This is a genomic window from Microbacterium sp. F01 (assembly GCF_056156365.1).
The window spans coordinates 115343-172653 of record NZ_CM149592.1 but is presented as its reverse complement, the minus strand read 5'-3'; the positions used below and the strand labels follow the sequence as shown (position 1 = coordinate 172653).

The following is a 57311-nucleotide window of genomic DNA, read 5'->3' as shown; positions in this document are numbered from 1 at the left end:
GTGGCCGGCGCTCCAGCCGGCGTCGACGAGCTCGCGCGAGTCGGGTGCCATGACGCGCTCCCCGGCCGCGACGACGTTCGCGACGAGCATGGCCCGGGTCATCGGGCCCACCCCGCCCGGGTTCGGCGAGATCCACCCTGCGACGGCCGCGACCTCCGGTGCGACGTCACCGGCGAGCTTCGCCCGGCCCGACGCCGTCGTACCCACTCGCGTGACTCCTACGTCGAGCACTGCGGCGCCGGGACGGACCCAGTCCGGCCGCACGAAATGCGGCACCCCGAGAGCGGCGACGACGATGTCGGCGCGACGCACCTGGTCGGCGATGTCGGGCGTGCGCGAGTGCGTCAGCGTCACGGTCGCGTCGATCCCCCGGCGCGACAGCAGCAGCCCGAGCGGCCGCCCGACCGTGATGCCGCGGCCGATCACGGTGACGTGCTTGCCGGCGGTCGCGACGCCGTTGCGGGTGAGCAGCTCGACGATCCCGACGGGCGTGCACGGCAGCGGCACAGTGGCGTCCGACGCGTCGACGTCGAGCACGAGGCGTCCGAGGTTCGCGGGGTGGAGGCCGTCGGCGTCCTTGGCGGGATCGATGAGGGAGATGATCGCGTTCTCGTCGATCCCGGTCGGAAGCGGCAGCTGGACGATGAACCCGGTGACGGCCGGATCGGCGTTCAGCTCGCGCACGGCCTGCGCGATCTCGGCCTGGGTGGCGGACGCCGGCAGTTCGACGGAGATGGACTCCACGCCGACCTCGGCGCAGTCGCGGTGCTTGCCCGTGACGTACGATCGCGATCCGGGGTCGTCGCCGACGAGCAGCGTCCCGAGGCCGGGCACGATGCCCCGGTCGCGCAGGGCGCGCACGCGTTCCGTCAGCTCTTCCTTGACGGCGGCGGCGGTGGCGACGCCGTCCAGCACGATGGCGGTCATGTCTCTCCGATCGGATCGGTGGGGTGAGGGCGTTCAGAGGCGCGCGAGCGCGTCGATGTCTTCGAGGAAGTCGCGCACGGCGCTCTTCGACACGGTGGCGCGGGTCGAGCGCAGCGCGCGCTGATAGTGGCGGGTTTCGAGCTGCACCGGCGACTCGTCGACGTCGGGGAGCACGATCGCTCCCGTCGTCGTCGCGACCGGAGCGCCCTGCAGCGCGCCTGCAAGGGCGTCCTGAGCCGCGCGGCGCACCGCGTACTCGATGTCGGCGGGCGTGAGCCCCTCGCTCGCGTCGACGAGCGCGTCGAGGTCGATCCCGTCCACCACGCCGGCGGGTACGTAGCGGATCCAGATCGCGCGCCGGGCGTCGGCATCCGGCAATCCGATCGGCAGCACGTAATCGAACCGGCCGTGGCGCAGGAACGCCGCGTCGAGCGCGCGCACGAAGTTGGTGGCGCAGATCAGGAGGCGGCCCTCGAGCTCGCGGAACTCCGACAGCAGCTTGAGGAGTTCGTTCGTCACGCCCTGCGTGGGCGAGGGCGGGTCGCCGCGACGCCGCGACGCGATCTCCTCCACCTCGTCGATGAACACGACCGCGTGCTCGAGCTCGGCGATGACCTCGAACGTCTGGCGCAGCGCCGCCGGGAGCCCTGCGGGCGAATCCGCGAGCCGCGACGGGAAGACCTCGACGAACGGCCAGCCCAGGCGAGAGGCGACCGCCTTCGCAAAGGTCGTCTTGCCGGTTCCCGGCGGCCCGAAGAGCATGACCGCGCGCGGCGGCAGCACGCCGTAGCGTGCCGCGAGCCCGGGGTGCGCGAGGGGCGTGACGAGCCGTTCCTCGAGCAGCAGCTTCTCGCGCGCCATCCCCGCGACGTTGTGCCAGAGCCGGCGGGGAAGGATGCGGCCGCCGACCTCCTTGAGCAGGTCGAGCTCGCGCCGCTGCACCGGCAGCGGGCGTTCGAAGTAGCGCAGCTGGTGCCGCACCTCGAACCCGTTGCCGGTGAGATGCGGCACGCCCTGGGCGGTGTCCGACACGATGACCGACAGCTTCCCAAGGCCGAGGGGCGCCATGCGCCGCTCGAGGCGGTCGAGCAGAGCCGCCCCGATCCGCTCCGCGTCGATCGCAGGCGTCCGGTCGTCGTCGATGCGGAAGAACACGATCCAGCCCTGCGCGTGCGCGGCTCGGCCTACCGCGGCCCCGAGGATCCGCTCCCCCGACACCGCGACGACGGCATGATCGGCCTGACAGGACGCGATCACCTCGGCCAGCGAGTACACCGGCGTCTCACCGCGCTCGTGCGACAGCTCCCACAGCCGCACGATCCCCTCGAGGTCGTCGTCGTGGAAGTCGCGGATGTGCGCGTGACTTCGCTGCCTCATCGCCCCATCTCCGGTTGATCGACGGATGCCGCGGGCCGTAGCATCCGGAATCATCCCGTCCTAGACCGCCACGTTCGCGCGGTATGCCGTGCGCGCGAACTCGTTGTACGGCGAGCTCTGGACCGTCGCGCGGATGCGCGGGAGGCCGAGGTCGGCGTCGCTCGCCACTCCGTGGCCCGGGTGCTGGCCCCACACGACCTCGACCTCGGTGCCGGGCTCCGCGACCGTGTGGTCGACGAGGGCCAGCGAGAGGATCGTGCCGACGGGGGCGATGTTCGAGGTCCAGAACGTCATGCCCTGGAGCTGCCCGCCCTGTTCGATGCGGAAGCGTCCGTACGAGTTGAGATAGTCGGCGCCGGCCGCACCGAGCACGCGCCCGACGTCGCCGCGGTCGAACTCGAGCGTGACCTTCGTGCGTCGCGCCTCGTCGCGCGCCGCGAGCAGCGCGTCGCGGCCGATGAAGTCGTGGGCGAACGAGATCGAGCGGCCGTAGCCGAGCTCCCACGGCGAGATGTAGTAGTCCTCGATGCGGTCGGAGTAGAAGCTGCCGCCGAGCGGCTTCATGCCCTCGTAGGAGAACTTCGGCAGCCACCGACGGTAATCCTCGAGCCGCGGGTCGGTGTAGATCGCGGGGGTCGGCGTCGGGATCCAGCCGCTCTCGACGCCGTTCGTGAAGTATGCCTTGCCGCCCACCGGCTGGATGCCGAACGGCTCGCCGCCCGCGAGCAGAGCCTCGCGCACGGCGCCGTAGTGGGCGAAGTCGCCGATGAACTCGTAGCCGGCCTGCCCGGCCATGCCGTGGCGGAGCGCACGCACCGGGATGCCTCCGAGGGAGACCTCGACGGAGTGGAAGAACTTGACCTCGGGCAGCGGCCCGCCGAACGCGCGCTCGACGGCGTACGCAGCGAGGGGGCCCTGCACCTGGAAGCGGAACAACTTCGGGTCACGGTCCTTGCGCACCGAGGAGTCGGGGTCGGTCGAGTACGCGACGTCGTAGCCGCCCTTTTCGGCGTGGTACTTCACCCAGTTCTGCGCGGCGGGCACGCCGGTGAGCGTGAACGCCTCGTCCCCGGTGCGCAGCAGAATGCCGTCCACCACGATGTCGCCGTCGTACGAGACCGGCACGAACTGCTTGGCCTGGCCGACCGCGAAGCTCGCGTAGTTGTTGGCGCTGACGTCGCTCAGCAGGCGCACGGTGTCGGGGCCCTCGAGGAACGTGTCGAACATGTGGAATGACAGGTCGAACAGCGCGACGTTCTGGCGCCACGCCGCCTGCTCGGCGCCCCACCCAGAGAACTCAGGCTCGACGACGGGGACGGTCCACGCGGGGGCGTCGGGCCTCCACAGCAGCTGGATCGGAGACCCGGCCTCCTCGATAGCGTCCTGAAGGGTGGGGATGGTGGCGGGTGCGTTCATGGCTTTCTCCTGGGGTCGGCGCGTCACTGCGCGCGGAAGTCGCGGATCCACTCGCTCGTGGCCGTGAGGCCTCCGAACGTGTAGAAGTGCAGGTGCACGCGGCCGTGGCGTGCGGGGTCGTAGCCGGCGGCGAGCGCGCCGATGAGCTTGTCGGGTCCGGCCGTGCCGATGAGGTTCGTGAGCGAGAACCCGTACTTCTTGACGATCATCGCGTTCGCACCGATGCCGAAGCGGCGCGCGAAGCCGATGAGGCGCTTGACGCCGGCGGGACCGGGCACGCCGATCCGGATCGGCAGGTCGATGCCCTCGGCACGCACGCGTTCGATCCACGCGAGCACGGGCTCCTCGTCGAAGGCGAACTGTGTGATGATCGTGCCGTCGAGGCCCTGTTCCTGGAGCGCCGCGGCCTTGCCGCGCAACGCGGACCACAGCACGTCGTCGGGGATGTCGGGGTGACCCTCGGGGTACCCCGCGATGCTGACGTGCCGCACGCCATACTCGGGCAGCAGTCCGGTGCGGATCACGGACTCCGAGTCCGCGTACGGCCCCTCCGGCGTGGCCGGGTCGCCGCCCACGGCGAAGATGCTCCCGCTCGCTCCGGCGTCGCGAAGCGCGCCGAGGTACTCCTCGAGTTCGGCCTGCCCGTGCAGCCGCCGCGCCGAGATGTGCGCCACGGGCGTGAAGCCGCCCTCGCGCACGGCCTTCGCCGCGGCGAGCCGCATCGGCAGGTCCTCGCCCGCGAGGAACGTCACGTTGATGCGGGTGCCGGCCGGGATCACGGATGCTGCGGCCCGCAGGTCGTCGACATCCTTCCCGGTCATCTCGAGCGAGAAGTCGGTGAGGAGCGCGGTGCTCATGGCTGTCTTCATCTTCGAATCCCTTTCAAGGGCTCAGGGGTCAGGGCTGGAAGACGACGGTCTCGCGGCCGTTGCGGATGACGCGGTCCTGGCAGTGCCACGCGACCGCGCGGGCGAGCACGGCGCGCTCGACATCGGCGCCCCGGCGCTGCAGGTCGGCAGCGGTGTCGGCGTGCGTCACGCGCACGACGTCCTGCTCGATGATGGGGCCCTCGTCGAGGTCGCCGGTGACGTAGTGGGCCGTCGCGCCGATGAGCTTGACGCCGCGCTCTTTCGCCTTGCGATACGGCGCGGCTCCGATGAAGGCGGGCAGGAACGAGTGGTGGATGTTGATGACGGGCACGCCGATGCGCTCGAGGAAGTCCTCCGAGAGGATCTGCATGTAGCGCGCCAGCACCACCACGTCCACGTTGCCGACGAGCAGCTCGAGGATCCGCTCCTCGGCGACCGACTTGTCGGGCCCCTGCGACGGCACGTGCACGAACGGGATGCCGAACGACCGCACGTCGTCGGCCACGACCGTGTGGTTCGAGATCACCATCGGCACCGTCATCGGGATCTCGCCGCGCCGCTGGCGCCACAGCAGGTCGAGCAGGCAGTGGTCGGACGTCGAAGCCAGGATCGCGACGCGTTTGGGGGCCGCGCGGTCGGCGAGCGTCCAGGTGAGGTCGAGGCCGCCTCCGAGCGCGGCCTCGAGCGAATCCTCGATGGCAGGTCGTACCGCGGCGAAGTCGTCGACGTGGAAGACGGTGCGCTGGAAGAAGTGCCCGCCCTCGGGGTCGTCGGTGTACTGGTCGAGCGAGACGATGTTGGCGCCGTTCTCGGACAGCGCCGACGAGATCGCGCGCACGAGGCCGGGGCGGTCCTCGCCCTCGACGAGCAGGATCCCCTCGTCGGTCGGCAGCTTCAGTGCGAGGTTCGGCGTCTTCGGTGCCACGATCGTCATCGTCCGTACTCCCTTGTTACAGATGACTGAAACTCTAACAGTCGTCTGTAATCGAAGGAAGTCCTGACAGGGTGTCCTCCCGTGCATCATTCGCGTGCAGACCGTGCGCGGTCGCCGGTGGGACGATGGTGCATGCACCCGCCACTCGCGGACGCACCCAGTACGAAGGTGACCACCCGATCGCCGGACGCCGAGCACCCGCAGGAGCGACCCCGCCCCGAGTGCCCGATCGCACGCGACTATCCGGAGGGAGCTCGCCATGAACCGCACGGCCGACTGGTACTGCGACGACAGCGACTGCGACTACTGCGGCGCACCCGAGACCGACTGACGGCGCCCGCACACAGAGAAGCCGGCGCCCCGCGAGGGGAGCCGGCTTCTCTCGTGCACCGCTGTCACCAGGCGGCGGCGACCTCCGCATGGGTCGCGAGGATCTCCTCGGTCGTTCCGGCCGGGGCCCGCCCGATGCCGCACTCGGTCGCGACGCCGAACACGGGCGCGTAGCGCAGCGCCGTCTCGATGCGCTTCTCGGCGCCGGCCGCGCCGTCTTCGCGGTGGATCAGGCCGAGGTACAGCTCGGTCCCCTCGGGCAGTGCGAGGTCGGCGAGCGGCGCGTAGTACGCCTCGTCGTCGCGTTCGATGGGCACCGGCAGGTGCAGCCAGGTGATCGGGCGAGCGGATGCCGCGAACAGCCCGTTGGCGAAGCGCACCAGGTTGGCGGCATCCACCGGCTCGACGAAGTGCTTCTCGGCGACATCGCCGTAGCAGAGGTGGAATCCCACCTCTACGTCAGTGGGCACGAGGTCCGCCTGCTCTGCGGACCGGGCGATGAGACCGCCCCACAGGTCGTCGCCCCACCAGGGCTCGACCGCCGCCTTGCCGCGGTACTCGACGTGCTCGATCAGCTGGAACTCGACGGCGTTGTCCCACTGGATCGCGAGGTCGTCGTGCGGGATCGCGGCGAGGATCTCATCGAGCTCCCGGTACATGGCGGCGCGGTACACCGGCTCGATCGCGGCCCGCTGGTCAGCGGGGAAGAACGCGCCGACGACGGCCAGCGGGGTCGGCAGCGACACCTGGAACCGCACACCGGGCGGCACCGCGCCCTCTTCGCGCAGCCGCCGGAACAGCGCGTAGGACTCGATCGCCGCGGCGGCGTAGCCGAGAGGTGGGAACTCGATCGTCGCGGGGTCGACGCCGTCGGCGACCCGTACGGGTCGCGCGTCGAGCATCTTCACGGGAATCGGGTGTTCGCCGACCCGCTCGATGCCCTCGGCCTGGGCGAGCACATCGGGCTGGAACAGGATCCAGTGGAACCGCGGCCCCACCTCGCCGTCGGGGATGCGCTTGAGATGACCGCCGAGCACCTCGGCGGCGGTGCGGATGGTCGTCTCGGCATCGTCGTAGTTGACGCTGCCGACCAGGTGGGCGCCCTGGGGCTCGGCCATGGTTCTCCTTGTTCGATCGGGACAGGACCTCGATCCAGGGTGTCAGACGCCGGCGGGGGTGACCTTCGCGTAGCCGCGCACGTCGGGGAACGGGGGCACGCGGTCCTTCTGCAGGTCGACCTGGAAGGTGTTGAGGCACATCGAAAGCAGCGTGAAGTTGCCGAGCAGGCCGATCGCGTCGACGAGCTGCTGATCCGTGAACACGGCGGTGAGGCGCGCGTAGGTCTCGTCCGACACGAAGTGGGTGGTGAGCAGCTCGACCGCGAAGTCGTGGAAGGTCTGCAGCTCGACGTCGTCGCCGAAGTCGGGTTCACCCCAGGTCGCGAGCGCCTCGATCGCCTCGGCCGGCACGCCGGTGGCGATCGCCTTGTCGACGTGGGCGTTCCACGAGAACTGGGCGTCGAAGTACCGCGCCGCGACCAGCAGCGCGTACTCGCGGATGCGCTCGGGCATGCTGCAGTCGAACCGCACGAACGCGCCGAGCGCCTCGACGCGGTCGCACAGCTCGGGGCTGTGCAGCCACACCTTGAAAGGGCCGCCGATCTTCCCGCGCTTCGCGATGATGCGGTCGGCGAGCTCCCGCTGGCGCGGTGTCATCTCGTCGATGGGTGTCACGTCGAGTCGCATGTCGTCCTCCGGGCTCGGCTGTCGCGGTGTTCTCGGGGCGAGATTAGGGCGGGACGGATGCTGCGGGGAGGGCGCCCTGGGCAAGGTAAGCGTGCACCCCGCGAAGCGAGGTCCGACTTAGCGTGAGATCGTGCCCTCCCGTGTCGCCACCCTCACCGCCGAACTGCGCGTCGATTCCGCGGCGGTCGCCTCGTCGACGCCGCGCCTGTCATGGACGGTCTCGTCCGAGGAACCCGGGTGGCGCCAGGAGTGGGCCGAGCTGCGCAGAGGCACCGAGGTCGTGCGCCGCGAAGGGCGCGACAGCGTGCTCGTCGACTGGCCGTTCGCGCCGCTGTCGAGCGGCGAAGGCGCCGAGGTGCGGGTGCGCGCGGGCTCCACAGACGGGGTCGAGACGCCGTGGAGCGATCCGCTGCTCGTGTGGGCGGCGTTCGCCCCGGAGTGGGTCGCGAAGCCGATCGCCCTCGCTGATCCCGAGGCGGCGGCGCAGCCGGCGCTGCTGCGCACGTCGTTCGTCATCGATCGGCCGGTGCGCACCGCGACGCTCCACTGGACCGCGCTCGGCGTTGTCGACGCGTCTCTCAACGGCTCCCCCGTCGATGACCTCGTCCTCACGCCGGGCTGGACGAGCTACCGCGAGCGCCTCGTCTACGAGACCGCAGACGTCACCGCCCTCGTGCGCGAGGGCGAGAACGCGCTGGGCCTCTCGCTCGCCGGCGGCTGGTACACCGAGGAATACCACGTGCTCACGGCCCCGAAGCGGTTCTACGGCGACCAGCCCCGGGCCCTCGCCCAGCTGCGGATCGAGTTCGAAGACGGCTCCGTCCGCACGGTCGCCACGGGCGACGGCTGGCGCGCGTCCGGCGACGGTCCCATCGTGGCGAGCGGCATCTACGCCGGTGAGCACATCGATGCGCGCCGCGGCATCCCGGGGTGGGACGCGCCGGGCTTCGACGACGCGGCGTGGGACGCAGCATCCGTGATCGATGAACCGCTGCCCGCCCTCGAGCCCCGCGATGCCTCGCCGGTGCGCGAGATCGAACGGATGCTGCCGGTCGCGGTCTCGCGCACCGGATCGGGGCGTGTTCTGCTCGATTTCGGGCAGAACCTCGTCGGCCGGTTGCGACTGCGCGTGCGCGGTCCGCGCGGCACGGTCGTCACCGTGCGCCACGCCGAGGTGCTCGAAGGCCGCTTCGACGAGGGGGCGGAGCTCGCCCTCCGTCCCCTCCGCCTCGCCGCGGCGACGGACACCTTCACCCTCGCCGGTGACGAGGTCGAGGTGCTCGAGCCGCGCTTCACGTTCCACGGGTTCCGGTACGCCGACATCGACGGGTGGCCGGACGAGTTCGACCCTGCCGAGTTCCTGAACGGCGCCGTCGAGGCCGTGGTGCTCGGCAGCGACCTGCGGCGCACCGGCTGGTTCGAGGCATCCGATCCGCTGCTGAACCGGTTCCACGAGAACGTCGTGTGGACGCTGCGCGGCAACTATCTCGCGGTGCCGCAGGACTGCCCGCAGCGCGACGAGCGCCTCGGCTGGACCGGCGACACCCAGCTGTTCGCACCGACCGCGGAGCTCCTCTTCGACTGCCACGCCTTCCTGCGCTCCTGGCTGCGCGATCTCGCACTCGAGCAGCGCCGGCTCGGCGGCCTCGTGCCGCTCTTCGCCCCCGACGTGCTGCCCGGCTTCAGCGATCGCGGACCGGTCGCGGCGTGGGGCGACGCGATCGCGATCGTGCCTCACGTGCTCGCCGAGAGCTCGGGGGACGCCTCGGTGCTCACCGAGTTCTACCCGGGCATGCGCGACTGGGCCGACCTCGTGCTGTCACACCGCGATGCGGAGGGCCTCTGGACCAGCGGCCGTCAGCTCGCCGACTGGCTCGATCCGAACGCGCCGCCCAACGCGCCCTCCCGCGGGCGCACCGACACCGACATCGTCGCGACCGCCTACCTCGTGCGCACCGCGCGGCTCACCGCCGATGTCGCGCGACGTCTCGGGCATCACGCCGAGGCTGACCGCCTCCTGGTGGAAGCGGAGAAGTCACGCCGCGCCTACCTCGACGCCTTCGTGACGCCCACCGGGCGCATGATGTGCGACACCCAGACCGCGTACGCGCTGACGATCGCGTTCGATCTGGTCGACGACCCGCGGCTGCGGCAGCGCGTCGGCGATCGCCTGGCATTCGTCGTCCGCCGCGACGGTTACCGCATCGCGACGGGCCTCGTCGGCACGGCCGTCATCGCACAGGCCCTCACCGCGACGGGCCACCTCGACGCTGCTGAGCGCCTGCTCTTCCAGACCGAGTCGCCGTCGTGGCTGTACCCGGTGACCGTCGGCGCCACCACCGTGTGGGAGCGCTGGGACGGCCTGCGCCCAGACGGCTCGCTCAACCCCGGCGCCATGATCTCGTTCAACCACGTCGCACTCGGCTCGGTCGCCGCCTGGCTGCACGCCGAGATCGCCGGACTCTCTGCCGCCGAGCAGGGCTATCGCGTCGTCCGCATCGCACCGAAGCCCCTCGCCCGCCTGAGCCATGCCCGCGCGCGCCACGACACTCCCTACGGCCCCGCGGAGTCGGGGTGGGAGCGCATCGACGGCGGCCTGCGGGTGTTCGCCGAGATCCCGGCGAACACGACGGCGCATGTCGAACTGCCCGACGGCCGTCGTTTCGACGTCGGCGCCGGGGTGCACGAATGGACGGTGGCCGAGACGGATGCTGCGCCCCCGCGCCCGCCGGTGACCCTCGAGTCCTCGATGGCTGAGCTCGCCGACGACCCCGCCGCGCACCGCGCGTTCTTCGGCGCCCTGACCGCTCGTCCCAACCGCTTCCTCGCCGGTGCCGTGAGCTCTAACGCGCTGTACACGCCGGGGCGCAGCATCCGTGACGCCCTCGTCTTCGCCGACGACGCGACCCTCGCGGCCGCCGCCGACGCCCTCGCCACCGCCCACGACGTGAAAGGCACGCCATGACGACGATTCGGATCTTCGACGAGATCGAGGTGCTCGACCGCGGCGGTGCCGTGAAGACGTGGCCCCTCATCACGAAAGACACTGCGGGCGGCACGAATGAGGTGACAACCGGCATCAGCGTGTACCCCGTCGGCGCCGGCGCGCCCCTGCACTCGCACAACTGCGGGGAGCAGGTGCTCATCCTCGAGGGGCAGGGTTTCGTCGAGGTGCACGACCCCGAGGAGGGGCTGATCCACCGCGATCTCGTCACGGACGACACCGCCTACGTGCCCGCCGACACCTTCCACCGCTATCAGAACACCGGGGACGTGCCGATGCGGATCCTCTGGATCTACCCCGGCGCCTACGTGACGCGCACGTTCGCCGACACCGGCAAGACCGTCGAGCACCTCACACCCGAAGACGCCATGGGCGGGCGCTGACTTCGCGCTCCGCCCCGCGCACAACGTGAGGACGCCGGCGCCGTCTGCTGGGGAGACGACGGCGCCGGCGTCCGGGGCGACGCCCGGGATCGTCACGATCCGCGGAGGCGTCCGAAGGCCCGAGCTGGGGGACTCAGGTCTGACGACGGATGAAGCGCATCAGCCAGGCGATCACCGCGATCACGATGATGATGAGGCCGATCCACAGCAGGAATTTCGCTGCTTCGATGAAGACACCGAGCAGCAGCAGGACGATTCCGACGATGAGCAGGATGACTGCGAGTCCGGTCATGGAAACCATGATGAACGGATGCCGCGCCGCGGGCCAACCTCTTGACAACACGCCCGGAACGTGGGCGACGCTTACGTCGTGAGCACGACCTTGCCGCCGGGATGCCCCGTCGCGACGAGCCGCAGCGCGTCGGGCACCTCGTCGAGTGGGAACGTCCGCGCGACGGGCAGCACCAGTTCGCCTGATGCGGCGAGGTCGAGGATGCGACGCCGCGCGGGCATGCGGAACGCGATGCTCGCGGGGGCCGCGCCCGCGGAGATCCCGACGCCGGCCTCGCGTGCCTTCGGTCCAGGGGCAAGGGTCGCGATGCGGGCGGGATCCGCGACGAGGTCGAGCGAGACGGCGAGCGCTTCGTCGGTACCTGCGGCGTCGATCGCCGCGTCGACGCCATCGGGAGCGAGCATACGCACGCGGTCGGCGAGTCCGTCGCCGTAGGTCGTCGCCTGGGCGCCGAACGACGTGATCTTGGCCAGGCTCCCCTCGGAGCCGGTGCCGATCACACGGATGCCGTCGCGCACGGCGAGTTGGGTCACGACCACCCCGACCGAACCGGATGCCCCGTGGACGACGAGCGTCTCGCCGCGCTGCGCGCCGGAGAGCGCCAGCAGCTCGGCGGCGACGACGCCGACGTGGAGGAGTCCCGCGGCCGCGACGTCGTCGACCTCGTCGGGCAGGGCGAACACCTCGGATGCTGCGACCACGATGTCGCTCGCGAGAGCCCCGGCGATCTTGAACGCGACGACGCGGTCACCGACGGCCACCCGACCGGTCGCGATCTCGGTGCCGGGCGCGACGGCGGTCACGACGCCGGCGGCTTCCTGTCCGACGCCGAGCGGCAGCAGCGACGGGTCGGCGTTCCAGCCGCCCGACAGGCCCTTGTAGTCGGACGGGTTCAGCCCCGCGGCCGTCACGCGGATGGCGACCTCGCCGGTGTCGGGCGTGCGCGGCGCGAACTCCTCGAGCTCGAGGGCGTCGATCCCGCCGTACTCCGGCAGCACCCATCTGCGCGCCATGACTCAGGCCGCCTCGGGCACCGCGACGCCGAGGCCGGCAGCCGTCTCGACGAGCTCGGCCCACAGCTTGTCGCCGACCGGGATGCCGGCGGCCGAGCGCTTCTCGAGGGTTCCGGCGCTGCGCTCCCCGGGAACGAGGATCCGCTCGACGCCTTCCGCCTTCGGCAGGCCGTGGATCGTGTCGATCGTCGCGTCGACGTTCGCGGCGAACTCCTCGGCGGAGCCGAAGGCGGCCGGGTCGAGCACGATGAGCGTGGCGTTCTGGCGATGCTTCTTCTCGCCCGCGTGGTACTTCGTGAGGATCGGGGCCGTGACCAGCACCGAGGTCAGCAGCTCGAACATGAGCGACAGCCCCGATCCCTTCGGCCCGCCGAGGGGCGTCGGGATCTTCGCGAGCTCCGGGTCGGTCGTCGGCGTGCCGTCGGCGGTCGTCGCCGAGCCCTCGGGCAGCGGTGTGCCCTCTCGCTTGTACTGCGCGATCTTGCCGAGCGCGATGAGGGAGCTCGCCATGTCGAGCAGCACGGTGGGCTTGTCGCCGGTACCGGGCACCGCGATCGCCAGCGGGCTGGTGGCCACCGAGGCGCCGACGGCGCCCTCGTACGACATCATCGGCGAGCCGGCGGCGATGCCGATGCCGACGAGGCCCGCGTCGGCGATGCGGCTGACGTAGTAGCCGATCGCACCGGTGTGCACGGTGTTGCGCACCGAGACGACGGCGACGCCCTGGGTGCGCGCCTTCTCGATCGCGAGATCGGCGGCCTGCGTGAGGGCTACCGGGCCGGGTGCGAAGTCGGCGTCGACGACGGCGACGCCCGGGGCGGAGTCGTCGATGACGATCGCGGGTCGCGGGTTCGCGACCCCCGAGCCGAACATCTCGACATAGCGGGGAACGCGTGAGATGCCGTGCGAGTCGACGCCGCGCAGGCTCGCCCACACGAACGACGGTGCGGCCGCGGCGGCGTCTTCGGCGCTCACGCCGGCGGCCTCGAAGATGTCACGGATGAAGCCCTCGAGGGCGTCCGCGGGAACGGTGATGGGCATGGTGCTGCCTTTCGGGATCAGGGAAGTGGTGCGGAGCGGGCCGGAAGCTTCCTGCCGGCCCGCTCCGGGCTCATCGGGTGACCGCGACGTTGAGGACGGCGGTCGTTCCGCTCTTCACCGCGGCGACCGCCTCGGCGAGGATGCGGTCCAGTTCGGCGGGGTCGTCGACTTCGGCGGCGAACATGTCGAACGGGGCGGCGAACGCGCTCAGTTCGGGCTGGCTGGACAGGTCCACACCCAGGTGGTTGTTCGTCTGCACAGCGGCGCCCTGCGGGTAGAAACGCAGGTGGTTCATCTTCATCGACAGGTACTTCTTGTTGTTGAAGATCACGATCAGCACCGGCAGAGCGAAGTCCTTGGAGGCCAGGAGGGACTGCACGATCGGGTTGTACAGGTACGCTCCGTCGCCGACGGTGAAGAGCACGAAGCCGTCTTCGACCGCGAGCTTCACGCCCAGCGCGACGGCGATCCCCTGGCCGAGCCCGCCCTGCACGTAGAAGAAGGAGTCGGGGCGCTCCCAGCCGATGTGGCGCTGCACGACGCGGCCGTGGGTGATCGTCTCGTCGACGACAGTGGCCTGCTCGGCGGCGACCACTTCGCGCAGCTTCACGGCCAGCGCGACGGGGTCGATCCCGTCCGATCCGGCCGCCTTCGCCTCGATGGCGGCGGTCTGCGCCGCCCAGGCGTCGTGGGCCTCGCGGAACGACGCGGCGCGGGCCGCGAAGCCGCCGCCGCGCTGCAGGGTCGCCTCGCGCAGCTGACCCAGCGTCTCGGGGAGCGCACCCTCGAGGTAGTGGTCGGCGTTGAGCACCTGATACACGATGTGCGGGCGCTGCGGCACCTCGTCGATGACGACGGTGGTGGCCTTCAGCGGCTTGCGGCTCGGCGGGTAGTACGGCGCCCGGCAGTTGACGAGGAGGATCAGGTCGGCCTCGTCGATGTGCGGCTCGAGCTCGCCGCCCAAGTGCACCGGCGACGACTTCGGCAGGTTGGCGCACACCGCCGAGGTCGGCTCGATGACGCCGATCCCGAGGTCCTCCGCGAGCGCGCGCAGCGCCTCGAAACCTCCGGGCTCGCGTCCCGCCGTCTCGGTGATGATGACGGGCCGCTTCGCCTTCGCGAGGAGCTCGGCGACGGCGTCCACGTCTTCCGGCGCCGAGATGCGACGCCCGCGCTCGACGACCTTCTTGCGCACCGGCTCCTCGGCCGGCTCGAGAAGGACCTCCAACGGGAGGTTCAGGTAGACCGGGCCGGTGGGCTGGCGCCCGGCGAGCTCGCCGGCGCGCTTGACCAGTTCGTAGAGGGTCGAGACGGAGGCCGCCTGCTGCGACCACTTGGTCCAGGGGTCGGCGACGGGGTGGGTGCCGCCCACGATGGAGAGGTTGCGGTACCACTGGCCGCCCGGATCCTGCCCGGGCCCGTCGCCATAGGTGGTGGACTCCGAAGACGTGACCACCATCCCGACGCCGGCGAGCAGTGCGCCGTGCACAGCCATGGATACCTGCAGCAGCCCCGGGGTCGCGTGCAGCAGGACCGCCTGCACGCGCCGGGTGACGAGACCGTAGCCGGTGGCCATGCCCACGGCCACGGTCTCGTGCATCAGGTCGAGGTACCGCGGGGCCGGAACGCCCTCCGCCTGGCGGCGGGCGAGCGCCTCCCAGGCGGGGGCCCATTCCGACCCCGGCGAGGAGAAGATGACATCGACGCCCAGATCGTCGAAAGCCTCGATGAGCAGCTCGCCGCCGTCATACTTCTTCGCAGTCACGTCAGACAGTCTCCGCCTTCGCGCCGGATCCGACGCCCGCCGTCTCGGGGATGTCCCAGTCCAGCACCTTGCAGATGCCCTTGCCCATGATCCAGTCGAGCTCCTCGGGCGAGAAGGTGTAGTACTTCGTGAACTGCTCGATCGTGTCGGTCCAGGTGAGGCCGTGGCCGAGCAGGCGGGTGATGTCGGTGCCGAAGTGGGCGCGCTCCGGGCCCATCTTGTCGACGACCTCGCGCACGTACTTCTCGATGTTGTAGTTCGGGAACGGCTGCGTCGAGTAGCCGGGCAGGGCCGACACCTTCACCGAGATGTTCGGGTGGACGTGCAGGTCGGCGGTCTCCTGCACCCAGTAGCCGATGGCGTCGTCGACGCAGCGGGCCATGATGCCCATGTGGTCGATGATGATCTTCAGGTCGGGGTGCTTCTCGGCGATCTGGCCGAGCTCGCGCTTCCAGATCGGCGCGTGGACCATCGTCGGGATGCCGAGCTTCTCGGCGATCGGCCAGTACCAGTCGTTGGTGCCGTCGATCATCCAGTTGCGGTCCTGCGGGCGGTGGAAGGTCAGGCGCGTGCCGAGGATGTAGGGGTTGTCCTTGAACTCGTGCAGCAGGCGCTCCCCCTCTTCGGGGTCGTTCTGCGGGATGCGCGCCATGATGCCGAACCGGCCGTCGTACTGCTCGGCGGCTTCGAGGGCGTAGTCGATGCGATCGCCCTCCCATGACGGCGGCAGGATGAGAGCGCGGTTGACGCCGGCCTCATCCATGAGCGAGACGGCTTCCTCCGCGAGGAATGCCTCCTCGCGGTGGCCGTTGAGACGGATGCGCTCGCGAGCGCCCGGGACCCAGGGACGGTCCGGCGTCTCTTCCTTCCAGAGGTGGATCTGCGAATCGACGATGAACAACGGTCTTCCTCACGTTCGTGTGCTGCGTGCCGGTCTGCCGTGTCGGCGATGACGCGGTCACCGGCTGGGCCACTCGGCTCCAGTGCAAGCGAACGTATCCCGGGGGATCAGGCCTATCCAGGGTCGCGGACGCACGTTTAGGTTGACGGATCGTGCAAGCTTTCCCGGGCCTGCGCGCGGCGTCCGGTGGTTTGCTGGAATGGGCGGGCTTCTGCCCGTCCACGTGAGGAGTGAAGACATGACGGATACCTCGACCACGGCGCCCGAGCGTGGCGCGCGAGCCGCGCGGCCCGGCGCCGACCCCGCGTCGCCCTTCTTCCGCGCGGGCGGCCGCAACCGCTTCACCGCCCGTCGTGCACGGGTCGCCGGGGTCGAGCAGGTCGCACCGGTGCTGCTGCGCGTGCGCGTCACCGGCCCCGACTTCGCCGACTTCACCAGCGGCGGACCCGCCGACCACGTGCGGGTGTTCTTCCCCGACCCCGAGACAGGCGAGCTGGTCGCGCCGACCGCCGTCGGCCCCGGCGAGGACGGGATCGTGCGGCCTGATGCGCCCACTCATGCCCGCGACTTCACCCCGCTCCGCGTGACGACCGTGGGCGACGAGATCGCCCTCGACCTGGACTTCTACCTGCACCCGTCCCCCGGTCCTGCTTCCCGCTGGGCGAGCGAAGCGCGCATGGGCGACGAGCTCGTGATCGTCGGCCCCCGCGGCTCGAAGGCGGCCCCGCAGGGCGCCGCGCGGCTCGTCCTCGTCGTGGACGAGACCGCCCTTCCCTCCGCGACGCGCTGGGCGGCCGAAGTGCCGGCGACCACCACGGTCGATCTCGTCGCTCTCACGTCCGACGACGGCACCTGGGTCTCGGACTACGTGACGGAGACCTCCGGTCGCACCGACGTCACGGTGCACCACCTCGACAGCGCCGGTGACCCCGAAACCGTGGTGGCCGCGCTCGACGTCGTGGGGGTGGACGCCTCGACTTTCGTCTTCGCTGCGGGCGAGGCATCCGTCCTCATCCCTCTCCGCCGCCACCTGCGCCGCACGCTCGCGCTCTCACCCGAGCAGGTCGCCCTCTCGGGCTACTGGAAGCGGGGGACCGCGGCCTTCGACCACCACGCTCCCATCGACCCGTCCGACCCCGACTGACGGTGTGCGGAAATCTACCCTTTCGCGCTTCCCGGCCCCAGGAATCGCGAAAGGGTAGAGTTCCGCACGGCGCGAACGGGGGTCGCGCGGTCAGTCGACGACGTCGGTGGCGTGGGCCGCCTGCCACTCGGCCGTGGCGCTCGCCTTCGGACGGCGCAGGAACAGCACCGCGACGACGCCGATCAGCATGGCCGCCGCCGACAGCAGCACCGATTGCGCCATGGCGGTCGCGAACGGCTCCGCGACGAAATCGGGCAGCGCGCCGGAGCTGAAGCTGCCGCCCGGAGCGTCGGCGGAGCCGGGGATGTTCGCCTCGATGCGGCTCTGCATGAACACGGCGATCGCGGCCGAGCCCAGCACCGAGCCGATCGTACGCGTCGTGTTGTAGATGCCCGCGCCCGCGCCGGCCTGCCGCGGGCTGAGGTTGCGCGTCGCGGTGGTGGCAAGCGGACCCCACATGCCGGCGTTGCCGACGCCCATGATGAACGAGGGGATGAGGAACACCCAGATCGGGGTGTCGAGGTTCATCAGCACCGAGTAGAGCACCAGCGAGCCGGCGACCAGGAGCAGCCCCGGCACGAGCAGCACGCGCGGGTCGGTGCGGTCGAGCCACCGGCCGGCGAGCGGCGAGAGCACGCCGGCCGCGACGGCCATCGGGATGAGCAGCAGCGCCGATTCCGTGGGCGTGAGACCGCGGGCGAGCTGTAGGAAGAACATCAGCGGCAGCGACATGCTCGTGACGGTGAACCCGACGGTCGCGATGCCGATGTTCGCCACCGAGAAGTTGCGATCGCGGAACAGTTCGAGCGGAACGAGGGGTTCGCTCTTGGTCCTCGCCTGCTGCCAGATGAAGAGCGCCATCACGATGACGCCCGCGATGATCAGGCCCCATACGGTGATCGGCCCCCAGATCACGCCCCAGTCGTACGTCTCGCCCTCCTGCAGGCCGAACACGACGAGGAACAGCCCGACGGCGCTCAGGAACACGCCGACCAGGTCGAACTTGTGCGGGTGCGTCTCGAGCTTGGGCACGAGGATCCACGCGAGCACGAAGCCGACGATGCCCACCGGGATGTTGACGAAGAAGATCCACTCCCAGCCGAAGCCGTCGACGAGCAGGCCACCTGCGAGCGGGCCGACGAGCATCGCGACGCCCGAGGTCGCGCCCCACAATCCCATCGCCGCGCCGCGCTGGTTCGGCGGGAACGTGCGCGTGATGATCGCCATGGTCTGCGGTGTCATGAGTGCCGCGCCGAGGCCCTGCACCGCGCGGAAGGCGATGAGCGCGCCGAGCGTGGGCGAGAGGCCGCAGCCGAGCGAGGCGAGCGTGAAGATCGCGAGGCCGCCCAGGTACATGTACTTCGGCCCGAACCGGTCGCCGAGGCGGCCTGTGATGAGCAGCGGCACCGCGTACGCGAGCAGGTAGGCCGAGGTGACCCACACCACGTTGTCGAGGTTGTTGGTGTCGGGGTCGAGCGCGGCCTTGATGGCGGGGTTCGCGACCGAGACGATCGTCGTGTCGACGAGGATCATGAAGAAGCCGATGACCAGCGCCCAGAGGGCGGGCCAGGGGCTGCGGGGCTTGTGCCCGACGGCATAGGCACCGGTGATCGGGCCGGCGACCCGAGCGGTGGCGGATACCGTGCCCGCCGTCTGGCGGGACTCCGGCGTTTCGGGGGTGGTCACTGTCGTGCTGCCTTTCTCTGGGCGAGATAGCGTTCCGAGGGGGTCGGGGTGGGACCCCAGGCGAAGTCAGGGGCGGCGATGCGCGGGAGGATCGCGTGCATCCAGGCGAGCTCCGCGCGGAGGAGCGCGAGCTCGCGGTCGATCTCGACGAGGTACTGCTCGGGCACGCCCTTCTCCAGGGCGTGGCGCTGGCCGTCCTCGAGGGACCCGAGCGACGCGGCGAGCGCGTCGCGTCTCACGCGGAGCAGCTCGATCGCCTCGCCCCGGTCCAGCCCGTGCACCTCGGCGAGCGCGACGCGGAACTCCGCCGGCCGGTCGACGCGCGGCAGCTCGCGGCGCACCCATTCGAGCACCGCGGCGGCGCCGGCATCCGTCTGCGTATACGTGGTGCGCTCGGGGCGATTGCCCTCGCGGTCGACACCGACCTCGGCGATCAGCCCCGCCCGTTCGAGCCGCCCGACCGTGTGATAGACCGTGCCGTTCGTGATCGTGACGAGCCGGTCGTCCCGGCGGAAATGCATCAGCCGGATCATCTCGTAGGGGTGCATGTCGCCCTCGCTCAGCAGTGCGAGCACGGCCACCCCGAGCGGGGTCAGGCGGGCGACGGCGTCTGTCACGATGATCACTCCAGTTCGATTAGTCCACGTGGACTATACGCCCTCTTCGGGGTGACCCGCACCCCTCGCGCTCCGTCGGTGGGGCGTCGTACGGTGAGGGTCATGGCAGACAAGGGCGCCGCACGCAGGGAGAAGTTCCCCGAGTCGTACGCGATCTTCGACCCGATCGTCGCGGAATGGACGGCACGACCCGACGTCTCGCTCGGCGCGATGTTCGGCTCCGAGGGGCTGAACGTCCGCGGCAAGGTGTTCGCCTTCGTGACCTTCGAGGGCGCGCTGATGGTGAAGCTGCCTGAGAACCGCGTCGGCGAGCTGGCCGAGGCGGGCGAGGCCGAACCGGCAGTCATGCGCGGCAGACCGATGCGCGAGTGGGCGACTGCGGGGACGGATGCTGCGGACCGCTGGCCCGCACTCGTCGCCGAGGCGTTCGCACACGTCGACGAGATCACGCCGTGAGCCCGCCCGCGCCCACGAGGCCTCCACCCCGAAACCCGCCGGAGCCACCCGGGATAATGGACGGGTGACGGCTATCCCCACCCCCACGACCGAGCTCTCCGGCTGGCGCCACGCCTACTCCGGCAAGGTGCGCGACCTCTACGTCCCGGCGGAGACGCCCGAGGGGGCGACGCCCGAACGCATGCTCGTCGTCGCGAGCGATCGCGTCAGCGCGTTCGACCACGTGCTGTCGCCGGGCATCCCCGGCAAGGGCGAGCTGCTCACCACCCTGAGCCTCTGGTGGTTCGACCGGCTCGCGGGCGCGGACGGGGGACGCAGCATCCCGAATCATCTCGCCGCCTCGCACGCGCTCACGCTCGGCGCCGACGGCCAGGCGAACACCCACGACGACCTGAAGCGCTTGATCCCGGACGCCGTCACCGGGCGCGCGATGGTCGTGAAGAGCCTCGACATGCTGCCGATCGAGTGCGTCGTGCGCGGGTACCTCACCGGGTCGGGCTGGGCGGAGTACCGGGAGAACGGCACGGTGTGCGGCATCGCGCTGCCTGAGGGCCTCTCGAACGGCGACCGGCTGCCCGAGCCGATCTACACCCCCGCCTACAAGGCTCCGCTGGGCGAGCACGACGAGAACATCCCGTACGAGCGCACCGTCGAGCTCGTCGGCGCCGAGCGCGCAGCCGAGCTGCGCGACCTCTCGCTCGAGATCTACGCGCGCGCGGCGGCGATCGCCGAAGCGCACGGCGTGATCCTCGCCGACACGAAGTTCGAGTTCGGCCTCGACGGCAACGGCGTGCTGACCCTCGCCGACGAGGTGCTCACGAGCGACTCGTCGCGATACTGGGATGCTGCGGCCTGGGCCTCGGGCACCACCCCCGAGGAGCGCATGGCGAGCTTCGACAAGCAGATCGTGCGCGACTGGCTCGCGGCGAACTGGCCGGCGCCACGCGAGGGCGAGCCGCCCGCGCTTCCCGCCGACATCATCGCCCGCACCACCGCCCGCTACCGCGAGCTGCTGGAGCGCCTCACCTCCGCCTGACCGACCTGCGCAGCATCCGGGATCACGCGTTCTTCATCGCCTTCAAGCGCGCGAGCAGCACCGGACCGCTGCGGTCGAGCATGCGCCCGCCGGTCAAGATGCCGGCGACGAGCACCGCGGTGCCGAACACGACGCCGATGGCGAAGGCGATCCAGCTCAGCGTTGCGCTCTGCATGAAGTACCCGGCGATGCCGACGATGATCGCGGGGGCCGACAGCGCGAGCGCCACCAGCCAGATGCCGAAGAAGGCCATGCCCTGCAGGAACGTCGTGCCGGGGACGCGCTTGAACGGGTTGTCGCCCGAGGCCGGCACCGGCACCACGAGCTGGGCCGAGGTGACGGCGCAGACGCCGTAGCAGGTGAAGAGGATCCCGAGCGCCATGCCGAGGACGCCGGGAAGCTGCGCCCAGTCGCCCGCGAGCGCCAGCGGCAGGATCGCCGCCAGGAACACCAGTGGCACGGCCACGGCCGCGGCGGCGAGGGTGCGGCCGAGCCGATCCGCGCGACCGCGGGCTCCGGTCGCGACCTCTGTGCCGAACGCGGTGCCGTCGTACGAGATGTCGGCGTAGACCACGATGCCGATGATGAACGCGATGATGGGCGCCGAGAAGGCCAGCGCCACGAGCGGGTCGCCGTTGCGCGCGTAGAACCACAGCAGAACCGGCACGAGCGGCACGGCGATGAGCTGGCGGAGATAGCGCGGGTCCCGTGTCCAATAGGTCAGCGCCCGCGCGAAGACCGCGCCCGCGGCGCCGGTCGGCACGCGGCCGAACCACCCGATCGACCCCGAACGCACGGCGGTGGCAGAGGAGAGCCGGGGGCGGACGAGCGAGCGGGCCAGCGACGCGCGCCAGAGCAGCCACAGCGCCGCGAGGGTGGCGAGGGCGATGAGCAGTTTCGCCGCGGCCGCAGCGAGGTTGCCGGCGGCGGCGTCGGCCGACACCGCCCACGCGGCGCCGAGCGGCGTCCAGCCGAGCAGCGGCAGCATCTCGGCAAGCGTGTCGGCGTTCACCCTGACGCCGCCGGCGAGGCCCGCGATGATCGGCCCCGCCAGGATGATCGGGATGAAGATCAGGATGCCCGCGACCTCGCGGAAGCGGCGTCCGCCGCCGAACCCGGAGGCGACCGTGGCGACGGCGCGCGAGGCGACCACCGCCGTGAGGATCGCCACCGGCGTGCTCACGAGCCACGCGAGGATCGCGGCCGGCCAGTGGGCCCACGTCGCGATCGTCGCGAGCGCGGCGACGGACGTGATGATGCCGGGGATGCCGCAGACCGCGGCGAGCGTGAGCGCGACCATCATCCGCGACGTCGTCATGGGGAACACGACGAGGCGGTCGGGGTCGAGCGTCGTGTCGACGCCGAAGGCAACGAGCGGGATGAGGGCCCACCCCAGGGTCACGAGGGATCCGGCGCCGATGACGACGATGCCGGCGAGCCGGACATCCGTGAACCCCAGCAGCACGAGACCGGCGATGACCCCCAGCAGCACCACCACGCCGTACAGCGCGCCGAGGACGAATCCCACGAGCTGCCACGGGCTGCGCGCGAGCTGATTGCCGAGGACGCGGAACCGCAGCCTCAGGAGCGTCGCAACCATTCCGGCCCTTCGGTGTGGCGGCGGCCGCCGACGAGGTCGACGAAGCGGTCCTGCAAGGACTCCCCCGCGCGCACGTCGTCGACGGTGCCGGCGACGAGCAGGCGACCCGCGGCGACGATGGCGACGTGGTCGCACATGCGCTGGACGAGATCCATCGAGTGGCTCGAGACGATGACGGTGCCGCCGCCGGCCACGTACCCGGCGAGGATGTCCTCGATGTTCGCCGCCGATACCGGGTCGACCGATTCGAAGGGCTCGTCGAGCACGAGCAGCCGCGGTGCGTGGACCAGGGCGCACGCCAGCGCGATCTTCTTTGTCATGCCGGCCGAGTAGTCGACGACCATCGTGCCCGCAGCATCCGTCATGTCCATGAGTGAGAGCAGATCGGCCGTGCGCTGCGCGATCTCGTCGTGGGACAGACCGAACAGCAGGCCGTTGTACGTGACGAGCTGCTCGCCGGTGAGGCGGTCGAACAGCTTGACGCCGTCGGCGAGGTTGCCGACCATCGCCTTGGCCTTCACGGGCTCGCGCCACACATCGACGCCGTGCACGAGTGCCTGACCGGCGTCGGGCATGAGCAGGCCGGTCGCCATCGACAGCGTCGTCGTCTTCCCGGCTCCGTTCGGGCCGACCAGCCCGTAGAACGATCCGGCGGGCACCCGCAGGCTCACATCGGTCACCGCGAGCTTGTCGCCGAATCGCTTGTGGAGTCCGCGGAGCTCGAGGGCCGCAGCGCCGAGAGGTGCGTGAGGAGAAGTCATCCCCTCCACCCTCTCGGATCTTGCTGCCGAAACAGGGGATCCTCGCCGAAACCGGGGACGACGCCCTTGGTCTCGGCGCGATTCCCCTGGCTCATCGCGCCGCTAGGGTGATCCTCGCACCATCACCCGAGCGCTAAGGAGCGCGCATGCCTTTGTGGACCATTCACGGCAACGGCCGGACCGTCGAACCCGGGAAGGTCGTGAAGCCCGATGAGCGGCTGAACTGGCCGGCGACGGTCGCGATCGGCGCGCAGCACGTCATCGCGATGTTCGGCGCCACGTTCCTGGTGCCGGTGCTGACGGGCTTCCCGGTCTCGACCACGCTCCTCTTCTCGGGCGTCGGAACGCTGCTGTTCCTCCTCATCACGAAGAACCGCCTCCCCAGCTACCTCGGCTCGTCGTTCGCGTTCATCGCGCCGGTCACCGCCGCCACCGCGTCGCAGGGCATGGGCTCGGCCCTCGCCGGCATCGTCGCCGTCGGCGTGCTGCTGGCGGCGGTCGGCTTCATCGTGCAGTTCGCCGGCCTCGGCTGGATCGAGAAGCTCATGCCGCCGGTCGTCGCCGGCGCCATCGTCGCACTCATCGGCTTCAACCTCGCGCCGGTCGCGTGGCAGAACTTCCAGCAGGCGCCGATCACGGCGACCATCACGCTTGTCGCGGTGATCCTCGGCAGCGTGCTGTTCCGCGGATTCCTCGGGCGGATCTCGATCTTCCTCGGCGTGATCGTCGGCTACATCGTGGCGCTGCTGCGCGGTGAGGTGGACTTCACGCAGGTCAACGAGCTCGTCGCGAACGGCCAGTGGGTCGGCCTTCCGACCTTCCAGTTCCCGGCCTTCGGCAACCCCGGCACCTGGAGCGTCATCGCGATGTTCCTGCCGGTCGTGCTCGTTCTCATCGCCGAGAACGTCGGCCACGTGCGCGGCGTCGCGACGATGACCGAGGCATCCGTCAACCAGTACACCGGTCGTGCGCTCATCGCCGACGGTGCGGCGACCGTGCTCGCAGGCACCTTCGGCGGCTCGGGCACGACGACGTACGGCGAGAACATCGGCGTCATGGCGGCGACCCGCGTGTACTCGACGGCCGCGTACTGGGTCGCGGGCGTCTTCGCGATCCTGCTGTCGCTGTCGCCGGTGGTCGGCGCGGTGTTCAACTCGATCCCGGCCGGCGTGCTCGGCGGCGTGACCACGGCGCTCTACGGCCTCATCGGCATCATCGGGATCAAGATCTGGGTCGACAACCGCGTGGACTTCTCGCGCCCGGTGAACCAGTACACCGGCGCCGTCGCGCTCGTGATCGCCATCGCCGGCTTCACGATGCAGTGGGGCGACTTCCAGCTCGGCGCGATCGTCATCGGTGCGGCCGCGGCCCTGCTGATCTACCACGTGGGCAACGCCATCGCCCGCTGGCGCAAGACCGGCGCCGACGACGGCGGCCCGATCCCCGCCGTCGGACAGCTCGGCGGCGACCCGCAGGACTCGCAGGTGAAGTAGCCCGCCACCCGTTCGGAATCGCGAGAGGGTAGGTTTCCGCACGCCGAGAGTGTGCGCAAACCTACCCTTTCGCGATTCGTGGGGGTGGGGAATGGGATGCTGCGGCGAATGGTTGTAGCTACACGTGAATGACATCGCGCGCTCCGACCGCCTTGACGCCGCCACATCGATGGGAGCTGTCACGCTCCTCGTCGGCGACCTCGACGGCATGACGGCGTTCTACCGCGACGTCATCACCCTCCAGGTACTGTCGGCCGAGGGCGACGAGGTCGTGCTCGGGCGCGCGGGGCGGCCGGTCGTCGTGCTGAAGCACGAGCCCGCCCTCCGCCACGCGAGCCCCGGCGCGGCCGGCCTCTTCCACACAGCGATCCTGTTCGAGACGCAGGAGGCCCTCGCGGCCGCGCTGTACAGCGTCGCGCAGCGCGCGCCCCAGACGTTCACCGGCTCGGCTGACCACCTCGTCAGCCAGGCCTTCTACCTCACCGATCCCGAGGGGAACGGCGTCGAGCTGTACTGGGATCGCGCCCGTACGGAATGGTCGTGGACCCACGGCAGCATCGAGATGGCGACCCTCTACCTCGACCCCAACGGCTTCCTCCGCGACCACCTGACCGAGCGGGCCGCGAGCGGCGCGACCGGGCAGGACGCAGCATCCGTCGGTCATGTGCACCTGTCGGTCGGCGATGTCGCGAGCGCCCGCGCCTTCTACGTGGACGCGCTCGGGTTCGACCCGACGGCGGAGCTCGGCAACCAGGCGCTGTTCGTGAGCGCCGGCGGCTACCACCACCACATGGCGATGAACGTGTGGAACTCACGCGGCGCCGGACCACGCATGCCGGCGCTCGGCCTCGGCCGCGTCGACCTGGCGCTGCCCGACGCCGACTCCCTGGGCGAGCTCGCCGAGCGCCTGCGCCATCACGGCCTCGAGGTGCGCGACGACGGCCGGACGGTCTCGTTCGACGACCCCTGGCGCAACCTTCTCCACGCCACGGTGCCCGGTCGCGGCTGACGCCCTGGGCTCAGACGGAGTCGCGGACGACGAGCTCCGTCTCGAGGATCGTGACGTGACGCGGATGCCGCCCTGCGAGGAGGTCGACCAGCACCGTGGCCATGCGCTCCCCCTGCGCGAACGACGGCTGGCGCATCGTCGTCAGCGGCGGGATGACGGAGGTGGCCACCGGCGAGTCGTCGAAGCCGATGATGGCGACGTCCTCGGGGACGCGCAGCCCCTCGGCCGCGAGCACCGTCAGCACGCCGCGCGCCATGAGATCGCTGGCGACGAAGACCGCGTCGGGCCGGGCGCCGGTGGCGAGCACGCGGCGCATCGCGTCGGCGCCGCCGTCGGCGGTGAAGTTGCCGTCCTCGACCGCGATCTCATCGAGGTCCCATGCGGCGAGCGCGTCGCGGTACCCCTGCAGGCGGTCGACGCCTGCGGGCATGTCGCGCGGACCGGTGATCGTCGCGATGCGGCGGCGGCCGCTCTCGATCAGGTACACCGTGGCGTCGTAGGCCCCGCGGACGTTGTCGACGTCGACGTAGTAGTCGCGCTCCCGCTCGCGCACCGGCCGGCCGCCGTAGACGACCGGCACGACGCTCGCGATGCGGTCGATGAACGTGTCGCTGGTGTGGTGCGAGACCACGATGGCGCCGTCGACCGCGCCCGAGCGCACGTAGCTCGTCGTCTTGTCGCCGGGGTCGTCGCTCGCGATGAACAGGTTGAGCACGTAGTCCGAGCGGCTGAGGCGCGAATTGATGCCCGACACGATCGCCGCGAAGAACGGGTCTCCGAAGAACCGCGTGGTGTCTTCGGGCACGATGAGCGCGATCGCGTGCGTCTTCTGGCTGGCCAGCGACCGGGCGGCGCGGTTGGGCACGTAGTTGAGCTCGCTGATCGCGCGCGTCACCGACTCCAGGGCTTCGGGGCTCACGGCGGACGACCCGTTCACGACGCGTGACACGGTCGAGCGTGAGACACCCGCGGCCGCGGCGACCTCTTCGATCGTCGCGGCGTGTGCGCTGCCGGCTCCCCGATGGGTCTGCCGCGTGGCGTCGGTGCTCATTCCTGTCCCCTCCTTCCCGGATGCTACTGCGCCGCGGACACCCGGCGCCGCAGTGCTACGACGCGACGGCCGCCGCGCGCGCGGACTCCAGGTCGATCGCCCGGGCGCCGATGATGCGGCTGTACTCGAGAGCGCTGTCCTTCGGCGTGCGCTCCTGGGTGTCGTAGTCCACGCGCACGATGCCGAACCGCTTCTCGTACCCCCAGGCCCACTCGAAGTTGTCCAGGAGCGACCAGTAGAAGTATCCGCGCACGTCTACGCCGGCCTCTGCCGCGTCGAGGATCGCACCGAGGTGCCCGCGCAGGAACTCGACGCGGTCGGCGTCGTGCACGCGCTTCACGTCGCCCTCGACCACGAGCTCGTCGTCGTAGGCGGCGCCGTTCTCGGTGACGTACAGCACCGTGCCGGCCGGCTGGGCGTACTCGTCCCACACCCGCTCCAGGAGCGTGGTGAGCCCCTCCGGCTGCACCTCCCACTGCATCGGCGTGCGGGGAAGCCCGCGCTCGTGCCAGTAGATGCCCTCGTGCGAGGGGTACGGCGAGCGGCCGGGGCGGTCGGTCGGCGCGTCGCCGCCGATCGGCGGGTTCACGGGTTCATGCCCACCCACGTACTCGCCGTGGTAGTAGTTCACGCCGAGTGTGTCGATCGGCGTCGCGATGGTCTCGAGGTCGCCCGGACGCACGGCGGTCTCCCACGCGGCGATGGCCGCAGCATCCACCTTGCGGATGTCTTCGACGATGTCGGCCGGGTACTGCGCGCGGAAGATCGGGTCGAGGAACCAGCGGTTGAACTGGCCGTCGATACGGCGCGCGGCATCGACGTCGGCCGGGTCGTTCTCGTCGACGGGTTCGGCGACCGTGAGGTTCAGCGTGATGCCGAGCTTGAGCGACTCGTCCCGCGCGCGCAGCTCGCGGACCGCCTGGCCGTGGCCGAGCAGCAGGTGGTGCGCGGCGAGCACGCCCTCCTCGACGCTGTAGTGGCCGGGCGCGTGGAGTCCCGCCGTGTAGCTGAGGAACGACGAGCACCACGGCTCGTTGAGCGTCGTCCACACGTTCACGCGGTCGCCCAGCGCGTCGTGCATCGTCAGTGCGTACTCGGTGAAGAGGTCCGCGGTGTCGCGATTCGCCCAGCCGCCCTTCTCCTGCAGCGCCTGCGGCAGATCCCAGTGGTAGAGCGTCAGCCAGGGGAGGATGTCGGCCCCGAGCAGCTCGTCGACCAGTCGCTTGTAGAAGTCGACTCCCTTGAGGTTCACCGCTCCGCCGTCGGGTCGCACGCGCGACCACGACGTCGAGAAGCGGTACGTCTGCAGCCCCAGCTCCTTCATGAGCGCCACGTCATCGCCGTAGCGGTGGTAGTGCTCGCACGCCACGTCGCCGTTGTCGGCGTTGATGACGGCGCCCGGCACGCGGCAGAACGCGTCCCAGATCGAGTCGCGGCGCCCGTCCTCGTGGGCGGCGCCCTCGATCTGGAAGGCGGCGGTCGCGGCGCCGAACAGGAAGTCCTGGGGGAAGTCGCGGGGGATCGCGGTCGTCATGAGGTCAATGATCCTCTCGGGGAACGTCGGTGTCAGGATGCCGAAGGCGGTGGGGAGGAGAAGGGCCTAGCCCTTGACGGCGCCGGCCATGATGCCGCTCACCAGCTGCCTGCCCGTGAAGGCGAAGACGATGAGGAGCGGGATCGTCGCGAGCAGCACGCCGGCGAGCACGACCGAGTAGTCGACGAAGTAGTTCGACTGGAGGAGCGACAGCGCCACGGGAAGCGTCGGGCTCTGCCGGTCGAGCACGATGAAGGGCCAGAAGAACTGGTTCCACGCGCCCACGAAGGTGAAGAGGAACAGCATCGCCGCTGCGGGACGCGCAGCCGGCACGCCGACCGTCCAGAACGTCCGGAGCATGTTCGCGCCGTCCACACGCGCCGCCTCGATGAGCTCGTCCGGCACGGTCTGCGACAGGTACTGCGTCATCCAGAACACGCCGAACGCGCTGGTGAGCGCGGGGATGATGATCGCGCCGATCTGCCCGGTCCAGCCGAGGTCGGAGAACAGCAGGTACAGGGGCACGACGCCGAGCTGCATCGGCACCGCCATGGTCGCGACCACGAAGGCCAGCAGCCACTTGCCGCCCGGGAAGCGGAGCTTCGCGAACGCCCAGCCCGCGAGGGTGGAGAACAGGACGACGGATGCTGCGATCACGGTGGAGCTGAAGACCGAGTTCCACAGAGCCTGCCAGAAGTTGACGGCCGGGTCGTTGATGACCTTCAGGGCGTTGTCGATGAAGTTGCCGCCCGGCAGCCACGACATGTTCGGGTTGTTGATGGTCGACGCGTCGCCCGAGCCGATCAGGAACGACCAGTAGTAGGGGAAGATCGCCGAGACCACGACGACCCCGAGCCCGACGTACACCCAGAACCCGGCTCGCACGCCGCGGATCTTCGTGGTCCGGCGGCTCCGGCGCGCGTTGGGGAGGTTCTCCTCGACGACGGCGAGAGGCGGGGTGTTGATGGCGCTCACAGCTGGGCTCCCTTCCGGCCGCGGCGGCGGCGCTGGATGACCCCGCGTCCGCCCTCGTCGCGGACGAGGGCACGGGTGACGGCGAGGTTGATGAGGCCGATCGCCAGGATGATGATGAAGAGGATCCACGCCAGGGCGGCGGCGCGGCCGAAGTTGAACTCGCCCCAGCCGATGTTGTAGAGGTACAGCGTGATCGTCAGCCACTGGCCGGCGGCACCGCCGCGACCGGTCTGGTCGAACATGCGGGGCTCGTCGAAGATCTGCAGACCGCCGATCGTCGACGTGATGATGACGAAGATGAGGGTGGGCTTCAGCGACGGGAGCGTGATGCTCCAGAACTGGCGGAAGGCGTTGGCGCCGTCGACGGTCGCCGCCTCGTAGTACTCGCGCGGCACGGCCTGCATGGCGGCGAGGAGGATGAGGGCGTTGTAGCCGGTCCAGCGGAAGTTGACCATCGTGGCGATGGCGATGTGGCTCCAGAACGGGTCCTTGTGCCACTGGATGGGCTCCAGCCCGATGCTGGTGAGGATGTTGTTCACGAGGCCGTGGTTGTCGCCGAAGAGGTTGCTGAAGATCAGCGCGACGGCGACCGGGGCCATGACGTACGGGAGCAGGACGCTCATGCGCCAGAAGGTCTTGGAGCGGATGTTCTTGTCGAGCATCGCCGCGATGAACATCGCGAGGATGAGCTGCGGCACCGACGACAGCAGGAAGATGCTGAAGGTGTTCCGCAGCGCGATCCAGAAGTCGGCCTGGGACAGGATCCAGATGTACTGGTCGAAGCCGACGAAGGTGCCGGAGTTGCGGACGAGGTCCCACTCCTGGAACGAGATCACCGCCGTGTAGACGATCGGGAAGAGTCCGACGATCGCGAACAGGATGAAGAACGGCGAGATGTAGAGGTAGGGCGAGACCTTCAGGTCCCAGCGGCTCAGCTTGTGGGAGAACGAGAGGACGCGCGGCTGGCGTTCCGGATCGGGCCGATCGGCCGGCCCGGATGCCGTCGTACGGGTGGCGGTCGTGGTCACCGGTGGCTCCGATTCGGGTGTCGAGGGTGGGCGTGGAGGCGGAGCGCGTGCGGGCCGGGGGGACCCGCACGCACTCCGCTTCTGCTGTCAGACCTCGTCCGGGCGAGCGGACGCGGTCGTCAGTGTCGGCCTATCAGAAGGCCTCGACCTCGGCGACGTACGCGTCCCACGACGCCTGGGCGTCCTGGGTGCCGTCGAAGACGCGGGTGATGGCGTCCTGGAGCGCGGTGTTGTACTTGAAGTAGTCCGCGCTCTTGTACGGGGTGACGGTGATCGCCTCGGAGCGGTCCGCGAAGATCGTTCCCGTGGGCGCGTCGGCGAAGTACTCGTTGGTCGAGTCGGTGATCGACGAAGCGCTCTGCGCGTCGAGCGCGCTCGGGTAGGCGCCGACGTTCACGAACGTCTTCTCCTGCTGCTCCGGAGCGGTCAGCCAGTCGGCGAGCTTGAGGGCTTCGTCGACGTTCTTGCCGTTGGCCGGAACGGTCAGGTACGAGCCGCCCCAGTTGCCGCCGCCGTTCGGGAACGCGTTCGCGATCTCCCAGCCGGTGACCTCCGGCGCGTTGCCCGAGATGATGCCGAGCATCCACGGCGGGCACAGCATCGCGGCGAACTCACCGTTGGCCATCGACGCGTTCCAGTCGTCCGACCACTGGCCCGAGTAGGCCGAGTTCGGGATGCCCCGCTCGACGACGAGGTTGTACGCGGCCTCGAGGTCGGGGTTGTCGGTCGCGACGACGGTGCCGTCGGGCTCGTCGTACGGGAACTCGATCTGGTTGACGATGCCCTGGAACGCGGAGTTCGCGGAGTCGAGCATCGGCTTGCCGGTCGCCGTCTTGTACTGGTCGGCCAGGTCGAAGAACGTGTCCCAGTCGCCGTCGATCGCCGAGGCGACCTCATCGGGCGTCGAGGGCAGGCCCGCGGCGGCGAACAGGTCGGCGCGGTAGCAGACGGCCTGCGGGCCGATGTCGGTGCCGAAGCCGACGAGGCGGCCGTCCGCGTCGGTCGCGGCGGCTTCCTTCCACTCGACCCAGCGGCCCTTGGCGCTGTCGGGCACCTCGGCGAGCAGGTCGGAGTACTGCATGGCCTCGGCGAACCAGTCGACCTCGACCGCCTCGATGTCGGCGAGGCCCTCCTTGCCGAGCTTCGCGAAGAAGTTCGTGCGGGCGTCGTCGGTGATGGCGGCCTTGTTGTGGACGATCTTGATGTTCGGGTTCTCGTCCATGTACTCCTGGAGGAGCTCGTCGTCGTACCCGAAGTCGTTGAACGTGGCCAGGGTCAGCGTGATCTCGCCGTCTTCGCCACCGGCCTCGTCTCCGCTGCCACCGGCGCAGCCGGCGAGGACGATGGCCGAAGCCGAGAATGCGGCGATTGCCACTGCGCTTCTGCGGAAGGCGCGTGCGTTCACTGTCACTCCTTTGTGTTGTCAGGGTCGTGTGTGTTGCAGGACCGGCGCGGAGGGAACCGTGCCGTAGTGGTCGTGGGAGCGTTCCCATCGATCGAGACGCAACGCTATGGGATCGCTCCCACGAAGTCAAGGGAGCGCTCCCATGGATTGATCACGGTTGTGTCACGAGGGTTCGAGCGGCCCGGAGAAACGCCGTGCGCACGGGCCCGTAGACTGGAGGGGACCCCTGCCCGCGACATCCGGCGTTTCGACTCCTCGCTGCGCTCGTCGCTCAACGACCGATAGCTGCGGCCTCCGGCCGCCAGGAGGATCCGATGCCCACCATCGTCGTCGACGTCATGCCCAAGGCCGAGCTTCTGGACCCGCAGGGGAAGGCCGTCTCCGGCGCCTTCGCCCGTCTCGGCGTCTCCGACTTCAGCGGCGTCCGCATCGGAAAGCGCTTCGAGCTCACCGTCGACGGCGAGGTCACCGACGAGGTGCTCGCAGAGGCCCAGCGCATCGCCGACGAGATCCTCTCGAACGCCGTGATCGAGGACGTCGTCGGCATCGAGGTCGTGGAATGACCGCCCGCATCGGCGTCATCACCTTCCCCGGCTCGCTCGACGACCGCGACGCTCAGCGTGCGATCGAGATCGCCGGCGGCGAGGCCGTCGCCCTGTGGCACGGCTCGCACGACCTCGACGGCGTCGACGCGCTGGTGCTCCCCGGCGGCTTCAGCTACGGCGACTACCTGCGCGCCGGAGCCATCGCGGCGCTCGCGCCGATCATGGCGGAGGTGAAGGATGCCGCGGCCAAGGGCATGCCGATCCTCGGCATCTGCAACGGCTTCCAGATGCTCGTCGAGGCGCACCTCCTGCCGGGCGGCCTGATCCGCAACGCGCACCAGCAGTTCATCCGCCGCGACCAGAAGCTCCGTGTCGAGAACAACGACACCGCCTGGACCAGCGATTTCGCCTCCGGCCAGGAGATCGTGATCCCGCTGAAGAACGCCGACGGCGGCTACATCGCCTCGGAGTCCGAGCTCGACCGTCTCGAGGGGGAGGGCCTCGTCGCCTTCCGCTACCTCGGCGTGAACCCCAACGGCTCGCTCCGCGACATCGCCGGGATCACCAACGAGCGCGGCAATGTGGTGGGTCTGATGCCCCACCCGGAGCACGCGGTCGAGCCTGGCTTCGGTCCCGACACCGCGGCCGCGATGCGCTCGGGCGTCGACGGACTGTCGTTCTTCACCTCGGCCATCGCGGCCGTGGTGGGCGCCGCGGCCTGAGCCGCAGCATCCGCGGTCGGTTCTAGACGGTTCCCGCCGGCGGCCACACTCCGATGATGAGCGCCATCACGACGATCGTCACGAGCTCGTGCGCGATGTTGAGGACGGTCAGCGACGACGGGCGTCCCTCGAACGCGTCGTGGGTGATGAAGCGGGCGGCGGTGAACCCCGCCCACAGGATCACGCCGGTGAGCAGCGCCGACCAGAGGTAGCTGCCGCCGTAGAAGTGCCACGCGATCGACGAGGCACCGGCGAGCACCCACGCGGTCACGAAGCTGACGATGACGGTCACCACGATCGGCACGACGGCGCTGGCACCGGGCCGGTCCATGTCGACGTTCGCGAGCTTCGCCCAGCGGGTGCCGAACACCTTCGGCGTGTACCAGATCGAGCCGACGACCATGCTCGACGCCGTCGCGATCAGCACCGCCCAGTAGTTGATCTCGGGAACCACGTCCGCCTCCTCCCGCGCGCCGCACGGGTCGCGGTCGCCGCTCGACGCGAGCGTAGCGCCGCCCGGTGACACCGGCCTCGCACCGCGCCGGTAGCGTGGAGCGAGTGAGCACAGACACCCGGAATCTCGTCGTCAGCGTCCCCACCGTAGAGCTCGCCGCCGATCTCGGGGCCCTTCCCGACGGCGTCGAGCTGGTGGTGTGGCCGATGGATGCCGCGGCCCCGCGCGACCGGTTCGACATCGTGGTTCCGCCCTACATGTCGATGGCCCGCGTGCTCGAGCGCCTCGAGGGCGTCGAGGTGGGGCTCGTGCAGGGCCAGTCGATCGGCTACGACGGCGTCGCCGACATCCTGCCGGACGGCCTGGTCTTCGCGAACGCGGCGTCGGTGCACGAGACCTCTACGGCCGAGCTCGCCGTCGGCCTCGCGATCGCGGCGCAGCGCCACATCGACGCCTTCGCCGTCGACACCGCGGCCGGTCGCTGGGCGCCGGTGTTCGCCCAGAGCCTCGCCGACCGCCGCGTGCTGCTGCTCGGCTACGGCGGCGTCGGCAAGGCCGTCGCCGCACGGCTCGAGCCCTTCGAGGTGGAGCTCACCACGGTCGCCTCGCGTTCCCGAGTCGAGGACGGTGTCGCGGTGCACGGCATCGACGAGCTGCCGGAGCTGCTCCCCCGCGCCGAGATCGTGATCCTCACGCTGCCCGGCGGCGAAGCCACTCAGGGGCTCGTCGACGACGCCTTCCTGTCGGCACTGCCCGACGGCGCGCTCATCGTCAACGTCGGCCGCGGCACCCTCGTCGACACCGACGCGCTCGTCGACCACGTGCGTCGCGGACGCATCCGCGCCGCCCTCGACGTCACCGACCCCGAGCCGCTTCCCGAGGGGCACGCGCTGTGGGGTCTTCCCGGGGTGCTCATCGCCCCGCACGTCGGCGGCGCGTCGAGCGCGATGCGGCCGCGGGTCGCGAAGCTCGTGCGCACGCAGATCGAGCGCCTCGCCGCCGGCGAGCCCCCGATCAACGTCGTCCTCGGGGGCTGATCCGGTTACCCGCCCCCTTCTGTTCTTCGCCGCGGTGAGGTAGACCGGAGGGACGGACGGTGGTGCGCGATGAACGATTCTCCGAACGATCCCCCGAGTGCAGACCTGCCGCCGAAGGTGGAGAAGCTTTCCGCCTCGGCGTGCTGGGAGTACCTGCAGACCGCCGAACTCGGCCGGCTCGCGGTCGACAACGCCGACGGCGCGCCCGACATCTTCCCGGTCAACTACGTCGCGCACGAGGGGGCCCTGTACATCCGCACGGCCCGCGACCCGAAGCTCCTCCACATCGCCCACCACCCCATGGTCGCCTTCGAGGTCGACGGTGCGAGCGGCGACGACGTCCACTACTGGAGCGTCGTGATCCGGGGCCGAGCGGAGCGGGTCACCCGCGACGACGAGATCCGCGCCAGCGGGATCCGGCAGCTCGACTCGTGGAGCCCGACCGCGAAGCACTTCGTGATCAAGGTCACCGCCAACACCGTGACGGGCCGGCGTTTCCCCCAGCACGCGAGCCGCAAGGACCCCCTGATGGCGTTCGAGGGCGATGCGACCCTTCCGACTCAACCCGAGTCGTCGCCCCCGCCGCGGGCCGAGCGACCGGCGCCGATCCCGCACTTCACGCCGCGCACAGGTCCGCAGGACACAGTCCCGGGACCGCGCTCCGACGGCTGATCGCAGATGCCGACGGCAGGCGCGACGTCAGGCGGTGAAGACCGTGTGCACGTCGCCGACGACCTCGCGACCGCCGAGCGCCGTCAGCTCCATGAGCACCGCGGTGCCCACCACCACGCCGCCGAGCGTCTCGACGAGCTCGTGCGCCGCGACGAGCGTGCCGCCGGTGGCGAGCACGTCGTCGACGAGCAGCACCCGGGTGCCGCTGGCGATGTCGTCGTGCGCTTCGATCGTGGCCGTGCCGTACTCGAGCGCGTAGGGGACGGATGCTGCGGGCAGAGGCAGCTTGCCGGCCTTGCGGATCGGCACCAGGCCCACCCCGGCCTCCATCGCCACGGCGCCCGCGAGCAGGAACCCGCGCGCCTCGACCCCGGCGACGACGTCGAACGACCCTTCGAACGGGGCGATCATCGCGTGGATGACGGTGCGGAGGGCCGAGGCATCCGCCAGCAGCGGCGTGATGTCGCGGAACTGCACGCCCGGCTCCGGGTAGTCGGGGATCGTGCGGATGAGGGATTCGGCGCGGGTGAGGGCTTCGGAGAGCACCCGCCAACCCTACGCCGGGCGCCTGTGCGTCGTTTGTTACGAAGGAGTGTAAGCGCTTGCAGTACACTGGCCGGATGACTTCCGCAGAGACCATCGAGCGCACGGACGCGTTCCTCACCACCGTCGGCGGCGAGTGGTGGCGCACCGCCGTCATCTACCAGATCTATCCGCGCTCCTTCGCGGACGCGTCGGGCGACGGCATCGGCGACCTCCCCGGCGTCACCTCGCACCTCGACGACCTCGCGCACCTCGGCATCGACGCCATCTGGCTGAGCCCGTTCCAGCGCTCGCCCCAGAAGGACGCCGGCTACGACGTCAGCGACTACTGCGACGTCGACCCGCTGTTCGGCACCCTGGCCGACTTCGACGACATGCTTGCCGCGGCGCATGGGCGCAGCATCCGTGTCATCGTCGATCTCGTCCCGAACCACTCGTCCGACCAGCACGAGTGGTTCCAGCAGGCTCTCGCCGCAGCTCCCCACAGCGTGGAACGGGCGCGCTACATGTTCCGCGACGGCAAGGGCGAGAACGGCGAGCTGCCCCCGAACAACTGGGAGTCCGTCTTCGGCGGACCGGCGTGGACGCGCGTGATCGAGGCCGACGGCGAGCCCGGCCAGTGGTACCTGCACCTCTTCGACTCGTCGCAGCCCGACTTCGACTGGTCGAACGACCAGGTGCGCGAGGAGTTCCGGCGCATCCTGCGCTTCTGGCTCGACCGCGGTGTCGACGGCTTCCGTGTCGACGTCGCCCACGGTCTCGTGAAGGCCGAAGGGCTGCCGGACTACATCCCGAACCCCGAGGCCGGCTCGATGGGCGGCGAGGCCGAGAACGTCCCCTACTGGGGCCAGGACGCCGTGCACGAGGTGTACCGCGACTGGCGCAAGATCCTCGAGGAGTACCAGGGCCATCGCGCCCTCGCCGCCGAGGCGTGGCTCCCGACCGCTGCACGCACGGCCGAGTGGGTGCGCTCCGACGAGATGCACCAGGCCTTCAACTTCCCGTACCTCGAGACGAAGTGGAACGCCGCCGACCTCCGCGAGGTCATCGACGTGTCGCTCGACGCGTTCCCCGGCGTCGGCGCACCCTCGACGTGGGTGCTGTCCAACCACGACGTGGTGCGCCACGCATCCCGCCTCGCGCTGACCGCCGAGAACCCGCAGGGTCATGGAATCGGCCCAGACTCGCCGGGTCAGCCGATCCCCGAGGTGGGCCTCGCCCGCGCCCGCGCGGCCACGACGCTCATGCTCGCGCTCCCGGGCTCCGCCTACCTCTACCAGGGCGAGGAGCTCGGCCTTCCCGAGGTCATCGACATCCCGGGCGACGCCCGCCAGGACCCGACGTGGTTCCGCACGAACGGCGAGCGCTACGGCCGCGACGGCTGCCGCGTGCCGATCCCGTGGAACGCTGATGCCCCGGCCTACGGCTTCAGCGACACCGGTGCCTCGTGGCTGCCCCAGCCCGCCGAGTGGGCGACGCTCGCCCGTGACGCGCAGACCGGTGTCGAAGGCTCGACGCTCGAGCTGTACCGCTCGCTGCTCGCCGAGCGCCGGGCGCGGTCGCTCGGGGCGGGTTCGCTGGAGTGGATCGACGGACATGGAGCGGATGCTGTCGCATTCCGCAACGGGAATGTCACCGTCCTCGCGAACACGGGTTCCACGCCGATCGCGCTGCCGAGCGGTATCGTGATCGCGGCGAGCGGTCCGGTCGCGGACGGGGAGCTCCCGGGCGACACGACGGTCTGGCTCGAGACGGCCTGAGCCGCAGCATCCGTTCGGAGCAGCAGCACGCTCCCCTCTCTCCGTTGAGTTGGCGTATACGCACGAGACACGCCCGGCGAGTCGTCCATATACGCCAACTCAACCGTGGGGAACGAGAAGAAGGTACGGTGACGACGTGGTCAGCATCGACGAGGTCGCCCGCGCGGCGGGGGTCTCGACGGCGACCGTCTCGCGCGCGCTGAGCGGGCGCGGGCACGTCTCGGCGGGCGCGAAGGCGAAGGTCGAGGAGGCCGCCAAGAGCCTCGGCTACGTCGTGTCGGCGTCGGCGTCGAGCCTCGCCTCCGGGCGCACGCGAAACATCGGCGTGCTGGTGCCGTTCCTCGACCGGTGGTTCTTCTCGACGGTGCTGAGCGGGATCGCCTCGGCCCTGATGCGCCGCGGCTACGACATCACGCTGTACAGCCTCACCGCCGACCGCGGCGAGCGGCACGACATCTTCGACACGTTCCTTCGGCGCCAGCGCGTGGACGGCGTCATCGCGATCTCGCTCGAGCTCGGCCAGGAGGAGACCGAGCGACTCGTCGAGCTCGACCTGCCGGTGATCGCGATCGGCGGCCCGAACCCGCTGCTCACCACCCTCACCGTCGACGACGTCGCCGTCGCGCGCCTGGCCACGGAACACCTGCTCGCGCTCGGGCACCGCCGGATCGCGCACATCGGCGCGAGCCCCGAGTTCGACATCGACTTCCACATTCCGACGCAGCGCCGGCAGGGCTTCGAGCTGGCGCTGGCCGACGCCGGCATCGAGGTCAGCCCGTCGCTGTTCGAGCCCGCCGACTTCACCATCGAGGGCGGGTTCCGCGCCGCGAAGCAGCTGCTGGGCAAGCCGGGCAGCCGGCCGACCGCGATCTTCGCCGCCTCCGACGAGATGGCGATCGGGGCGCTCCTCGCGGCCCGCGAGCTCGGCTACCGCGTCCCCGAGGACCTCTCGGTCATCGGCATCGACGGCCACGAGCTCGGCGAGTTCTTCCGGCTCACCACGGTCGACCAGTTCCCCCTCGGCCAGGGCGAGCGCGCCGCCGACGCGATCCTCGAAGCGCTGGAATCGACGGACGCCGAGACCCCCACGCACCGCCCGGGAGAGCTGCCGTTCGAACTCATCGTGCGCGGCTCGACCGCCCGCCTCCCCCAGTAGGGCTCGTTCCCCGGCCGCCGGTTAGGCTCGACCGCATGACCCTCGACCTCGAAGCGATCTACGTCGATCTGCACCGGCATCCGGAGCTGTCCTTCCAGGAGACCCGCACGGCGGGGGTGATCGCGCAGCACCTGACCGGGCTCGGCATCGAGTTCGAGGAGGGGATCGGCAAGACCGGCGTCGCCGGCGTGATCCGCAACGGAGACGGCCCCGTGGTATGGCTGCGCGCCGACATGGACGCCCTGCCGGTGCCCGAGCAGACCGGCCTCGAGTACGCGAGCACGGCCCGCGGCACCGATCCGGCCGGCAACGACGTGCCCGTGATGCACGCGTGCGGCCACGACATGCACGTCACCGCGCTCCTCGGCGCCCTCGAGCGCCTGGTCGCCACCAAGGATGAGTGGTCGGGAACGATCGTCGCCGTCTTCCAGCCCGCCGAGGAATATGGCGCGGGCTCGCAGGCGATGATCGCCGACGGCGTGCTCGACCGCTTCCCGAAGCCCGACATCGTGCTCGGCCAGCACGTCACGCCGCTTCCCGCCGGAACCATCGGCGTGCGCAGCGGCACGCAGATGGCGGCGTCGGACGGCATCACGGTCACCCTGCTGGGTCGTGGCGGCCACGGCTCGCGTCCGCAGGCGACGATCGACCCCGTCGTCATGGCCGCGGCCACCGTCATGCGCCTGCAGACGATCGTCTCGCGCGAGACCGATCCCCGCGACGTCGCCGTCGTGACCGTCGGCTCGATCCACGCCGGCCTCAAGAACAACATCATCCCGGCGGAGGCGAAGCTCGAGCTCAGCCTGCGCTACCCCGACGACGAGGCACGCGCCCGCGTGCTCGAGAAGGTCGAGCGCATCGTGCGCGCCGAGGCGCAGGCCTCGGGCGCCGAGGAGCCGCCGGTCATCGTCACCGACCACACACTGCCCCCGACGATCAACGACGTCCACGCGACCGCCCGCCTGGTGCTGGCGTTCGACGCGGCGTTCGGCGAGGGCACCGTCATCGACCCGGGCATGTTCACCGGCAGCGAGGACGTCTCGTGGTTCGCCCGCGAGGCCGGCGTGCCCCTGGTGTTCTGGTTCTGGGGCGGCGTGGACCCGCAGACGTTCGCGGAGGCGTTCGCGGCGGGCACGGTCGAGCGCGACATCCCGACCAACCACTCGCCGTTCTTCGCACCGGTGCTGCAGCCCACGCTGAGTCGCGGCGTCGACGCGCTCGTGGTCGCGGCGCGCGAGTTCCTCGCCGAGCCGACGGCGTAGACGGGAGACGGATGCTGCGCGCCGCAGCATCCGTTCCGCTCCGCCGTCTCGCGAATCCGGCGCTCAGGCGGGTTCTGCGGGTTCGACGATCGCCTCTGCCCGCGCGTCTTCGGCATCGAGCAGTCGCTGGAGACCGACGAAGTCGCGCATGAGGATCCGGGCCAGCACGAACGTCGGCAGCAGCGCGACCAGTCGCAGCCACCCCGCGACGTCTCCGCCGTAGTCGGCGTGCACGCGGGTTCCGCCACCCTCGGGGGCGCACGCGTACTCCACGCGCGAGTTCCATGGCGATGTGGAGTGCCACACGACCCGCTCTTCGGGCTCCACCACCTCGAGGATGTCCTCGAAGCGCACGCGGAACGGGCCGATGATGTGGTCGACCGCCGACCAGCGGCTGCCGACACTCGGTGCTCCTTCGCCGACGCGGCGCCGCATCTCGACCGCCGGCGCCCAGTCGTGCCACGTGCCGGGGTCGGCGAAGTACGGGAACACGCGGGCGGGGGGATGGTCGAGGTGGACGTCCAGCGTCACTTGCCGCCACATCGCCGTCACACCATCGCGGGTACCGGGCGATCCGGGTAGAGCTCCCGCATCGCCCTGTCGTACTGCCGCTTCATGAGCAGCAGGTACAGCACCCGGATCGGCGCCGGGAGGTTCGCGCGCATCCACTCGTCGCGCTCAGCCTCAGGCACGCTCGCGAGGATCAGTCCGAGCTGGAGCGACATGATGTCCTTGCCCAGCTCCTTGCGGTGCGCCATGAGCTCGGCGCGCGTGTGCTCCTCCATCCAGTCCCACTCCTGCTGGGAGAGGACGGCGCCGGCCACCGGGAGGATGTCGTCCTCCTCCTTGCCGAGGTGCACGATCAGCGTGTCGCGGAGATGCTCGATGTCGCGCGCGAACGCGTCGCGGAGCCCGGCGTCCGCGGTCTGCAGCCACGGCTCGAGCTGCGGCTCGATCCGGGCGAGGTGGGCGGCGACCTCGGCGTGCTGCGCGCGCATCTGATCGACGTGGAGGGCGCACCCCGGGTCACGCGCGACCAGCTTGTCCCACAGCGCGATGTCTTCGGTGTGATGGTGCATGTGCAGCGCATAGAAGTCGAGGTGCGCGTAACGGCCGACGACAGCGGCGCGCTCGAGATCGCCCGGCGGGACGCCGCGGACGAGCTGCGGCAGCTCGCGGTAGAGCCAGCGGAAGATCCTGTGCACGAGGATCAGCCCCGACGTGTCGCAGCCCGGCTCCTGCCCCTCTGGCATGGATCCGGACGAGGGCAGTCTCGTCGCCATATCGCACCCCCGATCCCCGCACCTCGTCGACGGTGACGACCCCAGGCGGTGATCAGCGGGATTCTACTCCTGGGGTACCGCCGCCGCACCGCCCCGAGCTCTCCGACCCCGAGCTCGCCGAAACAGGGGATTCGCGCCGAGACCAGGGACCACGCCCCCGGTCTCGGCGGAAACGCCTTTGCTCGCCGGGCCGGGCTCAGCGACCGGGGGCCGCGGTCGAACCCGGGGGCGCAGCATCCGGCTCCTCGAACTCCCGCGCATCGGTGAGCTGCTGGCCCGACGCCAGACCCGGGAGCCCGCGGCGCCCGGTGGTCGTGAGCGCGAGCACGATCGAGACGACGGCGAACACGGACGCGACGAAGGTCCACGCGCCCGGGAGCGCGCTGAGGACGAGGTAGCCGCCGATGCCGGCGGCGAACCGGAGGAAGCGCGCGAGACCGACCGGCAACGGGCCGCCGGTGAAGCGCAGCTGCACGGCGTGGTCGCCGATGGTGCCGCCGGTCGCGAGCGTGACGACGAGCCACACCACGATCGGCACGGCGGAGCCGATGAGGCTCGCCGCCGAGCCATCCCGCACCGCCGCGTCGGCGCCGAGGAAGTAGAGCACGAGCTGCACCGCGACCACGACGGTGAGGGTGAGCACCCAGGCCGCGATGCCGTCGCACAGCATGCCGAGCAGGCGCCGGCCGCGCGTGACCGGCTGCGGCCGGTCGGCGTCGGGCAGACGGGGCGACCCGCGGTAGCGGCGCGGCACAGCGAGCGCGAGCAACGAGCCGAGCACCGCGCCGAGCGTGTTCGTCAGCAGGTCGTCGACGTCGAACACGCGGTAGGCGCAGGGGTAGAGGCCCCACACGCCGGTGAGCTGGGTGACCTCGACGAAGCCCGACAGCCCGACGCCCACGACGAGGGCCGTCACGACGCCGCGGCCGCCCAGCACCCGGAGGAAGAAGCCGAGCGGCATGAACAGCAGGACGTTGAGGATCAGCTGCAGCACCGCGGGATCTGTCGCGAAGCCACTGCCGCGACGCACGACGGCCCCGCGCACGTCGTCGGCGAGCGCCGTCACGTCGATGTTCACGCCCGCGCACGCGATCGCGTCGGGGTCGGGCAGGGGCAGGAGCGTGTAGGTCCAGATCGCCATCACGTAGACGAGTGCGGCGCCCCAGATCACGAAGCGCCCGACGCCGAATCCGCCGCGCCGACGGTAGCTGAGCGCGACGAACGGGACGAAGAGGAGCACCCCCACGACCAGCCCGAGGGTGATCGCGAGCACACCCAGGATGATCTGCTCGTCCACGGTACGAGTGTCCCAGAGAGGCACCCGTATGGATTTCGTGAGGATGGCCGTCTGGATGCATCCTCACGTTCTGCTCACGAGTAGCCTTACGGGCCGTGACGAACGAAAGCCGCGAGCAGTCGGTGGATGAGAAGCCGATCGCCAAGCGCCTCATCCTCGGGGACCCGCTGGCGTCCACCGACTCCGACGAGCACCTGCTCCCGAAGAAGAGGGCGCTGCCGATCTTCGCCTCCGACGCGCTGTCGTCGGTCGCGTATGCTCCGCAGGAGCTGCTGCTCATCCTGCTGACCGGCGGCCTGGCGTTCCTCGCGTTCGCGCCGTGGGTCGCCGCCGCGGTCATCGTGCTCCTGACCGTCGTGGTCATCAGCTACCGCCAGCTCATCAAGGCGTATCCGTCGGGGGGCGGCGACTACGAGGTCGCCCGCAAGAACCTCGGCGAGATCCCCGGTGTGATCGTGGCGTCGGCGCTCCTCGTCGACTACGTGCTCACGGTCGCGGTGTCGGTCGCGTCCGGCGTCGACAACATCATCTCGGCGCTGCCGGCGCTCAACCCGTGGCGCGTCGAGCTGGCGGTCGGATTCGTCATCCTCATCGTCGTCGTGAACCTGCGCGGTGTGCGCGAGGCGTCGAGCGCCTTCGCGATCCCCACCTACATCTTCATCGGGTCGGTCGGCGTGATGATCGTCGTCGGCCTCTTCCAGATCGTGACCGGCAACCCGCCGGTCGCCTCCAGCGCGCAGTACGGGGTCCAGACGCAGAGCCTCACCCAGGCCGCGGTGATCCTCCTCGTGCTGCGCGCATTCTCGAGCGGCTGTTCCGCCCTCACAGGCGTCGAGGCCGTCTCGAACGGCGTGCAGGCGTTCCGCCAGCCGAAGGTGCGCAACGCCCAGTCCACCCTCGCCATGATGGGCGGGATCGCGATCCTCCTCTTCGCAGGACTGACGGCGATCGCGCTCGTCTCCGGCGTCCACTACGCCGAGAACCCCTGCGACCTGATCGGCTTCGACTGCTCGAATCCGCAGCCGAGCCTGATGGCCCAGGTGTCGTCGGCCGTGTTCGGCATGAACTCGATCCCGTTCTTCATCATCCAGGCGGCGACCGCGGTGGTGCTGCTGCTCGCGGCCAACACGGCCTTCAACGGGTTCCCGCTGCTGGGGTCGGTGCTCGCGCGCGACGGGTACGCGCCGAAGGCGCTCAACACCCGCGGCGACCGCCTCGTGTACTCGAACGGCATGATCATCCTGGGCCTCGTCGCCATCTGCGTCCTGATCGTGTACCAGGCGAACCTCACGAACCTGATCCAGCTGTACATCATCGGCGTGTTCGTCTCGTTCACGATCGGTCAGATCGGCATGATCCGGCATTGGATGCGGGGGATCCGGGGCATCCGCGCACTCCCGGCCGAGGCCCGCCACAGCGCCTCCACCCGCACCGAGCTCTTCGGCCTGCGCAAGGGGCTCGTCATCAATTCGCTCGGCGCCACGATGACGGCATCCGTCCTCATCATCGTCACGATCACCAAGTTCACGCACGGCGCATGGCTCGTCTTCCTCGCGATCCCGGTCCTGTCCTTCCTCATGGTCGGCGTGCACCGCTACTACCGCGACGTCGACCACGAGATCGCGATGGACGACCACATCCACTTCGGCTCGACGGGCGACGTCGCCCTCATCCTCGTCAACAAGCTGCAGAAGCCCGTCGTCAAGGCCGTCGACTACGCCCTCGCGGCCAAGCACGACAAGACGTTCGCGGTGCACGTCTCGGTGACGAAGGAGGAGGCCGCGGCCCTCGAAGCGGAATGGCGGGAGCATCGCATGCCGATCCCGCTCAAGATCATCGAGTCGCCGTACCGCATGTACGCGAGCCCGATCGCCGAGTTCGTCAAGAAATACCGCGAGCAGCACGGGTCGTCGGTGGTCACCGTCTACCTGCCGCAGTACATCGTCGGCCATTGGTGGGAGTCGATCCTGCACAACCGGCGCGCACGCCGCATCGCGCAGCAGCTCATGCTCGTGCACGGCGTCTCGATCACGCTCGTGCCGTGGCTGCTGGATTCGTCGGAGCTCATCTACGGACGCCGCTCGCGCGCTCTCCCCGGCGACGACCGCGCTGGACGCGCCACCGCCCCTGAGGTGCATCGCGTCGGCCGCCGCGCCATCCGACCCGCGGGTCCGCCCGAGAAGGCGGATGCGGCGGAGCCGTCGGTCACATCGACGCCCTGATCCCGGCGCCGGGCGCGTGAACCCGAACGCGCACCCGGCGCCGGGAGGCGGCATCCGGCATACCCTTTAAGGGTGAGCTCTCCCGCACCCGCACCCTCGTCGATCGCGCCCCTGGACGCCGCCGCGCTGCGCGCCGACTTCCCGATCCTCGGGCAGCGCGTGAACGGCGAGCGGCTGGTCTACCTCGACTCGGGCGCGACGAGCCAGAAGCCGCAGGCCGTCATCGACGCCGAGGTCGACTTCCTCACGCGGGCGAACTCCGCCGTGCACCGCGGCGCGCACACCCTCGCCGCCGAAGCGACCGAGCTCTTCGAAGACGCCCGCACGACGGTCGCCGGATTCGTCGGCGCACGCCCCGAGCAGCTGGTGTGGACGAGCGGCGCGACCGCCGGGCTCAACCTCGTCGCGTACGCGATCGGCAACGCGAGCGTCAGCCGCGGCGCGCCCGCGAGCGCCCGCTTCGCGCTGCAGCCCGGTGACGAGATCGTCATCACCGAGACCGAGCACCACGCGAACCTCATCCCCTGGCAGGAGCTCGCCGCCCGCACCGGCGCCGTGCTCCGCCACATCCCCGTGAACGACGACGGCACTCTCGACATGGATGCTGCCGCCACCCTCATCGGCGAGCGCACCCGTGTCGTCGCCTTCACGCACGTCTCCAACGTGCTGGGCATCGTGAACCCGGTCGCCGAGCTCGTCGCGCTCGCGCAGGCCGTCGGCGCGGTGACCGTGCTCGACGCGTGCCAGTCGGCGCCGCATCTGCCGCTCGACCTCCCCGCGCTCGGCGTCGACCTCGCGGTGTTCTCGGGGCACAAGATGCTCGGCCCGTACGGCGTCGGAGGCCTCTACGGCCGCTCCGACGTGCTCGAGGCCCTGCCGCCGTTCCTCACCGGCGGCTCGATGATCACCACCGTCACGCTCGACGAGGCGTCGTACCTGCCGCCGCCGCAGCGCTTCGAGGCCGGCACGCAACCCGTCTCGCAGGCGATCGGGCTCGCGGCCGCGGTGCGCTACCTCGACGGCGTCGGCATGAGCGCCGTGCACGCGCACGAGAAGGCGCTCGAGGCCCGGATGGGTGAGGGGCTGCGTGCCATCTCCGGCGTGCGGCTGCTCGGCGATGCACCAGGCGCCGAGCGGGTGGGACTCTGGGCCTTCGACGTCGACGGCGTGCACGCGCACGACGTCGGCCAGTTCCTCGACGCCCGCGGTGTCGCGGTGCGCGTCGGGCATCACTGCGCCCAGCCGCTGCACCGTCGCTTCGGGCTCACCGCCTCGGTGCGCGCGTCGTCGCAGCTGTACAACACGCCGGGCGACGTCGACGTGTTCCTCGACGCGCTGTCGGGCGTGCGCGCGTTCTTCGGAGCGGGCGCATGAGCGGCCTCGAATCGCTCTACCAGGAGCTCATCCTCGACCACTCCAAGCGTCCGCACGGCAAGGGTCTCGCCGACGAAGCCGCCGCCGAAGGCGCTGCTCATAGCCAGAGGGTCGCCACGTCGTTCCAGCGCAACCCCATCTGCGGCGACGAGATCACCCTCCGCGTGCGCCTGTCCGACGACGGCACCACCGTCGACGAGGTCACGTGGGACGGCGCCGGCTGCTCCATCTCGCAGGCGTCGGCGTCGATGCTCGCCGCGCTGATCGAAGAGGAGGAACGGATGCCGCGGGCCGAGGCATCCGCTCTCATCGAGGGCTTCCGCGAGGCGCTGCGCTCCCGCGGCGAGATCGCCCTGGATGAAGAGGTCTTCGGCGACGCCGCGGCCCTCTCCGGCGTCTCGAAGTTCACCGCGCGGGTGAAGTGCGCGATGCTCGCGTGGGTCGCCTTCGAGGACGCGACCGCTCGCGCCTAATCCCCACCGGCGACCGGGTGGGTGCGGTGCACCGTGATGTCGCCGTACCCCGCGCGCGCGTAGAGCTCCACCGACGCCTCGCCCTCGACGGGACCGGTGGCGGCGTCCAGCTCGTTGCGCACCACGCCGTGCTGGCTCGACGCGTCGAGCCACGCCGCCGTGCCCGAGCGGATGCCGAGGTCGACGGCACCGTACGACGCCTCGACCCGCGCGGTGCCGCCGTTGAGGTCGCCGATGCGCACGGGACCGTAGGCGGAGCGCACCGTGAGGGCAGGTCCTGGATCGCCGAGGTGCACGACGCCGCTCGACGTCGCGATGTCGGCGACGCCCGAGACCGAGCCGACGTCGATGCCGGCGTCGGATCCCTTGAGACGCAGCGCCCCGTCGACGATGCCGATGCGGGCGCGGCCGGACGTGATGTCGACGTCGGCATCGCCGCGCACGTGCTCGACGCGCAGCTCGCCGTGCCCGAGACCCAGGTCGGCGCGACCGGTGCGCTCGAGGGTCGCGTCGCCGTAGTCCAGCGCGATGCGCGCCGTGCCGACCGCACCCGCGACGCGGATCGAGCCGTACTTGAGCGCCAGCGACACGTCGGACCCGGTGGGGATGCGCACCGACACGTCGACCGAATCGCCCGATCCGAAGAGGTTGAACCGCACCGGGCCGACGATGCGCAGGTCGGACCCCGCCTGCGTCACCCGCACGGCCTCGGACGCGCTGCGGTCGCCCGCGCGATGCGGGTTCGCCGGCGCGACGTCGACGGCGAGGTCACGACGACGCTCGGCGACGACGTCGATGCGGCCCATCTGCAGCTCGATGCGCACCACCGCCGGACCCGACACCGGGAACGTCGGCATCAGCGCACCCAGCCCGTGTAGGCGGAGCTCGAACCGCGGGCTGCCGGCGTAGCAGGCTCGACGGCCGCCGCGACGGCCCGGACGAGCCAGGTGTTGAGCGAGAGCCCCTCGGCGGCCGCCGCAGCCTCGGCGCGTGCCTTGAGCGAGTCGGGCAGACGCAGCGTGGTGCGCGCGGTGGCGTCGTCGGGATCATCGGATGCTGCGCCCCCGGCCACGACCGGACCACTCGGGTTGCCGGTGGCCTCGGCCGCGGGCTCGGGGCGGGCGACGACGAAGTCCACCTCGCGACCGCGCAGTCTCACGTCGACGGAGCCGGGCGCGAGCTCACGCGTGATCTCACCCGCCGCCTCGGACAGCGCCTCGAGGATCGCGAGCCGGGCCGCCGGCTCGAGCGCGGCCGCGAGACGAGCCGCCACCTCGGCGGACTCGGGGGCTGCGGCTGCGGCGAGCTGACGCTGGAGCTCCTCGACACGCGTGGCGATCTGCATGACGTCAGAGTGACATCAGCGTGGTGTCATGTCAACGCCGCGCGTGGGCGGCGTCAGGGAGCCGTGAGCGTCGGCCCGGACAGCGTTCGGATTCCGTGAGGACGGCGGCTGCAGCATCCGTCCCCGAGTTGCATCGAATCCGCACCACAACGCACCTACCGGGAGTCCCTGTGCTCGATGTCATCTACCTCGCCCTGACGCTCGCGCTGTTCGCGCTCGTCGGACTCGTCGCCAAGGCGGCGGAGAAGCTGTGATCGTCTTCTCGCTCGTCGGGGCCGTCCTCGGCCTCGCCGCGATCGTCTACCTCGTCGTCGCCCTCGTGAAGCCGGAGAAGTTCTGATGGTTTCGACAGGCTCAACCACCGGAGAAGCGTGGGCCGGCATCCTGCAGATCGCGACGGTCATCCTGATCCTCGCGCTGCTGTACCGGCCGCTCGGCGACTGGATCGCCCGCACGTACACCGCCGAGAAGGACTGGCGCGTCGAGCGCGGCATGTACCGCCTCGTCGGCGTCGACCCGCGCTCGGAGCAGACCTGGCAGGCGTACCTGCGCGGTGTGCTCGCGTTCTCGGCCGTCGGCGTGCTGTTCGTCTACGCACTGCAGCGCTTCCAGGCGGTGCTGCCGTACTCGCTCGGCCTGCCTGCCGTGCCTGAGGGCCTCGCGTTCAACACCGCCGTGTCGTTCGTGACCAACACGAACTGGCAGTCGTACTCCCCCGAACTGACCATGGGCTACACGGTGCAGCTGGCAGGGCTCGCGGTGCAGAACTTCGTGTCGGCTGCGGTCGGCATCGCCGTCGCCGTCGCGCTCGTGCGCGGCTTCGCGCGCCGCGGGTCGGCCACGATCGGCAACTTCTGGGTCGACCTCACCCGCGGTCTCACCCGGGTGCTGCTGCCGCTCGCCGTCGTGTCGGCGGTCGCCCTCGTGATCGCCGGGGTGGTGCAGAACTTCACCGGGTTCGTCGACGTCGGCACCGTCGCGGGCGGCACGCAGTCGATCCCCGGCGGACCGGTCGCGTCGCAGGAGGCCATCAAGCTCCTCGGCACGAATGGCGGCGGGTTCTTCAACGCGAACTCCGCGCACCCGTTCGAGAACCCCACGCCGTGGTCGAACGTTCTCGAGATCCTGTTGATCCTCGCGATCCCGGTCGCGCTGCCGCGGGCCTTCGGCCGCATTGTGGGCGACGACCGTCAGGGCTACGCGATCCTCGCCGTCATGAGCACGATCGCCGTGGCGTCGATCACGGCGGTGACATGGCTCGAGTCACTCGGCCTCGGCACCGCGCCGCAGCTCGCCGGCGGGGCGATGGAGGGCAAGGAGGTGCGCTACGGCATCTGGAGCTCGACCTTCTTCGCCGGGGCGACCACCCTCACTTCGACCGGCGCCGTGAACTCGATGCACGACTCGTACACCGCGCTCGGCGGCATGATCCCGATGATCAACATGATGCTCGGCGAGATCGCCCCCGGCGGTGTCGGTTCTGGCCTGTACGGCATGCTCGTGCTCGCCGTCATCGCCGTGTTCGTCGGCGGACTGCTCGTCGGACGCACCCCCGAGTACCTCGGCAAGAAGATCGGGCCGACAGAGGTCAAGCTCGCGAGCCTCTACATCCTGGTGACCCCCGCGCTCGTGCTCGCGGGAACGGCGCTGAGCTTCGGCATCCCGGCGATCCGCTCCGACCTGGAGTCGACCTCGATCTGGAACCCCGGCGTCCACGGCCTCGGCGAGGTGCTCTACGCCTTCACGTCGGCCGCGAACAACAACGGCTCAGCGTTCGCGGGACTCACCGCGAACACGCCGTGGCTGAACACGGCGCTCGGCGTCGCGATGCTGCTCGGACGGTTCCTGCCGATCGTGCTGGTGCTCGCCTTGGCCGGCTCGCTCGCCGCGCAGAGGCCGGTGCCCTCGACGGCCGGCACCCTGCCCACTCACCGCCCGCAGTTCGTCGGCCTCCTCGCCGTCGTCGCGGTGGTCATCACCGCACTCACCTACTTCCCCGTTCTCACGCTGGGTCCCCTGGCGGAAGGGCTCGTCTGATCCATGTCCACGTCCACCGTCATCCCTGAGTCCGGCCCTGTCGTCGGTACCCTCACCCCGAAGCCACCGAAGCCGTCGGCGCGCGCCTTCAGCGCGGCGCAGCTCTGGGCGGCTGCGCCCGGCGCGCTGCGCAAGCTCAACCCCGCGGCGCTGTGGCGAAACCCCGTCATGTTCCTGGTGTGGGTGGGCGCCGCCTTCACCACGGTGATCGCCATCGCCGAGCCGTTCGTCGGTGGCCCCGAGGAGTCGGGCGGCACCCCCGTCCCCTTCGGCTTCACCTGGGGCATCGCCGTGTGGCTCTGGCTCACGGTACTCTTCGCGAATCTGGCCGAATCGGTGGCTGAGGGCCGCGGCAAGGCCCAGGCCGCGTCGCTGCGCAAGACCCGCACCTCGACCATGGCGCGTCGCGTCACCGCCTATGACGGGAACACGGATGCTGCGGCCGAACGCGTCGACACGGTCGAGGTCGCCTCGTCCGACCTGAAGCTCGGTGACGTCGTGATCGTGTCGGCGGGCGAGCTCATCCCCGGTGACGGCGACATCGTCGCGGGGATCGCGACCGTCGACGAGTCCGCCATCACGGGCGAGTCCGCACCCGTCGTGCGCGAGTCGGGCGGAGACCGCTCCGCCGTCACCGGCGGCACCCGCGTGCTCTCGGACCGCATCGTCGTGCGCATCACCTCGAAGCCCGGCGAGACCTTCGTCGACCGGATGATCGCGCTCGTCGAGGGCGCCGCACGCCAGAAGACGCCCAACGAGATCGCGCTGAACATCCTCCTCGCGAGCCTGTCGATCGTGTTCGTCATCGTCGTGCTGACCCTCAACCCGATCGCCTCGTACGCTGCGTCGCCGGTGAGCATCCCGGTGCTGATCGCGCTGCTCGTCTGCCTCATCCCGACGACGATCGGGGCGCTCCTCTCCGCCATCGGCATCGCCGGGATGGACCGGCTCGTGCAGCGCAACGTGCTCGCGATGTCAGGGCGTGCCGTCGAGGCCGCGGGCGATGTGACGACCCTGCTCCTCGACAAGACCGGCACGATCACCTACGGCAACCGCCGCGCCTCGGACTTCGTCGCGATGCCGGGCGTCGGCGACGACGAGTTGGCCCGGGCAGCGGCCCTGTCGTCCCTCGCCGACCCCACCCCCGAGGGCGTCTCGGTCGTCGAGCTGGCGGCGGTGCGCAGCATCCACGTCACAGAGCCCGCTGGATCGACCGTCGTGCCCTTCACCGCCCAGACCCGCATGAGCGGCGTCGACCTCGCGGACGGCACCGAGGTGCGCAAGGGTGCCGGGTCTGCCGTGATCGCGTGGCTCGCAGCATCCGGATCCGACGTCCCCACCGCGACGCGCGCCCACCTGACCGGCGAGACGAACGCCATCGCGCAGTCGGGCGGCACGCCGCTCGTCGTCGCCGAGCTCGATCCCTCGGGCGAGGGCCGGGTGCTCGGGGTGATCCACCTCAAGGACATCGTCAAGGACGGCCTTCGCGAGCGGTTCGACGAGCTGCGTTCGATGGGCATCCGCACGGTCATGATCACGGGCGACAACCCGCTCACGGCCGCCGCGATCGCGAAGGAGGCGGGCGTCGACGACTACCTCGCCGAGGCCACCCCCGAAGACAAGCTGGCGCTCATCCGGCGCGAGCAGGAGGGCGGCAGTCTCGTCGCGATGACCGGCGACGGCACCAATGACGCGCCCGCGCTCGCGCAGGCCGACGTCGGGGTCGCGATGAACACGGGCACCTCGGCCGCGAAGGAGGCCGGCAACATGGTCGACCTCGATTCCGACCCGACGAAGCTCATCGACATCGTGCGCATCGGCAAGCAGCTGCTGATCACGCGCGGCGCTCTCACGACCTTCTCGCTGGCCAACGACATCGCTAAGTACTTCGCGATCATCCCCGCGATGTTCATGGGGGTGTTCCCGGGCCTCGCAGCGCTCAACGTGATGCAGCTGTCGTCGCCCGCGTCGGCGGTCACGAGCGCGATCATCTTCAACGCGATCATCATCGTCATCCTCATCCCGCTGGCGCTGCGGGGCGTCAAATACCGCCCGGCGAGCGCCTCGCAGATCCTCAGCCGCAACCTGCTCGTCTACGGCCTCGGCGGCGTGATCGCCCCCTTCATCGGCATCAAGCTCATCGACCTCGTCGTGAGCCTCATCCCGGGCTTCTGAGCCCTTCTGGAGACGCATATGTCCACCGCCCGCTCCTCCGTCCGCACCACCGGGGTCGCCGTCCGCGCGATGCTCGTCTTCACCCTCGTCCTCGGCGTCGGCTACACGCTGCTCATCACCGGCATCGGCCAGCTCGCCCTCCCCTGGCAGGCGAACGGGTCGCTCGTGCAGGACGCCGCCGGCGCGCCCGTCGGGTCGGCGCTCATCGGACAGTCCTTCACGGATGCCTCGGGCGCAGCGCTCGTGCAGTACTTCCAGTCACGTCCCTCCGCCGCCGGCGACGGCTACGACGGCGGCGCCTCGAGCGGCTCGAACTACGGGCCGGAGAACGCCGACCTCATCGCCGCGATCGAGGGGCGCAAGGCTGCGATCGCGGAGCTCGAGGGGGTCGACCCGTCCGAGGTGCCCGCCGACGCGGTGACCGCGTCGGGCTCGGGCCTCGACCCGCACATCAGCCCCGCGTACGCGTTGCTCCAAGTGCCCCGGGTCGCGGCGGCCCGCGGACTCTCCGAGTCCGAGGTGCGCGGCCTGGTCGAGACGCACATCCAGCAGCGCGACCTCGGCTATCTCGGCGAGCTGCGCGTGAACGTCGTCGAGCTCAACCTCGCCCTCGACGCCCTCGGGTCGTGATCGTGCCCGGGGCCGCAGCATCCATCACCCTGCTTCACTCGCGCGAGACCCGGCCCGGCGTGCAGCGTTCGGATTCCGTGAGGACGCCGGTCGGAGCATCCATCCGGCGTCATAGGGTGAGCACGTGAAGCGCGGCAAGCTGCGGGTGCTGCTGGGCGCGGCGCCCGGCGTCGGCAAGACGTACGAGATGCTCGAAGAGGGTCGCCGCCTCGCCGAGGATGGGCGCGACGTCGTGATCGCGGTCGTCGAGACGCACGGCCGCGCGGCCACCGCGGCGCTCATGGAGGGGCTGCCGGGCGTGCCCCGCACGATCGTCTCCCACCGCGGCGTCGAGCTCAGCGACATGGACCTCGAGGGCGTGCTCGAGCGCAACCCCGAGATCGCGCTCGTCGACGAGCTCGCCCACACCAACGCGCCGGGGCTGCGGCATCCGAAGCGGTGGCAGGATGTGGCGGATCTGCTCGACGCGGGCATCGACGTGATCACGACCGTCAACGTGCAGCACATCGAGTCGCTCGGCGGCGTCGTGGAGCAGATCACGGGCGTCGCGCAGCGCGAGACCGTTCCTGATGCCGTCGTGCGGGACGCCGATCAGATCGAGGTCGTCGACCTCTCCCCCCAGTCGTTGCGGGATCGCCTGTCGGCAGGGCTCGTCTACCCGGCGGAGCGGATCGACGCCGCGCTGTCGAACTACTTCCGGCTCGGCAACCTGACGGCCCTGCGCGAACTCGCCCTGCTGTGGCTCGCCGACGAGGTCGACAGCGCGCTGAAGTCGTACCGCGCCGAGCACGGGATCGAGGGCGCGTGGCAGGCGCGCGAGCGCGTGGTCATCGCTCTGACGGGCGGTTCGGAGGGCGAGACGCTGCTGCGCCGGGGCGCGCGCATCGCGGCGCGGTCAGCAGGTGGCGAGCTGCTCGCGGTGCACGTGTCGAGCCAGGACGGCCTGCGATCGGGCGACCCCGGCGCCCTCGCCGCGCAGCGCGCGCTCGTCGAGTCGCTCGGCGGCACCTACCACCAGGTGGTCGGCGACGACATCCCGCGCGCGCTCGTGGAGTTCGCGCGCTCGGTGAACGCGACGCAGCTCGTGATCGGCGTGAGCCGTCGCGGGCGCCTCGCGACGCTCTTCACCGGACCCGGCATCGGGGCGACGGTGATCCGCGAGTCCGGCGACATCGACGTGCACATCGTGACGCACGACGCGGCGGGCGACCGATTCCCGCTTCCGCGCGTGACCGGTGGCGCCCTGAGCGTGCGCCGCCGCGTGCTCGGGTTCGCGCTCGCGCTCATCGGCGGGCCGCTCCTGACGTGGCTGCTGGTGTCGATCCGCAGTGAGGAGACCATCACCAGCGACGTGCTCGCGTACCAGCTGCTCGTGGTGCTGGTCTCGCTCGTCGGCGGCATCTGGCCCGCGGTCTTCGCCGCGGTCATGTCGGGGTTCACCCTCAACTACTTCTTCGTCGCTCCCTACTACACGGTGTCGGTGGCCGATCCGCGGAACGTCTGGGCGCTCATCCTCTACGTCGTGATCGCCGTGCTGGTGAGCTTCATCGTGGATCGCGCGGCGCGCGCGGCGCGGTCGGCCCGGCGCGCCGAGGCCGAGGCCGAGCTGCTCGCGAACGTCGCGGGCAGTGTGCTGCGCGGCGAATCCGCCGTGCCCGCGCTCATCAGCCGCACGCGCGAATCCCTCGGGCTCGCCGGGGTGCGCCTCGTCGACGCCGACGGCACCGTGGTCGCGACCGACGGCGAGCCCGTGCGCGACGGCCGGTACGAGGCGGTCACGGTCGCCCGCCGCAACGGCGGGCCGCCGGCGATGCTCGAGCTGCACGGCCACGTGCTCGACGCCTCCGAGCGCCGGCTCATCGACGCCGTCGCCGCGCAGCTCTCGGCCGCGCTCGAGCACACCGACCTCACCGCGACGGCGCTGCAAGCCGGCGCTCTGGCGGAGACCGACCAGGTGCGCAGCGCGCTGCTGTCCGCGGTGAGCCACGACCTGCGCCGCCCCCTGGCCGCCGCGGTCGCCGCCGTCGGCGGGCTTCGCGCCGCAGGGCCGAACCTCTCGCGCGAAGACCGGGCCGAGCTGCTCGCCACGGCAGACGAGTCGCTCGCGACGCTGGCCGCCCTCGTCACCGACCTGCTGGATGTCAGCCGCGTGCAGGCCGGGGTGCTCGCGGTGTCGCTGCAGCCCGTCGACAGTGCCGGTGTCGTGCTGGCGGCGCTCGACGAACTCGGCGGCGGCCCCGACCGCTTCGAGCTCGCGCTCGACCCTGACCTGCCCCTCATCGAGGCCGATCCCGTGCTGCTGCAGCGCGTGCTCGTGAACGTGCTCGCCAACGCCGCGCGCCACTCCCCGGCGGGCTCGCACGTGCGCGTCTCGACGAGCCGGCTCGGCCGCACCGCCGAGATCCGGGTGGTCGACCACGGCGCCGGCGTCTCGCCCGAGCGCCGTGACGACATGTTCGTGCCGTTCCAGCGGCTCGGCGACACCGACAACACCGCAGGGCTCGGCCTGGGCCTCGCCCTGTCGAAGGGGTTCACCGAGGGCATGGGCGGTACGCTCGCCCCCGAGGACACCCCCGGAGGAGGCCTGACGATGGTCATCGCGCTGCCGGTCGCGGACGCGATCACCACCGAAGAGAGGTCCCTCACGTGAAGGTCCTGATCGCCGACGACGATCCCCAGCTCGTCCGGGCGCTGCGCATCACTCTCGCCGCGCACGGCTACGAGGTGATCGCCGCACCCGACGGGGCCGCGGCGATCGCCCTCGCCGCCAAGGAGCATCCCGACATCGCGATGGTGGACCTCGGGATGCCGCGCCTCGACGGAGTGCAGGTCATCGAGGCGCTGCGTGGCTGGACCACGGCGCCGATCATCGTGGTCTCGGGCCGCACCGGCTCCGCCGACAAGGTCGAGGCGCTGGACGCCGGCGCCGACGACTACGTCACCAAGCCGTTCCAGATCGACGAGTTGCTCGCACGGCTCCGGGCGCTGTCGCGGCGCGTGACCGCAGCATCCGGTGTCCCCGTCGTCACGTTCGGGGACGTCGTCGTGGATCTGTCGACGAAGACCGTGACACGCTCCGGCGAGCGCGTGCATCTCACGCCCACGGAGTGGAAGATCCTCGAGTTCCTGGCACGGAACCCCGGCTCGCTCGTCACGCGGCAGGCGCTCCTCAAGGACATCTGGGGCACCGAACAGGTCGCCGACACGGGCTACCTGCGGCTCTACATGTCTCAGCTGCGCAAGAAGCTCGAGCGCGACCCTGGCAGTCCCGCGCACCTGCTCACCGAGTCGGGCATGGGCTACCGCCTCCTCGCCGACACCGCCACCTGACCCGCCCCGCGGTCAGCCGAGGCCCTGGCGCTCCTCGTCCGCACCGGGCGCGGCGTCGCCGGCCACCGGCTTCGACGACAGGCCCACCGAACCCGCGCCCGGCGCGTTCGACAGGGCCGCGGCAACGGCGACCGACTCGTCGACGTCGGGGTACTGCGGGCGCAGCTGCACGGGGGCGCGTCGACGCTGCTCGCGCTTGGCCTTGCGGGAGGCGGCCCACAGGTTGAGTGCCTCGACGAAGATCGCGAACGCCATCGGGCCGTAGATGAACGCCTTGTCGATGTGGAAGCCGAAGCCCTCGGCGACCAGGAACACACCGATCAGCAGCAGGAACGACAGCGCGAGCATCTTCACGGTGGGGTGCTTGTTCACGAACGCGAAGATGTAGCGCGATGCGAAGAGCATGATGCCGAACGACAGCACGACGACGGTGATGATCACGACGAGGTTCTCGGTCATGCCGACCGCGGTGATGACCGAGTCGAGCGAGAAGACGAGGTCGAGCACGAGGATCTGCGCGATGACCGACCCGAACGTGATGCTCTTTCCCCCGCCGGCGCCGTGCTCCTCCTCGGCGCCCTCGAGCTTGTGGTGGATCTCGGTCACCGCTTTGTAGACCAGGAAGAGGCCACCGGCGATCAAGATGATGTCCTTCCACGAGAAGCCCAGCTCCCCGATGAAGAACACCTCCTCCTTGAGGGTGACGATCCATCCCGCGAAGAGCACGAGGATGACACGCATGACCATCGCGAGCGTGAGTCCCAGATTGCGGGCTTTGGCCTGCTGCTCCTTGGGGAGCTTGGACGCGAGGATCGAGATGAAGATGACGTTGTCGACGCCGAGGACCACCTCGAGGACGAACAGCGTCAGGAACACGGCGATCAGATCGGGCGTGAAAGCGAAGGAGAAGTCCACGGGGCAATGCTAGAGGGGATGGATGCCGCCACCCGGCGTGTGGCCCGGCCCACGGCGTCCATCCCCTGCATACGGCAACCGGCGAACTCAGTCGAGGATCTCCCGAAGGCGCGCGGCGAAGCCCGCGGGGTCGCCGGGATACCCCGGCTGATCCGCGAAGCCGCCGTGATGGCTCGGGAAGTCGGCGACCGGCCGATCGAGCATCGCGGCGACTCCGCGGGCGCCGCGCGCGGGCAGCGTGTCGCCGGACTCCACGCCCGCCGCGATCACGAGCCGGTCACCCAGCC

The 57311-nt window shown here is 70.5% G+C and carries 54 protein-coding genes (2 of these 54 running past the window's edge); 24 read left to right on the top strand and 30 right to left on the bottom strand.

Going from position 1 to position 57311, the window contains the following annotated elements:
• From ACVN90_RS00765 to ACVN90_RS00735, 7 genes are all read right to left on the bottom strand, one after another.
• Positions 1 to 927 carry the 5' portion of a bifunctional methylenetetrahydrofolate dehydrogenase/methenyltetrahydrofolate cyclohydrolase gene (locus ACVN90_RS00765; protein WP_475100252.1) on the bottom strand. The gene continues 6 nt to the left of window position 1, outside the view, so only the first 927 of its 933 coding nucleotides appear in the window; it begins with the start codon at positions 925 to 927; its stop codon lies beyond the left edge, outside the window.
• Between the two features lie 33 nt (positions 928 to 960).
• Positions 961 to 2304, bottom strand: a complete 1344-nt coding sequence (locus ACVN90_RS00760) for an ATP-binding protein (RefSeq protein WP_475100251.1) — start codon at positions 2302 to 2304, stop codon at positions 961 to 963.
• Positions 2305 to 2364: 60 nt separating this feature from the next.
• The gene (locus ACVN90_RS00755) at positions 2365 to 3720 is read right to left on the bottom strand and encodes an aminomethyl transferase family protein (protein ID WP_475100250.1); all 1356 of its coding nucleotides are present in this window, start codon (positions 3718 to 3720) and stop codon (positions 2365 to 2367) included.
• A gap of 23 nt (positions 3721 to 3743) precedes the next feature.
• A complete protein-coding gene (locus ACVN90_RS00750; RefSeq protein ID WP_475100249.1) occupies positions 3744 to 4577 on the bottom strand; it encodes a methylenetetrahydrofolate reductase in 834 nt (277 codons plus the stop codon).
• A 40-nt stretch (positions 4578 to 4617) separates the two neighbouring features.
• Positions 4618 to 5523 (bottom strand): formyltetrahydrofolate deformylase, encoded by a 906-nt coding sequence (purU, locus tag ACVN90_RS00745; protein WP_475100248.1) that lies wholly within the window; start codon positions 5521 to 5523, stop codon positions 4618 to 4620.
• Positions 5524 to 5918: 395 nt separating this feature from the next.
• Entirely contained in the window at positions 5919 to 6971 is a 1053-nt protein-coding gene (locus ACVN90_RS00740) for a hypothetical protein (protein ID WP_475100247.1), read from the bottom strand.
• Between the two features lie 42 nt (positions 6972 to 7013).
• A complete protein-coding gene (locus tag ACVN90_RS00735) occupies positions 7014 to 7598 on the bottom strand; it encodes a carboxymuconolactone decarboxylase family protein (protein WP_475100246.1) in 585 nt (194 codons plus the stop codon).
• Positions 7599 to 7728: 130 nt separating this feature from the next.
• On the opposite strand from ACVN90_RS00735, the gene ACVN90_RS00730 reads away from it, so the two are divergent.
• Positions 7729 to 10563 (top strand): family 78 glycoside hydrolase catalytic domain, encoded by a 2835-nt coding sequence (locus tag ACVN90_RS00730; RefSeq protein ID WP_475100245.1) that lies wholly within the window; start codon positions 7729 to 7731, stop codon positions 10561 to 10563.
• A complete protein-coding gene (locus tag ACVN90_RS00725) occupies positions 10560 to 10985 on the top strand; it encodes a cupin domain-containing protein (protein ID WP_475100244.1) in 426 nt (141 codons plus the stop codon). The genes ACVN90_RS00730 and ACVN90_RS00725 overlap by 4 nt, the downstream gene beginning before the upstream one ends.
• A 133-nt stretch (positions 10986 to 11118) precedes the next feature.
• On the opposite strand, the gene ACVN90_RS00720 is transcribed toward ACVN90_RS00725, so the two are convergent.
• The 5 genes from ACVN90_RS00720 to ACVN90_RS00700 form a co-directional block, all read right to left on the bottom strand.
• Positions 11119 to 11277, bottom strand: coding sequence for a hypothetical protein (locus ACVN90_RS00720; RefSeq protein WP_169748663.1), 159 nt, complete (start codon positions 11275 to 11277; stop codon positions 11119 to 11121).
• 71 nt (positions 11278 to 11348) lie between these two features.
• Positions 11349 to 12290: an NADP-dependent oxidoreductase gene (locus tag ACVN90_RS00715; protein ID WP_475100243.1), complete on the bottom strand. Its 942-nt coding sequence runs from the start codon at positions 12288 to 12290 to the stop codon at positions 11349 to 11351.
• Between the two features lie 3 nt (positions 12291 to 12293).
• Positions 12294 to 13331 carry an Ldh family oxidoreductase gene (locus tag ACVN90_RS00710; RefSeq protein WP_475100242.1) on the bottom strand — a complete coding sequence of 346 codons (1038 nt, stop codon included), beginning with the start codon at positions 13329 to 13331 and terminating at the stop codon, positions 12294 to 12296.
• Between the two features lie 70 nt (positions 13332 to 13401).
• The gene (locus ACVN90_RS00705) at positions 13402 to 15096 is read right to left on the bottom strand and encodes a thiamine pyrophosphate-binding protein (protein ID WP_475100241.1); all 1695 of its coding nucleotides are present in this window, start codon (positions 15094 to 15096) and stop codon (positions 13402 to 13404) included.
• A gap of 1 nt (position 15097) precedes the next feature.
• The gene (locus tag ACVN90_RS00700) at positions 15098 to 15997 is read right to left on the bottom strand and encodes an amidohydrolase family protein (RefSeq protein ID WP_310287117.1); all 900 of its coding nucleotides are present in this window, start codon (positions 15995 to 15997) and stop codon (positions 15098 to 15100) included.
• Positions 15998 to 16235: 238 nt separating this feature from the next.
• Between ACVN90_RS00700 and ACVN90_RS00695 the strand changes: the two genes are divergently transcribed.
• A complete protein-coding gene (locus tag ACVN90_RS00695) occupies positions 16236 to 17141 on the top strand; it encodes a siderophore-interacting protein (RefSeq protein ID WP_475100240.1) in 906 nt (301 codons plus the stop codon).
• A 90-nt stretch (positions 17142 to 17231) separates the two neighbouring features.
• On the opposite strand, the gene ACVN90_RS00690 is transcribed toward ACVN90_RS00695, so the two are convergent.
• Positions 17232 to 18752, bottom strand: coding sequence for a DHA2 family efflux MFS transporter permease subunit (locus tag ACVN90_RS00690; RefSeq protein ID WP_475102170.1), 1521 nt, complete (start codon positions 18750 to 18752; stop codon positions 17232 to 17234).
• A gap of 71 nt (positions 18753 to 18823) precedes the next feature.
• Positions 18824 to 19453, bottom strand: a complete 630-nt coding sequence (locus ACVN90_RS00685; RefSeq protein WP_475100239.1) for a PadR family transcriptional regulator — start codon at positions 19451 to 19453, stop codon at positions 18824 to 18826.
• Positions 19454 to 19546: 93 nt separating this feature from the next.
• On the opposite strand from ACVN90_RS00685, the gene ACVN90_RS00680 reads away from it, so the two are divergent.
• Positions 19547 to 19900: a hypothetical protein gene (locus ACVN90_RS00680; RefSeq protein ID WP_475100238.1), complete on the top strand. Its 354-nt coding sequence runs from the start codon at positions 19547 to 19549 to the stop codon at positions 19898 to 19900.
• A gap of 64 nt (positions 19901 to 19964) precedes the next feature.
• On the top strand, positions 19965 to 20936 hold the full coding sequence (locus ACVN90_RS00675; RefSeq protein WP_475100237.1) for a phosphoribosylaminoimidazolesuccinocarboxamide synthase: 972 nt from the start codon (positions 19965 to 19967) through the stop codon (positions 20934 to 20936).
• A 22-nt stretch (positions 20937 to 20958) separates the two neighbouring features.
• Here ACVN90_RS00675 and ACVN90_RS00670 read toward each other — a convergent pair whose 3' ends face one another.
• On the bottom strand, positions 20959 to 22536 hold the full coding sequence (locus ACVN90_RS00670) for a hypothetical protein (RefSeq protein WP_475100236.1): 1578 nt from the start codon (positions 22534 to 22536) through the stop codon (positions 20959 to 20961).
• Positions 22518 to 23297 carry an ABC transporter ATP-binding protein gene (locus ACVN90_RS00665; protein WP_475100235.1) on the bottom strand — a complete coding sequence of 260 codons (780 nt, stop codon included), beginning with the start codon at positions 23295 to 23297 and terminating at the stop codon, positions 22518 to 22520. The genes ACVN90_RS00670 and ACVN90_RS00665 overlap by 19 nt, the downstream gene beginning before the upstream one ends.
• 146 nt (positions 23298 to 23443) lie before the next feature.
• Here ACVN90_RS00665 and ACVN90_RS00660 point away from each other — a divergent pair, with 146 nt between their 5' ends.
• Together ACVN90_RS00660 and ACVN90_RS00655 are read left to right on the top strand one after the other, a co-directional pair.
• Positions 23444 to 24790, top strand: coding sequence for a uracil-xanthine permease family protein (locus tag ACVN90_RS00660; RefSeq protein WP_475100234.1), 1347 nt, complete (start codon positions 23444 to 23446; stop codon positions 24788 to 24790).
• A gap of 169 nt (positions 24791 to 24959) precedes the next feature.
• Positions 24960 to 25799 carry a VOC family protein gene (locus tag ACVN90_RS00655; protein ID WP_475102169.1) on the top strand — a complete coding sequence of 280 codons (840 nt, stop codon included), beginning with the start codon at positions 24960 to 24962 and terminating at the stop codon, positions 25797 to 25799.
• Positions 25800 to 25809: 10 nt separating this feature from the next.
• On the opposite strand, the gene ACVN90_RS00650 is transcribed toward ACVN90_RS00655, so the two are convergent.
• The 5 genes from ACVN90_RS00650 to ACVN90_RS00630 all read right to left on the bottom strand — a co-directional run bounded on the left by ACVN90_RS00650 (position 25810) and on the right by ACVN90_RS00630 (position 31762).
• Positions 25810 to 26850 carry a LacI family DNA-binding transcriptional regulator gene (locus ACVN90_RS00650; RefSeq protein WP_475100233.1) on the bottom strand — a complete coding sequence of 347 codons (1041 nt, stop codon included), beginning with the start codon at positions 26848 to 26850 and terminating at the stop codon, positions 25810 to 25812.
• Between the two features lie 55 nt (positions 26851 to 26905).
• Positions 26906 to 28384 carry a glycoside hydrolase family 1 protein gene (locus ACVN90_RS00645; protein WP_475100232.1) on the bottom strand — a complete coding sequence of 493 codons (1479 nt, stop codon included), beginning with the start codon at positions 28382 to 28384 and terminating at the stop codon, positions 26906 to 26908.
• A gap of 66 nt (positions 28385 to 28450) precedes the next feature.
• The gene (locus ACVN90_RS00640) at positions 28451 to 29359 is read right to left on the bottom strand and encodes a carbohydrate ABC transporter permease (protein WP_475100231.1); all 909 of its coding nucleotides are present in this window, start codon (positions 29357 to 29359) and stop codon (positions 28451 to 28453) included.
• On the bottom strand, positions 29356 to 30387 hold the full coding sequence (locus ACVN90_RS00635) for a carbohydrate ABC transporter permease (protein ID WP_475100230.1): 1032 nt from the start codon (positions 30385 to 30387) through the stop codon (positions 29356 to 29358). Before ACVN90_RS00635 ends, ACVN90_RS00640 begins: the two co-directional genes overlap by 4 nt.
• A gap of 133 nt (positions 30388 to 30520) precedes the next feature.
• On the bottom strand, positions 30521 to 31762 hold the full coding sequence (locus tag ACVN90_RS00630) for an ABC transporter substrate-binding protein (RefSeq protein WP_475100229.1): 1242 nt from the start codon (positions 31760 to 31762) through the stop codon (positions 30521 to 30523).
• 344 nt (positions 31763 to 32106) lie between these two features.
• Between ACVN90_RS00630 and purS the strand changes: the two genes are divergently transcribed.
• On the top strand, positions 32107 to 32355 hold the full coding sequence (purS, locus tag ACVN90_RS00625) for a phosphoribosylformylglycinamidine synthase subunit PurS (protein ID WP_475100228.1): 249 nt from the start codon (positions 32107 to 32109) through the stop codon (positions 32353 to 32355).
• Positions 32352 to 33059 carry a phosphoribosylformylglycinamidine synthase subunit PurQ gene (purQ, locus tag ACVN90_RS00620; RefSeq protein ID WP_475100227.1) on the top strand — a complete coding sequence of 236 codons (708 nt, stop codon included), beginning with the start codon at positions 32352 to 32354 and terminating at the stop codon, positions 33057 to 33059. Before purS ends, purQ begins: the two co-directional genes overlap by 4 nt.
• Before the next feature lie 22 nt (positions 33060 to 33081).
• Here purQ and ACVN90_RS00615 read toward each other — a convergent pair whose 3' ends face one another.
• Entirely contained in the window at positions 33082 to 33513 is a 432-nt protein-coding gene (locus tag ACVN90_RS00615; RefSeq protein WP_475100226.1) for a DUF1761 domain-containing protein, read from the bottom strand.
• Between the two features lie 104 nt (positions 33514 to 33617).
• Between ACVN90_RS00615 and ACVN90_RS00610 the strand changes: the two genes are divergently transcribed.
• Both ACVN90_RS00610 and ACVN90_RS00605 read left to right on the top strand, forming a co-directional pair.
• Positions 33618 to 34550: a 2-hydroxyacid dehydrogenase gene (locus tag ACVN90_RS00610; RefSeq protein WP_475100225.1), complete on the top strand. Its 933-nt coding sequence runs from the start codon at positions 33618 to 33620 to the stop codon at positions 34548 to 34550.
• Positions 34551 to 34619: 69 nt separating this feature from the next.
• Complete coding sequence (locus ACVN90_RS00605; protein WP_475100224.1) at positions 34620 to 35222, top strand: pyridoxamine 5'-phosphate oxidase family protein; 603 nt, start codon at positions 34620 to 34622, stop codon at positions 35220 to 35222.
• Between the two features lie 27 nt (positions 35223 to 35249).
• Here ACVN90_RS00605 and ACVN90_RS00600 read toward each other — a convergent pair whose 3' ends face one another.
• Positions 35250 to 35768: an adenine phosphoribosyltransferase gene (locus ACVN90_RS00600; RefSeq protein ID WP_475100223.1), complete on the bottom strand. Its 519-nt coding sequence runs from the start codon at positions 35766 to 35768 to the stop codon at positions 35250 to 35252.
• Positions 35769 to 35842: 74 nt separating this feature from the next.
• Between ACVN90_RS00600 and ACVN90_RS00595 the strand changes: the two genes are divergently transcribed.
• The 3 genes from ACVN90_RS00595 (at position 35843) to ACVN90_RS00585 (ending at position 39943) form a co-directional block, all read left to right on the top strand.
• Positions 35843 to 37525, top strand: a complete 1683-nt coding sequence (locus tag ACVN90_RS00595; protein WP_475100222.1) for a glycoside hydrolase family 13 protein — start codon at positions 35843 to 35845, stop codon at positions 37523 to 37525.
• Positions 37526 to 37661: 136 nt separating this feature from the next.
• Complete coding sequence (locus ACVN90_RS00590; protein ID WP_387142815.1) at positions 37662 to 38681, top strand: LacI family DNA-binding transcriptional regulator; 1020 nt, start codon at positions 37662 to 37664, stop codon at positions 38679 to 38681.
• Between the two features lie 35 nt (positions 38682 to 38716).
• A complete protein-coding gene (locus ACVN90_RS00585; protein WP_475100221.1) occupies positions 38717 to 39943 on the top strand; it encodes an amidohydrolase in 1227 nt (408 codons plus the stop codon).
• A gap of 63 nt (positions 39944 to 40006) precedes the next feature.
• On the opposite strand, the gene ACVN90_RS00580 is transcribed toward ACVN90_RS00585, so the two are convergent.
• The 3 genes from ACVN90_RS00580 to ACVN90_RS00570 form a co-directional block, all read right to left on the bottom strand.
• A complete protein-coding gene (locus ACVN90_RS00580; protein ID WP_475100220.1) occupies positions 40007 to 40474 on the bottom strand; it encodes an SRPBCC family protein in 468 nt (155 codons plus the stop codon).
• Positions 40475 to 40491: 17 nt separating this feature from the next.
• On the bottom strand, positions 40492 to 41196 hold the full coding sequence (locus tag ACVN90_RS00575) for a hemerythrin domain-containing protein (RefSeq protein ID WP_475100219.1): 705 nt from the start codon (positions 41194 to 41196) through the stop codon (positions 40492 to 40494).
• Between the two features lie 226 nt (positions 41197 to 41422).
• Positions 41423 to 42523, bottom strand: coding sequence for a VanZ family protein (locus ACVN90_RS00570; RefSeq protein WP_475100218.1), 1101 nt, complete (start codon positions 42521 to 42523; stop codon positions 41423 to 41425).
• A gap of 95 nt (positions 42524 to 42618) precedes the next feature.
• Here ACVN90_RS00570 and ACVN90_RS00565 point away from each other — a divergent pair, with 95 nt between their 5' ends.
• From ACVN90_RS00565 to sufU, 3 genes are all read left to right on the top strand, one after another.
• Complete coding sequence (locus tag ACVN90_RS00565) at positions 42619 to 44745, top strand: APC family permease (protein WP_475100217.1); 2127 nt, start codon at positions 42619 to 42621, stop codon at positions 44743 to 44745.
• 72 nt (positions 44746 to 44817) lie between these two features.
• Positions 44818 to 46119, top strand: coding sequence for a cysteine desulfurase (locus ACVN90_RS00560; protein ID WP_475100216.1), 1302 nt, complete (start codon positions 44818 to 44820; stop codon positions 46117 to 46119).
• Positions 46116 to 46592 (top strand): Fe-S cluster assembly sulfur transfer protein SufU, encoded by a 477-nt coding sequence (sufU, locus tag ACVN90_RS00555; RefSeq protein ID WP_475100215.1) that lies wholly within the window; start codon positions 46116 to 46118, stop codon positions 46590 to 46592. Before ACVN90_RS00560 ends, sufU begins: the two co-directional genes overlap by 4 nt.
• Here the strand turns inward: sufU and ACVN90_RS00550 are convergent.
• Together ACVN90_RS00550 and ACVN90_RS00545 are read right to left on the bottom strand one after the other, a co-directional pair.
• On the bottom strand, positions 46589 to 47449 hold the full coding sequence (locus tag ACVN90_RS00550; protein ID WP_475100214.1) for a DUF4097 family beta strand repeat-containing protein: 861 nt from the start codon (positions 47447 to 47449) through the stop codon (positions 46589 to 46591). The two genes, sufU and ACVN90_RS00550, sit on opposite strands and share 4 nt — an antisense overlap.
• The gene (locus ACVN90_RS00545; protein WP_475100213.1) at positions 47449 to 47937 is read right to left on the bottom strand and encodes a toxin-antitoxin system HicB family antitoxin; all 489 of its coding nucleotides are present in this window, start codon (positions 47935 to 47937) and stop codon (positions 47449 to 47451) included. The genes ACVN90_RS00550 and ACVN90_RS00545 overlap by 1 nt, the downstream gene beginning before the upstream one ends.
• 95 nt (positions 47938 to 48032) lie before the next feature.
• On the opposite strand from ACVN90_RS00545, the gene ACVN90_RS00540 reads away from it, so the two are divergent.
• The 7 genes from ACVN90_RS00540 (at position 48033) to ACVN90_RS00510 (ending at position 56109) form a co-directional block, all read left to right on the top strand.
• Positions 48033 to 48191, top strand: a complete 159-nt coding sequence (locus ACVN90_RS00540; RefSeq protein WP_475100212.1) for a hypothetical protein — start codon at positions 48033 to 48035, stop codon at positions 48189 to 48191.
• The gene (locus ACVN90_RS00535; RefSeq protein ID WP_116195031.1) at positions 48188 to 48277 is read left to right on the top strand and encodes a potassium-transporting ATPase subunit F; all 90 of its coding nucleotides are present in this window, start codon (positions 48188 to 48190) and stop codon (positions 48275 to 48277) included. The genes ACVN90_RS00540 and ACVN90_RS00535 overlap by 4 nt, the downstream gene beginning before the upstream one ends.
• Positions 48277 to 49974: a potassium-transporting ATPase subunit KdpA gene (gene kdpA, locus ACVN90_RS00530; RefSeq protein ID WP_475100211.1), complete on the top strand. Its 1698-nt coding sequence runs from the start codon at positions 48277 to 48279 to the stop codon at positions 49972 to 49974. Before ACVN90_RS00535 ends, kdpA begins: the two co-directional genes overlap by 1 nt.
• 3 nt (positions 49975 to 49977) lie before the next feature.
• The gene (kdpB, locus tag ACVN90_RS00525) at positions 49978 to 52149 is read left to right on the top strand and encodes a potassium-transporting ATPase subunit KdpB (RefSeq protein ID WP_475100210.1); all 2172 of its coding nucleotides are present in this window, start codon (positions 49978 to 49980) and stop codon (positions 52147 to 52149) included.
• Positions 52150 to 52167: 18 nt separating this feature from the next.
• Complete coding sequence (gene kdpC / locus ACVN90_RS00520) at positions 52168 to 52779, top strand: potassium-transporting ATPase subunit KdpC (protein ID WP_475100209.1); 612 nt, start codon at positions 52168 to 52170, stop codon at positions 52777 to 52779.
• Between the two features lie 124 nt (positions 52780 to 52903).
• On the top strand, positions 52904 to 55429 hold the full coding sequence (locus tag ACVN90_RS00515; protein ID WP_475100208.1) for a sensor histidine kinase: 2526 nt from the start codon (positions 52904 to 52906) through the stop codon (positions 55427 to 55429).
• Entirely contained in the window at positions 55426 to 56109 is a 684-nt protein-coding gene (locus tag ACVN90_RS00510; RefSeq protein WP_475100207.1) for a response regulator, read from the top strand. The genes ACVN90_RS00515 and ACVN90_RS00510 overlap by 4 nt, the downstream gene beginning before the upstream one ends.
• A 12-nt stretch (positions 56110 to 56121) precedes the next feature.
• Here ACVN90_RS00510 and ACVN90_RS00505 read toward each other — a convergent pair whose 3' ends face one another.
• Positions 56122 to 57024, bottom strand: coding sequence for a TerC family protein (locus ACVN90_RS00505; RefSeq protein ID WP_475100206.1), 903 nt, complete (start codon positions 57022 to 57024; stop codon positions 56122 to 56124).
• Between the two features lie 87 nt (positions 57025 to 57111).
• Positions 57112 to 57311 carry the end of an alpha/beta fold hydrolase gene (locus tag ACVN90_RS00500; protein WP_475100205.1) on the bottom strand. 679 nt of this gene lie beyond the right edge of the window, so 200 of the gene's 879 nt are visible here — the last part of the coding sequence; the start codon falls outside the window, past its right edge; its stop codon occupies positions 57112 to 57114.

Bases quoted from the DNA above. Each gene is read 5' to 3' on its own strand.
- ACVN90_RS00760 (WP_475100251.1), bottom strand. From the start codon at position 2,304: ATGAGGCAGCGAAGTCACGCGCACATCCGCGACTTCCACGACGACGAC.
- ACVN90_RS00755 (WP_475100250.1), bottom strand. From the start codon at position 3,720: ATGAACGCACCCGCCACCATCCCCACCCTTCAGGACGCTATCGAGGAG.
- ACVN90_RS00750 (WP_475100249.1), bottom strand. From the start codon at position 4,577: ATGAGCACCGCGCTCCTCACCGACTTCTCGCTCGAGATGACCGGGAAG.
- purU (WP_475100248.1), bottom strand. From the start codon at position 5,523: ATGACGATCGTGGCACCGAAGACGCCGAACCTCGCACTGAAGCTGCCG.
- ACVN90_RS00740 (WP_475100247.1), bottom strand. From the start codon at position 6,971: ATGGCCGAGCCCCAGGGCGCCCACCTGGTCGGCAGCGTCAACTACGAC.
- ACVN90_RS00735 (WP_475100246.1), bottom strand. From the start codon at position 7,598: ATGCGACTCGACGTGACACCCATCGACGAGATGACACCGCGCCAGCGG.
- ACVN90_RS00725 (WP_475100244.1), top strand. From the start codon at position 10,560: ATGACGACGATTCGGATCTTCGACGAGATCGAGGTGCTCGACCGCGGC.
- ACVN90_RS00720 (WP_169748663.1), bottom strand. From the start codon at position 11,277: ATGACCGGACTCGCAGTCATCCTGCTCATCGTCGGAATCGTCCTGCTG.
- ACVN90_RS00715 (WP_475100243.1), bottom strand. From the start codon at position 12,290: ATGGCGCGCAGATGGGTGCTGCCGGAGTACGGCGGGATCGACGCCCTC.
- ACVN90_RS00710 (WP_475100242.1), bottom strand. From the start codon at position 13,331: ATGCCCATCACCGTTCCCGCGGACGCCCTCGAGGGCTTCATCCGTGAC.
- ACVN90_RS00695 (WP_475100240.1), top strand. From the start codon at position 16,236: ATGACGGATACCTCGACCACGGCGCCCGAGCGTGGCGCGCGAGCCGCG.
- ACVN90_RS00680 (WP_475100238.1), top strand. From the start codon at position 19,547: ATGGCAGACAAGGGCGCCGCACGCAGGGAGAAGTTCCCCGAGTCGTAC.
- ACVN90_RS00670 (WP_475100236.1), bottom strand. From the start codon at position 22,536: ATGGTTGCGACGCTCCTGAGGCTGCGGTTCCGCGTCCTCGGCAATCAG.
- ACVN90_RS00665 (WP_475100235.1), bottom strand. From the start codon at position 23,297: ATGACTTCTCCTCACGCACCTCTCGGCGCTGCGGCCCTCGAGCTCCGC.
- ACVN90_RS00660 (WP_475100234.1), top strand. From the start codon at position 23,444: ATGCCTTTGTGGACCATTCACGGCAACGGCCGGACCGTCGAACCCGGG.
- ACVN90_RS00655 (WP_475102169.1), top strand. From the start codon at position 24,960: ATGGGAGCTGTCACGCTCCTCGTCGGCGACCTCGACGGCATGACGGCG.
- ACVN90_RS00650 (WP_475100233.1), bottom strand. From the start codon at position 26,850: ATGAGCACCGACGCCACGCGGCAGACCCATCGGGGAGCCGGCAGCGCA.
- ACVN90_RS00645 (WP_475100232.1), bottom strand. From the start codon at position 28,384: ATGACGACCGCGATCCCCCGCGACTTCCCCCAGGACTTCCTGTTCGGC.
- purS (WP_475100228.1), top strand. From the start codon at position 32,107: ATGCCCACCATCGTCGTCGACGTCATGCCCAAGGCCGAGCTTCTGGAC.
- purQ (WP_475100227.1), top strand. From the start codon at position 32,352: ATGACCGCCCGCATCGGCGTCATCACCTTCCCCGGCTCGCTCGACGAC.
- ACVN90_RS00605 (WP_475100224.1), top strand. From the start codon at position 34,620: ATGAACGATTCTCCGAACGATCCCCCGAGTGCAGACCTGCCGCCGAAG.
- ACVN90_RS00595 (WP_475100222.1), top strand. From the start codon at position 35,843: ATGACTTCCGCAGAGACCATCGAGCGCACGGACGCGTTCCTCACCACC.
- ACVN90_RS00585 (WP_475100221.1), top strand. From the start codon at position 38,717: ATGACCCTCGACCTCGAAGCGATCTACGTCGATCTGCACCGGCATCCG.
- ACVN90_RS00575 (WP_475100219.1), bottom strand. From the start codon at position 41,196: ATGCCAGAGGGGCAGGAGCCGGGCTGCGACACGTCGGGGCTGATCCTC.
- sufU (WP_475100215.1), top strand. From the start codon at position 46,116: ATGAGCGGCCTCGAATCGCTCTACCAGGAGCTCATCCTCGACCACTCC.
- ACVN90_RS00550 (WP_475100214.1), bottom strand. From the start codon at position 47,449: ATGCCGACGTTCCCGGTGTCGGGTCCGGCGGTGGTGCGCATCGAGCTG.
- ACVN90_RS00545 (WP_475100213.1), bottom strand. From the start codon at position 47,937: ATGCAGATCGCCACGCGTGTCGAGGAGCTCCAGCGTCAGCTCGCCGCA.
- kdpA (WP_475100211.1), top strand. From the start codon at position 48,277: ATGGTTTCGACAGGCTCAACCACCGGAGAAGCGTGGGCCGGCATCCTG.
- kdpB (WP_475100210.1), top strand. From the start codon at position 49,978: ATGTCCACGTCCACCGTCATCCCTGAGTCCGGCCCTGTCGTCGGTACC.
- kdpC (WP_475100209.1), top strand. From the start codon at position 52,168: ATGTCCACCGCCCGCTCCTCCGTCCGCACCACCGGGGTCGCCGTCCGC.